Source organism: Aurantibacter sp. (assembly GCF_039941195.1).
GTDB lineage: Bacteria > Bacteroidota > Bacteroidia > Flavobacteriales > Flavobacteriaceae > Aurantibacter_A.
The window spans coordinates 1-57671 of the sequence record NZ_JBDVFA010000103.1 but is presented as its reverse complement, the minus strand read 5'-3'; the positions used below and the strand labels follow the sequence as shown (position 1 = coordinate 57671).

Annotated in this window: 59 protein-coding genes (1 of these 59 running past the window's edge); 51 read left to right on the top strand and 8 right to left on the bottom strand. The window is 33.1% G+C overall.

Going from position 1 to position 57671, the window contains the following annotated elements:
- The 13 genes from ABJF52_RS18050 to ABJF52_RS17990 all read left to right on the top strand — a co-directional run.
- Positions 1-1187 carry the 3' portion of an OstA-like protein gene (locus tag ABJF52_RS18050; protein ID WP_348153425.1) on the top strand. Its footprint begins 580 nt before the window's first position, so 1187 of the gene's 1767 nt are visible here — the last part of the coding sequence; the start codon falls outside the window, past its left edge; its stop codon occupies positions 1185-1187.
- Positions 1188-1250: 63 nt separating this feature from the next.
- On the top strand, positions 1251-2426 hold the full coding sequence (locus ABJF52_RS18045; RefSeq protein ID WP_348153423.1) for an aspartate aminotransferase family protein: 1176 nt from the start codon (positions 1251-1253) through the stop codon (positions 2424-2426).
- Positions 2427-2523: 97 nt separating this feature from the next.
- Positions 2524-3927 carry a hypothetical protein gene (locus ABJF52_RS18040; RefSeq protein WP_348153421.1) on the top strand — a complete coding sequence of 468 codons (1404 nt, stop codon included), beginning with the start codon at positions 2524-2526 and terminating at the stop codon, positions 3925-3927.
- Positions 3928-3968: 41 nt separating this feature from the next.
- On the top strand, positions 3969-4886 hold the full coding sequence (locus tag ABJF52_RS18035) for a DUF368 domain-containing protein (protein ID WP_348153419.1): 918 nt from the start codon (positions 3969-3971) through the stop codon (positions 4884-4886).
- 7 nt (positions 4887-4893) lie between these two features.
- Complete coding sequence (locus ABJF52_RS18030) at positions 4894-5925, top strand: DUF368 domain-containing protein (RefSeq protein ID WP_348153417.1); 1032 nt, start codon at positions 4894-4896, stop codon at positions 5923-5925.
- A 94-nt stretch (positions 5926-6019) separates the two neighbouring features.
- Positions 6020-6757 carry a shikimate dehydrogenase gene (locus ABJF52_RS18025; protein ID WP_348153415.1) on the top strand — a complete coding sequence of 246 codons (738 nt, stop codon included), beginning with the start codon at positions 6020-6022 and terminating at the stop codon, positions 6755-6757.
- A 149-nt stretch (positions 6758-6906) separates the two neighbouring features.
- Positions 6907-8970 (top strand): DUF349 domain-containing protein, encoded by a 2064-nt coding sequence (locus ABJF52_RS18020; protein WP_348153413.1) that lies wholly within the window; start codon positions 6907-6909, stop codon positions 8968-8970.
- 68 nt (positions 8971-9038) lie between these two features.
- Positions 9039-10130 (top strand): amidohydrolase family protein, encoded by a 1092-nt coding sequence (locus ABJF52_RS18015; RefSeq protein ID WP_348153411.1) that lies wholly within the window; start codon positions 9039-9041, stop codon positions 10128-10130.
- A 153-nt stretch (positions 10131-10283) separates the two neighbouring features.
- A complete protein-coding gene (locus ABJF52_RS18010; protein WP_348153409.1) occupies positions 10284-10826 on the top strand; it encodes a DUF4287 domain-containing protein in 543 nt (180 codons plus the stop codon).
- Between the two features lie 105 nt (positions 10827-10931).
- A complete protein-coding gene (locus ABJF52_RS18005; protein WP_348153407.1) occupies positions 10932-11414 on the top strand; it encodes a hypothetical protein in 483 nt (160 codons plus the stop codon).
- A 48-nt stretch (positions 11415-11462) separates the two neighbouring features.
- Entirely contained in the window at positions 11463-12503 is a 1041-nt protein-coding gene (locus ABJF52_RS18000; protein WP_348153405.1) for a succinylglutamate desuccinylase/aspartoacylase family protein, read from the top strand.
- 167 nt (positions 12504-12670) lie between these two features.
- Entirely contained in the window at positions 12671-13234 is a 564-nt protein-coding gene (locus ABJF52_RS17995) for a type 1 glutamine amidotransferase domain-containing protein (protein ID WP_348153403.1), read from the top strand.
- A 73-nt stretch (positions 13235-13307) separates the two neighbouring features.
- On the top strand, positions 13308-14834 hold the full coding sequence (locus ABJF52_RS17990; RefSeq protein WP_348153401.1) for a GH3 auxin-responsive promoter family protein: 1527 nt from the start codon (positions 13308-13310) through the stop codon (positions 14832-14834).
- Positions 14835-14837: 3 nt separating this feature from the next.
- On the opposite strand, the gene ABJF52_RS17985 is transcribed toward ABJF52_RS17990, so the two are convergent.
- Positions 14838-15431, bottom strand: a complete 594-nt coding sequence (locus ABJF52_RS17985; protein WP_348153399.1) for a hypothetical protein — start codon at positions 15429-15431, stop codon at positions 14838-14840.
- 166 nt (positions 15432-15597) lie between these two features.
- Here ABJF52_RS17985 and ABJF52_RS17980 point away from each other — a divergent pair, with 166 nt between their 5' ends.
- The 8 genes from ABJF52_RS17980 (at position 15598) to ABJF52_RS17945 (ending at position 22444) form a co-directional block, all read left to right on the top strand.
- Positions 15598-16008: an ArsC/Spx/MgsR family protein gene (locus ABJF52_RS17980; protein ID WP_348153397.1), complete on the top strand. Its 411-nt coding sequence runs from the start codon at positions 15598-15600 to the stop codon at positions 16006-16008.
- A 2-nt stretch (positions 16009-16010) separates the two neighbouring features.
- The gene (locus ABJF52_RS17975; RefSeq protein WP_348153395.1) at positions 16011-16220 is read left to right on the top strand and encodes a DUF2945 domain-containing protein; all 210 of its coding nucleotides are present in this window, start codon (positions 16011-16013) and stop codon (positions 16218-16220) included.
- 159 nt (positions 16221-16379) lie between these two features.
- Entirely contained in the window at positions 16380-17534 is a 1155-nt protein-coding gene (locus tag ABJF52_RS17970) for a DUF3095 family protein (protein ID WP_348153394.1), read from the top strand.
- Positions 17535-17591: 57 nt separating this feature from the next.
- On the top strand, positions 17592-18062 hold the full coding sequence (locus ABJF52_RS17965; RefSeq protein WP_348153392.1) for a DUF4174 domain-containing protein: 471 nt from the start codon (positions 17592-17594) through the stop codon (positions 18060-18062).
- Positions 18063-18079: 17 nt separating this feature from the next.
- Positions 18080-19558 (top strand): cryptochrome/photolyase family protein, encoded by a 1479-nt coding sequence (locus tag ABJF52_RS17960; RefSeq protein ID WP_348153390.1) that lies wholly within the window; start codon positions 18080-18082, stop codon positions 19556-19558.
- 161 nt (positions 19559-19719) lie between these two features.
- Positions 19720-20979, top strand: a complete 1260-nt coding sequence (locus tag ABJF52_RS17955; protein ID WP_348153388.1) for a putative DNA modification/repair radical SAM protein — start codon at positions 19720-19722, stop codon at positions 20977-20979.
- Positions 20980-21184: 205 nt separating this feature from the next.
- A complete protein-coding gene (locus ABJF52_RS17950) occupies positions 21185-21958 on the top strand; it encodes a TIGR03915 family putative DNA repair protein (RefSeq protein WP_348153386.1) in 774 nt (257 codons plus the stop codon).
- Between the two features lie 186 nt (positions 21959-22144).
- A complete protein-coding gene (locus ABJF52_RS17945) occupies positions 22145-22444 on the top strand; it encodes a DUF1905 domain-containing protein (RefSeq protein ID WP_348153385.1) in 300 nt (99 codons plus the stop codon).
- 9 nt (positions 22445-22453) lie between these two features.
- Here ABJF52_RS17945 and ABJF52_RS17940 read toward each other — a convergent pair whose 3' ends face one another.
- A complete protein-coding gene (locus tag ABJF52_RS17940; protein ID WP_348153383.1) occupies positions 22454-23188 on the bottom strand; it encodes a helix-turn-helix domain-containing protein in 735 nt (244 codons plus the stop codon).
- A gap of 79 nt (positions 23189-23267) precedes the next feature.
- On the bottom strand, positions 23268-24407 hold the full coding sequence (locus tag ABJF52_RS17935) for an MFS transporter (RefSeq protein WP_348153381.1): 1140 nt from the start codon (positions 24405-24407) through the stop codon (positions 23268-23270).
- A gap of 226 nt (positions 24408-24633) precedes the next feature.
- Between ABJF52_RS17935 and ABJF52_RS17930 the strand changes: the two genes are divergently transcribed.
- From ABJF52_RS17930 to ABJF52_RS17885, 10 genes are all read left to right on the top strand, one after another.
- Positions 24634-25497, top strand: a complete 864-nt coding sequence (locus ABJF52_RS17930; RefSeq protein WP_348153379.1) for a helix-turn-helix transcriptional regulator — start codon at positions 24634-24636, stop codon at positions 25495-25497.
- A 95-nt stretch (positions 25498-25592) separates the two neighbouring features.
- Positions 25593-26042: a hypothetical protein gene (locus tag ABJF52_RS17925; protein ID WP_348153377.1), complete on the top strand. Its 450-nt coding sequence runs from the start codon at positions 25593-25595 to the stop codon at positions 26040-26042.
- A 180-nt stretch (positions 26043-26222) separates the two neighbouring features.
- Positions 26223-26864 carry a class I SAM-dependent methyltransferase gene (locus ABJF52_RS17920; RefSeq protein ID WP_348153375.1) on the top strand — a complete coding sequence of 214 codons (642 nt, stop codon included), beginning with the start codon at positions 26223-26225 and terminating at the stop codon, positions 26862-26864.
- Positions 26857-27054 (top strand): hypothetical protein, encoded by a 198-nt coding sequence (locus ABJF52_RS17915; protein ID WP_348153373.1) that lies wholly within the window; start codon positions 26857-26859, stop codon positions 27052-27054. Before ABJF52_RS17920 ends, ABJF52_RS17915 begins: the two co-directional genes overlap by 8 nt.
- Before the next feature lie 4 nt (positions 27055-27058).
- Positions 27059-27439: a nuclear transport factor 2 family protein gene (locus tag ABJF52_RS17910; RefSeq protein WP_348153372.1), complete on the top strand. Its 381-nt coding sequence runs from the start codon at positions 27059-27061 to the stop codon at positions 27437-27439.
- The gene (locus ABJF52_RS17905) at positions 27440-28069 is read left to right on the top strand and encodes a ferric reductase (protein WP_348153370.1); all 630 of its coding nucleotides are present in this window, start codon (positions 27440-27442) and stop codon (positions 28067-28069) included.
- A 7-nt stretch (positions 28070-28076) separates the two neighbouring features.
- Positions 28077-28805, top strand: a complete 729-nt coding sequence (locus ABJF52_RS17900) for an SIP domain-containing protein (protein ID WP_348153368.1) — start codon at positions 28077-28079, stop codon at positions 28803-28805.
- Between the two features lies 1 nt (position 28806).
- Positions 28807-29955, top strand: coding sequence for an ergothioneine biosynthesis protein EgtB (gene egtB, locus ABJF52_RS17895; RefSeq protein ID WP_348153366.1), 1149 nt, complete (start codon positions 28807-28809; stop codon positions 29953-29955).
- Positions 29956-30903 carry an L-histidine N(alpha)-methyltransferase gene (locus tag ABJF52_RS17890; RefSeq protein WP_348153365.1) on the top strand — a complete coding sequence of 316 codons (948 nt, stop codon included), beginning with the start codon at positions 29956-29958 and terminating at the stop codon, positions 30901-30903.
- Positions 30904-31031: 128 nt separating this feature from the next.
- Positions 31032-31871, top strand: coding sequence for an SDR family oxidoreductase (locus ABJF52_RS17885; protein WP_348153363.1), 840 nt, complete (start codon positions 31032-31034; stop codon positions 31869-31871).
- A 57-nt stretch (positions 31872-31928) separates the two neighbouring features.
- Here ABJF52_RS17885 and ABJF52_RS17880 read toward each other — a convergent pair whose 3' ends face one another.
- Positions 31929-32405 carry a DNA starvation/stationary phase protection protein gene (locus ABJF52_RS17880; protein WP_348153362.1) on the bottom strand — a complete coding sequence of 159 codons (477 nt, stop codon included), beginning with the start codon at positions 32403-32405 and terminating at the stop codon, positions 31929-31931.
- A 248-nt stretch (positions 32406-32653) separates the two neighbouring features.
- Between ABJF52_RS17880 and ABJF52_RS17875 the strand changes: the two genes are divergently transcribed.
- The 12 genes from ABJF52_RS17875 (at position 32654) to ABJF52_RS17820 (ending at position 41759) form a co-directional block, all read left to right on the top strand.
- On the top strand, positions 32654-32959 hold the full coding sequence (locus ABJF52_RS17875; protein ID WP_348153360.1) for a metalloregulator ArsR/SmtB family transcription factor: 306 nt from the start codon (positions 32654-32656) through the stop codon (positions 32957-32959).
- 48 nt (positions 32960-33007) lie between these two features.
- On the top strand, positions 33008-33244 hold the full coding sequence (locus tag ABJF52_RS17870) for a thioredoxin family protein (protein ID WP_348153358.1): 237 nt from the start codon (positions 33008-33010) through the stop codon (positions 33242-33244).
- Positions 33245-33259: 15 nt separating this feature from the next.
- Entirely contained in the window at positions 33260-33667 is a 408-nt protein-coding gene (locus ABJF52_RS17865; RefSeq protein WP_348153357.1) for an OsmC family protein, read from the top strand.
- Entirely contained in the window at positions 33660-34634 is a 975-nt protein-coding gene (locus tag ABJF52_RS17860; protein ID WP_348153355.1) for a permease, read from the top strand. The genes ABJF52_RS17865 and ABJF52_RS17860 overlap by 8 nt, the downstream gene beginning before the upstream one ends.
- Positions 34635-34650: 16 nt before the next feature.
- A complete protein-coding gene (locus ABJF52_RS17855) occupies positions 34651-35967 on the top strand; it encodes an acetolactate decarboxylase (RefSeq protein WP_348153353.1) in 1317 nt (438 codons plus the stop codon).
- A gap of 45 nt (positions 35968-36012) precedes the next feature.
- Positions 36013-36468: a RidA family protein gene (locus ABJF52_RS17850; RefSeq protein ID WP_348153351.1), complete on the top strand. Its 456-nt coding sequence runs from the start codon at positions 36013-36015 to the stop codon at positions 36466-36468.
- 85 nt (positions 36469-36553) lie between these two features.
- Complete coding sequence (locus ABJF52_RS17845) at positions 36554-37081, top strand: GNAT family N-acetyltransferase (RefSeq protein ID WP_348153349.1); 528 nt, start codon at positions 36554-36556, stop codon at positions 37079-37081.
- Positions 37082-37137: 56 nt separating this feature from the next.
- Entirely contained in the window at positions 37138-37629 is a 492-nt protein-coding gene (locus tag ABJF52_RS17840; protein ID WP_348153348.1) for a GNAT family N-acetyltransferase, read from the top strand.
- On the top strand, positions 37626-38816 hold the full coding sequence (locus ABJF52_RS17835; protein ID WP_348153346.1) for an MFS transporter: 1191 nt from the start codon (positions 37626-37628) through the stop codon (positions 38814-38816). The genes ABJF52_RS17840 and ABJF52_RS17835 overlap by 4 nt, the downstream gene beginning before the upstream one ends.
- A gap of 153 nt (positions 38817-38969) precedes the next feature.
- Positions 38970-39341: a DUF2200 domain-containing protein gene (locus ABJF52_RS17830; protein WP_348153344.1), complete on the top strand. Its 372-nt coding sequence runs from the start codon at positions 38970-38972 to the stop codon at positions 39339-39341.
- Positions 39342-39498: 157 nt separating this feature from the next.
- Positions 39499-41154: a hypothetical protein gene (locus ABJF52_RS17825; protein WP_348153342.1), complete on the top strand. Its 1656-nt coding sequence runs from the start codon at positions 39499-39501 to the stop codon at positions 41152-41154.
- A gap of 29 nt (positions 41155-41183) precedes the next feature.
- Positions 41184-41759 (top strand): Crp/Fnr family transcriptional regulator, encoded by a 576-nt coding sequence (locus ABJF52_RS17820; protein WP_348153340.1) that lies wholly within the window; start codon positions 41184-41186, stop codon positions 41757-41759.
- Between the two features lie 7 nt (positions 41760-41766).
- On the opposite strand, the gene ABJF52_RS17815 is transcribed toward ABJF52_RS17820, so the two are convergent.
- A complete protein-coding gene (locus ABJF52_RS17815; protein WP_348153478.1) occupies positions 41767-42408 on the bottom strand; it encodes a methyltransferase domain-containing protein in 642 nt (213 codons plus the stop codon).
- Between the two features lie 338 nt (positions 42409-42746).
- On the opposite strand from ABJF52_RS17815, the gene ABJF52_RS17810 reads away from it, so the two are divergent.
- Positions 42747-44288: a M28 family metallopeptidase gene (locus ABJF52_RS17810; protein WP_348153338.1), complete on the top strand. Its 1542-nt coding sequence runs from the start codon at positions 42747-42749 to the stop codon at positions 44286-44288.
- An 8-nt stretch (positions 44289-44296) separates the two neighbouring features.
- Here the strand turns inward: ABJF52_RS17810 and ABJF52_RS17805 are convergent, their stop codons facing one another.
- Positions 44297-45850 (bottom strand): M20/M25/M40 family metallo-hydrolase, encoded by a 1554-nt coding sequence (locus ABJF52_RS17805; protein WP_348153336.1) that lies wholly within the window; start codon positions 45848-45850, stop codon positions 44297-44299.
- Between the two features lie 33 nt (positions 45851-45883).
- Here ABJF52_RS17805 and ABJF52_RS17800 point away from each other — a divergent pair, with 33 nt between their 5' ends.
- The 5 genes from ABJF52_RS17800 (at position 45884) to ABJF52_RS17780 (ending at position 51117) form a co-directional block, all read left to right on the top strand.
- Complete coding sequence (locus ABJF52_RS17800) at positions 45884-46060, top strand: hypothetical protein (protein WP_348153334.1); 177 nt, start codon at positions 45884-45886, stop codon at positions 46058-46060.
- A 5-nt stretch (positions 46061-46065) separates the two neighbouring features.
- Positions 46066-48114 carry an alginate lyase family protein gene (locus ABJF52_RS17795; RefSeq protein ID WP_348153332.1) on the top strand — a complete coding sequence of 683 codons (2049 nt, stop codon included), beginning with the start codon at positions 46066-46068 and terminating at the stop codon, positions 48112-48114.
- A 72-nt stretch (positions 48115-48186) separates the two neighbouring features.
- The gene (gene rlmF / locus ABJF52_RS17790) at positions 48187-49146 is read left to right on the top strand and encodes a 23S rRNA (adenine(1618)-N(6))-methyltransferase RlmF (RefSeq protein ID WP_348153330.1); all 960 of its coding nucleotides are present in this window, start codon (positions 48187-48189) and stop codon (positions 49144-49146) included.
- Between the two features lie 63 nt (positions 49147-49209).
- Positions 49210-50247 (top strand): hypothetical protein, encoded by a 1038-nt coding sequence (locus ABJF52_RS17785; protein WP_348153328.1) that lies wholly within the window; start codon positions 49210-49212, stop codon positions 50245-50247.
- An 81-nt stretch (positions 50248-50328) separates the two neighbouring features.
- Entirely contained in the window at positions 50329-51117 is a 789-nt protein-coding gene (locus ABJF52_RS17780) for a polysaccharide deacetylase family protein (RefSeq protein WP_348153326.1), read from the top strand.
- Positions 51118-51149: 32 nt separating this feature from the next.
- On the opposite strand, the gene ABJF52_RS17775 is transcribed toward ABJF52_RS17780, so the two are convergent.
- Positions 51150-52625, bottom strand: a complete 1476-nt coding sequence (locus tag ABJF52_RS17775; RefSeq protein WP_348153324.1) for an alkaline phosphatase D family protein — start codon at positions 52623-52625, stop codon at positions 51150-51152.
- Between the two features lie 264 nt (positions 52626-52889).
- Between ABJF52_RS17775 and ABJF52_RS17770 the strand changes: the two genes are divergently transcribed.
- Together ABJF52_RS17770 and ABJF52_RS17765 are read left to right on the top strand one after the other, a co-directional pair.
- Positions 52890-53714: a helix-turn-helix transcriptional regulator gene (locus ABJF52_RS17770; protein ID WP_348153323.1), complete on the top strand. Its 825-nt coding sequence runs from the start codon at positions 52890-52892 to the stop codon at positions 53712-53714.
- An 89-nt stretch (positions 53715-53803) separates the two neighbouring features.
- Positions 53804-56275, top strand: coding sequence for a TonB-dependent receptor (locus ABJF52_RS17765; RefSeq protein ID WP_348153321.1), 2472 nt, complete (start codon positions 53804-53806; stop codon positions 56273-56275).
- A gap of 38 nt (positions 56276-56313) precedes the next feature.
- Here ABJF52_RS17765 and ABJF52_RS17760 read toward each other — a convergent pair whose 3' ends face one another.
- Positions 56314-57381, bottom strand: coding sequence for a tyrosine-type recombinase/integrase (locus ABJF52_RS17760; RefSeq protein ID WP_348153319.1), 1068 nt, complete (start codon positions 57379-57381; stop codon positions 56314-56316).
- Positions 57382-57671: the final 290 nt, after the last annotated feature.

The window sequence follows — 57671 nt, the reverse complement described above, 5'->3', positions numbered from 1 at the left end:
TAGATTCGGAGCAGTTAGATTATTACACCACTTCAAAAAACGCTTACATGTATGGTCCATCAACAATTACCGGTGCCGATTACAAGATGTATTGCGAAAGAGGCTTTTACGATACCAAAATTGAAAATGGTTATGGTATTAAAAACACCACTATTCATTATAACAATAGAATTATGGAGGGGGATAGTGTCTATTTTGACAGAGCCTCGGAATTCGCTTCAGCAACCAACAATATAACCGTTTTAGATACTATTAATAAAGGGATTATTAAAGCACATTACGCCGAGGTATTTAAAGCAAAGGACTCGGTTTTTGCAACAAAGCGTGCTGTTTCAATAGGGTTAATGGAGAACGATTCCATTTTTATTCATGGTGATACTCTTATGGCTACGGGCAAACCTAACAAAAGAGTGTTACGTGCCTTTAGAAATGCGAAAATTTTTAAAACAGATATGAGTGGCAAATGTGATTCCATACATTCCGAACAATACAACGGCTTAACACAATTAATAAAAAATCCGGTAGTATGGAATGGCGAAAACCAAATGACTGGGGATAGCATTCATATTATATCAGATTTAAAAACAGAAAAGTTAGATTCTTTAAAAGTAATTGACAATGCCTTTTTAGTATCTCAAGATAGTATAGGCAAAGTAGGTTTTAATCAGGCTAAAGGAGTAAACTTATATGGCAAGTTTATAGAAAATGAAATGAAGATTATAGATTTAGTAAAGAATACCGAGGTTATTTACTACATGTATAATGATGACAACGAACTAATCGGCATCGACAAAACAATTTGCAGTAAAATTCATATTACACTAGCAAATAATGATGTTGAAGATTTAACTTTTATTACAGATCCTAATGGCGATATTTTCCCAGAGAAAGATCTTCCTGAAAATAGTCGATTATTAAAAGGTTTTATTTGGAGAGCCGACGAACGTCTTTTAACCAAAGATGAAATTTTTGATGAAGATGATAATAATATAGAACTAGTTACCATAAACGGAATTGAAAATCCTATTGATATTGATGCTGAAGAAGAGGCACGCTCAAAAAATGCTGGTGATCCAATAAATAATATCCCAATACCACCTTCAAAAGTTGCAGATCCAAAAGAAAAATCAGCAACGGAAAAGCAAAAAGAAACGAACCTACCAGCGGAAAAATCCGATACGCAATAGGGACATTTATTTCTTAAGAATAGTTGTAAATAAAATGCTGTATCTAGCTTCAAGTAATATTATATGAAAGAGGACTTTCTAACATATCAAACCCAAACAAGTTCACACCCACTTGGTTTAGAAATAGTACGCGCTTCGGGTAGTTACGTATATGATGCCTCCAACAAAGCATATTTAGATTTTGTAGCTGGTGTTTCAGCCTGCACATTAGGGCACTGTCATCCTAAGATAGTAAGCGCAGTTCAAAAACAAGCAGAGCAATATATGCATGTTATGGTTTATGGTGAGTTCGCACTGTCCCCAGCTGTACAATTTTGCAAACTATTATCTGAACAATTGCCCGACAACTTGGACACCACTTATTTGGTAAATTCAGGCACGGAAGCTATCGAGGGGGCAATAAAATTGGCAAGACGTTTTACAGGTAGAAGCGAATTAATTTCCGCAAAAAACAGCTATCATGGTAATACCATGGGTAGTTTAAGTCTTTTAGGGCTTGAAGAACGTAAAAGCCCTTTTCGGCCATTACTCCCAGATGTAAGCTTTATCCAATTTAATAATGAAGATGATTTATTAAAAATAACAACGAAGACTGCAGCTGTAGTATTAGAAACTATACAAGGTGGAGCGGGCTTTATCCTTCCTAAAAATGAATATTTAGAAAAAGTACGGGCGCGTTGTAATCAAATGGGAGCTTTATTAATTCTAGATGAAATTCAACCTGGTTTTGGAAGAACTGGAAAACTATTCGCTTTTCAACACTACAATTGTGTGCCAGATATATTGGTAATTGGTAAAGGTATGGCTTCTGGCCTGCCAGTTGGTGCGTTTACAGCATCTAAAAATATGATGACTAGTTTGCAAGACAATCCAAAATTGGGTCACATAACGACCTTTGGAGGCAACCCGGTTATAGCCGCAGCTAGCCTAGCTACATTACAAGAAGTAACGCAAAGCAATTTAATATCAGAAACCCTTGTCAAAGAAAAATTATTTCGAAAATTATTACAACATCAAAAAATAAAGGAAATACGAGGCAGTGGGTTAATGTTAGCACTAATAGTAGAAGATGTGGAAACAGCGAATAAAATAATTCTAAAAAGCTTGCAAGAAGGACTTCTTTTATTTTGGTTATTATTTGAGTCTCGTGCAGTTCGCATATCACCGCCATTAACCATATCTATTGAAGAAATAGAGAAAGGCTGCGCTATTATTTTAGAAATATTAAATGACCTTTAATATGGATGTTAACTAATTTGTTGATAATATCGTCCGCCATCGAGCAAAAAACAATCACAAACAATTACTTTTAAATCCGAAGTTCAACCCAAGATATATGATGACTCCAGAGTCAAATGAACGACCTGACGAACCGATAATAAAGTTCGAATCAATGCTGAAAACAGATGATATCTATTTCTTCGATGCCGAAGATTTCGAGGATATTGTCCACCATTATTTGAACAACGGTAAAATCTCTTTAGCTAAGAAGGCTATTAAGATAGGCTTACAACAGCACCCCGGCTGCATTGAACTTAAGTTGCTTGATGTAGAGGTTTTGGTTTTTGAAAACAATCTTGATCTTGCTGAGAAAATATTGGACGAACTACAAGTATTAGATTCGCATAACGAAGAAATTTATATTCAACGTGCTAATATATATTCGAAGCAAGACAACCATGAAGGAGCTGTAGTTTTACTTCAAAAAGCATTAACCTTGGCCACAAACGGATTTGAAATTCAGTCTATGATGGGTATGGAATACCTTTTTATGGATGATTTTAAAAAGGCAAAAGAGTGTTTCATAAAATGTTTAGATTTTGATGATCAAGATTATACTGCCCTCTACAATGTTATATATTGTTTCGAATTTTTAGAAGATTTTGACGGGGCCATCTATTATTTAAATGATTATTTAGATAAAAATCCCTATTGCGGAATTGCATGGCATCAATTAGGCAAACAATATGCCGCTAAAAAATTATATGCCGAAGCATTAACATCCTATGAATTTGCCATTTTTTCTGATGACACCTTTATGGGTGCTTATTTTGAAAAAGGTAAGATGTTAGAAAAATTAGGTCGTTTTAAAGATGCTATCGAAAATTATGAGACTACCATTAAAATGGAGGATCCTACATCTCATGCATACCTCAGAATTGGCAAGTGTTATGAGCGACTGCGCAATGACGAAATGGCCAAATATTACTTTTACCATACTGTACATGAAGATCCATTATTAGATAAGGGTTGGTTAGCAATAACCGATTTTTATTTCAAAAAAAGGAATTATAAAAAAGCTTTTTATTACATCAACAAAGCGATAAATATTGACGGTGAAAATGCAGATTATTGGAAGAAATGTGCTCAAATCAATAATGCGCTAAGAAACTATCACGAGGCCGATTTTGCCTACAGACAAACGGTGGAGTTTGGTGACAAAGAACATGAGACTTGGGTAAAATGGGCCAATGTTTTAGCAAATAATAAGGACTTTGAAAGTGCTATTCAAGTGCTTATCCAAGGGCAAGGATATTTTCCAAGCAGTGCGAAACTAGCATATAAAAAAGTTGGATTATATTTATTGAATGATGATAAAATTAACGCCAGAATTAGTCTTGTTGACGCTTTAAAACTAAACTTCGACGAGTTTACACTTTTTCAAAAAGAATATCCACAATTTAGTACTGCTGAATGGGTACTAGAAGTAATTGAAAGTATTAGAAAGGCTTCCAAATAAAAAGTCAAATTTAGCGTTTATTGGTTATTAAACCGCTTTGCATGGAACCAAGAAATCTTTTCCAATACATTGTTATCGCCTTAAAAGGCATGGGAATGGGTATTGCTGAACTAGTCCCAGGAGTTTCTGGGGGTACTATTGCATTTGTAGCCGGTATTTACGAAGAATTTATTACTTCGCTAAACAATATCAACCTTAAAACGCTTAACCTATGGCGTAGTCATGGTTTTAAAAGTTTTTGGCTTGCGCTTAACGGAAATTTTTTAGCAGCTTTATTTATAGGCATGCTAATTAGCATTTTTTCATTCTCAAAATTAATTAGTTGGTTACTTGAAAATCACCCCATTCCATTATGGTCTTTCTTCTTTGGTTTAGTATTAGCCAGCGTGTTTTTTGTAGCAAAAGCCATTAATAAATGGAACTTAGCCAAAGTCGTCTTACTAATACTAGGAGCTGTAGTGGCCTTTTATATTACAAAGTTACCACCTGCTGAGAATTCAGATAGTTTATTGTTTTTGTTTTTTTCAGGGGCTCTAGCTATTTGTGCAATGATATTACCAGGTATTTCTGGATCATTTATTTTAGTTCTTTTAGGATCTTATAAAACTGTTTTAGATGCGGTAGACGACCGTGATTTTAAAATAATTATCGCTGTTGGTCTAGGTGTGGTTTTCGGACTATTGAGTTTTGCTAAGGTTTTGAAGTGGATGTTTAACAATTATAAAAATATTACACTTGCTGTTTTATCTGGATTTATTTTAGGTTCATTAAACAAAATATGGCCTTGGAAAGAAATCTTAGAAACCCGTATGTACGGTGACAAAGAAAAAATAATAGCTGAACAAAGTATCTCTCCTTTTTCTTATGATGGCGAATCGCAATTAATGTATGCCATAATTGCTGCTATCATCGGTTTTTCCCTTATTTTTATTTTGGAAAAAACTGCCTCAAAAAAGTGAAAATTACATGTATGAACCACGTACTTTTATAGATCGAATTTTTTTGGTCATTAAAGGACTATGCATGGGTGCTGCTAATAAAGTACCTGGCGTATCTGGTGGTATTGTGGCCTATGTTGGTGGGTTTTACGAAGAATTCATTTATTCCTTACAAAAAGTTAATGGCAAGGCTTTTAAGCTTTTTTTTAGCGGCAGATTAAAAAGTTTTTATCGTTATATAAATGGACAGTTCTTATCGCTATTAATATTCGGTATGCTCGTTAGTTATTTCAGTGTATCCAAACTCCTCGACTATTTTTTAGAAACTAAAGAACTATATGTTTGGGCAGCCTTTTTCGGTATGATATTAGGGTCCATATATTATATAGCTAAAGATTTTGAACATTGGAACAAACGAACTATTCCGGCAGGAATTTTAGGACTTATTGTAGGTATTTCAATTAGTTATTTAAATCCTGCTAAAGAAAATGACAACCTAATTTTTATTTTTTTCTGTGGGATGATTAGTGTATCCGGAATGACCTTACCAGGGCTCTCAGGGTCCTTTATCCTTATTTTGCTAGGCAATTACGTATTGCTTTTAGTAGATTCGGTAAACGCTTTGTATGATACTTTTGCTGATATACTAAAGGGTGATTTTAGTTTCATTCACAACAAAGTCCGAATTGCGACTTTAAAAATACTAGCAGTATTTACCCTAGGATCGGCAACCGGACTTGTAACATTATCACACTTACTAGGCTTTGTGCTTAAGCATTATAAACATATAACCAATGCGGTTATTATCGGGTTTATAACTGGATCATTAGGTGTAGTATGGCCATGGAAAAGAACTATTTTACAGTTGGATGAAAATGGCAACATCCTATTCGATTCTAATGGTAAAGAAATTATTGTAAACTACGAACGTTACTTTCCAGATTTTAATAACATTGAAACGTGGTGGGCATTATTTTTTGCTCTTATTGGCATGTCAATTTTATTAGCCTTAGGTTGGTACGGTAAAAATGGCGGAAGCCAAAAGAAGAAAGTCAAATAAAAATGATACTATTTAGGTTGATTAAAACAATTCGACTAAGAAAAAAAATACAATAGCACTCAATTGGTGTAGGTGAAAAACTTCAAAAAAATAAATGAAAAAAAATAGATTCGGACTCATTGGAAAAAACATATCGTATTCTTTTTCAAGAGGATATTTTGCAGAAAAATTTGAAAAATTAAATCTAGAAAACTATTCCTATGAGAATTTCGATCTGCAATCTATTCAGGAATTTTCAGCACTATTTGAAAATAATTCGGAAGTAAAAGGTTTTAATGTTACCATACCATACAAGCAAGAAATTATTCCATATTTAAACAATATTAATGATACAGCATTACAAATTGGAGCTGTTAATACAATAAAAATTACAAATAAAAACCTCATAGGTTACAATACGGATGTAATTGGTTTTCAAAAATCGATACAACCTCAGCTAAAATCACATCATAAAAGTGCATTAATATTAGGTACAGGTGGTGCATCTAAAGCTGTGGCTCATGTTTTTAAATCCTTGGGAATTAATTTTCAATTTGTGTCTAGGCGACCAAAAAAAGATCAATTAAGTTATGATGATTTGGATAAAGAAATAATACAAAATAATACCCTAATTGTTAACTGTACACCTTTAGGCACGCATCCTGATATTGAAAAAAAACCTGCTATTTTATATCAGTACTTAAGTGAAGACCATTTGCTCTATGATCTAATTTATAATCCTGAAAAAACAGCTTTTCTAAAAGCTGGTGAAGATAAGGGTGCTACGATTATTAATGGACTAAAAATGCTAGAATTACAAGCAGAAGCCTCTTGGGAAATCTGGAATTCTTAATGAAATTTCATTATATATTTCAATAAAAAACTAGTTCAACTTATTATTTATAAAATTCGTTTTTAAAAAGAGCGAGTATAATTTTTGTTGTTACCTATTGAGTTAGTATCTTACAATAACGTTATAGTGTTAAATAGATATAGGGGGCAATGCTTGAAGCAAACGAAGAAAATAAAGAAGAAAAAATTACTGAAACTGCTGCTGCAGAAAATGAAGTAAAACAAAACGATGCTGTTGAAGAAAAAACAACTGCTACTCCTATTGAAAATTCAACGGCTGAAACTACAGAAGAAAGTAGTGTTGAACCTGTTGCCGAAGCTACAGATGAGAAATCAGATGCGATTGAAAGCGAAGCTACAACGAAAGAATCCGCAGACGATGTACTAGAGGAAATAGACGAATCAGTTGCAGAAGATGCAGAAGATACGGACAACCAACAACGACATGAAATTCCTGAATTAGATTACCATGCCATGTCTATGGAGAATTTGGTAGGTGAATTACAGCGATTAGTACGTAATGAAAAAGTACAAGCTATTAAAAAGCATGTTGATGGTATTAAACATGAATTTGATTTAAAATTTCAAGAATTCTTAGAGCATAAAAAAGAAGAGTTTATTAGCAATGGTGGTAGTGAAATAGATTTTCGCTACAATTCTGTAACAAAGCGTCAATTTAACGAAGTTTATCAAGATTACCGTGAAAAGCGCAATAGCTATCACAAAAGCTTAGAAAAGAACCTAAAAGAAAACTTAGCAAATCGACTTTCTATAATTGAGCAACTTAAAGGGCTAATAAATGTAGAAGAGGATATAAATACTACCTATAAAAATTTTAGAGAGTTACAACAAAATTGGAGCAACGCAGGACCAATACCTCGAACGCATTATAATGATGTATGGCGTACTTACCACCACCATATTGAAATATTTTACGATTTTCTACATCTAAATAGAGAATTAAGAGATCTTGATTTTAAACACAATTTAGAAGAAAAGCAAAAGCTGGTAGCCCGCGCTGAATCCTTAGTAGAAATAAAAGATTTAGGTCAGGCATTTCGTGAATTGCAGGTTTTGCATAAGCTATGGAAAGAAGAGATTGGCCCTGTTGCAAAAGAACATCGCGAAGAAATATGGGAGCGTTTTAGTAATGCTACTAAGGCAATGCACCAAAGACGCCAAGATTACTACAAAGAATTAGATGCAGTTTACGAGGAGAATTTAATAAAGAAAAAAGCGATAATTGCCGATATCGCTAAAGTATCGCATAACGTTGCCAACAATCATAAAGTACTGCAACAGCAAATAAAACAAATTGATGCGCTACGAGACGCCTTTTTTAATGCTGGTAAAGTACCGCAAAAAGTAAATGAAAAAACTTGGGCTGAATTTAAAGAGGCGGTTCGTGGTTTTAATAAAAACAAAAATTCTTTTTATAAAAATTTAAAAAAGGAACAGCAAGATAACTTAAGTAAAAAAAGGGAACTATTAAATATTGCTGTAAGCTTAAAAGATAGTGAAGAATGGGATACGGCCACCCAAGAGATGAAGCGTATACAAGGCGAATGGAAAAAAATAGGGCACGTACCTCGTAGGTATTCCGATAAACTTTGGAAAGATTTTAAAACTGCCTGTAATCATTATTTCGACCGACTACATGCTTCAAAAAACACAGAGCGAAAAGAAGAGACCGTAAATCTTGATAAAAAAATAGCTTGTTTAGAAAAGCTCAAAGCCTTTAAACTAACAGGCGAAAGAGATTCAGACTTAGCACAAATAAAAGCTTTTATTGAAGAGTGGAAATCATATGGTCGCGTACCATTTAAAAGAAAGAACATTAATCAAAAGTTCAATACCATTTTAGATGCACTCTTTAAAAAACTAGACATTAGTAGACAAGAGTCTGAGCTCTTAAAATATGGCAACAAAATAAAACAGTTAGCGAACGCTGATAATGATTCAGCAATTTCTAAAGAACGCACTTTTATTCGACGAAAAATATCGGAAAGTAAAACTGAATTGCGCCAATTGGAGAACAATATGCAATTCTTTTCGAACGCTTCAGAAGACAGTCCGATAGTGCAAAATGTAATCAAAAATATTGAGACCCATAAAGAAGCTATTGAGACTTGGAAAGCCAAATTGAAAAAGTTGAACATAATGGAAAATCAATTGATTCGAGATGCTGAAGAAGCGATAGACGAAGAAGAGTAGCAGTTGAATTTTGGTAAGTACAATAAGTTTTAAGAATTTATTCTAAGTAACTAGTCATTGTTTTGAAAATGAAAAATACAACTATATTATTCCTCGTAATTTTAACCTTATTTGCTTGTAAGCCTAAAGTTGCGAAGGAATCTGAAGAAATTAACACCATTGTTTCATTGGATAAACAAAGTATTAAAAAAGTGGATATACATACACATTTCGAATTTGATCGCGATTATTTACCAGATTTCTTTGAAGAGTGGAACATGCAAGGAATGCTTGTCGATGTCGCACATCACACTCCCGAAGGTGTAGGTAGAAGCTGGAATGAATATGTGGCATTGCAAAAAAAATATCCCGATTTATTTTGGTTATGTTCCTCACTAATAGGAGCTGGAATTGATGACCCAGAATTTACAGAAAAAGAAATTGCCCGTTTGCTTAAAGAGATTGAACAAGGGGCTAAAATGGTAAAAGTCTGGAAGAATTTTGGAATGATTACGAAGGATAATAGTGGTAAGTTCATTCAAATAGATGATGAGCGACTACAACCAATTTTTGATTTTTTAGCTGCGAAAGGTATTGCAGTTATGGCACATATAGCCGAACCTATTCAAGCTTGGCGTCCGCTTGACGACCCAAAAAATCCGCATTACGGATATTATAATGAGCACCCCGAATACCATGCCTTTAAACACTCCGAAATTCCGACTTACGAAACTATAATTGCTGCACGAGATAATTGGATTTCCAATAATCCCGATTTAAAAATAATTTGTGCTCATATGGGAAGTATGTCTCATGATGTTGATATGATAGCGGAGCGTTTGGACAAATTCGATAATTTGTACGTAGAACCCGCAGCACGATTTGGTGATTTAGTAGGACAAGATGAAGAAAAAGTGCGAGTCTTTTTTGGCAAGTATCAAGACCGCATTATGTTTGGTACTGATTTTGGCAATCATATCCAACAAGATTCATTAAATGCAACAAAACTTGAAGAAGAACGTGCTTATTTAGAAGAAGAATATGCGTTACGTTGGCAATATTTAAGTACAACAGATTCAGTTGAAATTCGCAGTCAAAAATCAGAAGGATTAGGCTTATCTGAAGAGATTTTACAAAAAGTGTATTACCAAAATTTTGCAGATTTCTTTGAAGTTCAGTAAATAGCAATTTTAAATCTTTTTAATATGGTTCCAGTGAGCTATTTTACATTTTTTGGCTTTACAAGATGTAAATAATGCTTTCTTATAGATTGACGAAAGCTCGTATTTCTCCTCCCCCGTTAATTATATTTAGCAACCTATAAAATGATAATTATGGATAAAGCTTTACAAACAATGATTAGTAATATGCCTGAAAAAACAGGCAAATCATTGGCCGAATGGAAAGAAATTCTGAAAGAAAAATCATTTGCGAAACATTCCGATGGAGTTAAATATTTAAAAAATGACTTCAATGTAACTCATGGTTTCGCTAACACGATTGTAACATTATCTAAAGAGGAAAAAAGCACTACAGACGATTTAGTAAAAGCACAATACAGTGGAAAAGAGCAATTACTACCAATTTATGAAGAGCTAATAAAGTTTGTAAATACATTGGGGTCTGATGTAATAATAACCCCAAAAAAAAGTAGTGTTAGTATTATTCGTAAAAGACAATTTATATTAATAAAACCAGCGACCAAATCTAGAATTGATTTGGGCTTTAAGTTAAAAGATACACCTATAACTAGTAGACTTGAAAACTCGGGTCCTTTTGGTACGATGTGCACGCATAGGGTTAAATTGTCTGCGGTAACTGATATTGATAGTGAATTAAAAAAATGGATTAATATGGCTTATGAAAAATCAATTTAATTTTCATTTAATTCTTGCTAAATAGTCCGCAACTAAAACATAACACACCAATAACATTTTTTAGATAGTACATTGTATATTTAATCAAAATTAAATTTAGGTTAAATGAAGAGTACTTTTGCGCTATTACTACTTTCCAGTTTGGTATTCTCTTGTTCAAAAACATCTGATGAAATATATACGTATACCTTCCAAGAAAATGCTCAGTTAATAATTGAAGAAAATTATGATGGAAGTTATATGAAATATAGTTCCGTGGTAGATGGTAATAATTTGGTATTCACGTATGAGTTTCAAGCAGAAGATGAGAAAGATATCGCAGATGATGAGTATTCTGAAGTAATTCGATTTGAAATTCAACCCGATTTAAATGAATTTGAATATTCAACAACTGATCTTGAAGCTATTAAAGCTGTTTATTCTGAAAATTGTTTTTGCTTTTTTGGCGATGATAATAAAAACACCTCACCAAAAGGTACAATAAAAGGCAAAAAAATATCGGATACAGAATGGGATATAACCATTGATGTTGTTTTCTATTCAGATGATGCAAAAAACATCTCGAATATTTTTAGGCTTCAAGAATAAAATTACAGGCTAAACAATCTATACCAACAAGCTGTTAAAACTATTTTTATGTCAAAATATCTTACAATTTTTTTAATGTTGTTTTCCATTTATTCAGGAACCTCACAAAACAATTTTCAAGAAATATTTAAAAACGACATCAGACCTTCTAAGGAAAACCTTCGAATTGATGTTGAAGATGAGTTAGGAAACAAAGGATATTTACCAATTTCCATCATAAAAGGAAAAAAAGACGGTCCTGTATTTACCATAGTAGCTGGTGTTCATGGATTTGAATACCCGCCTATTATGGCCACTCAAGAATTATTACAAGAAATTAATCCGGAGAATTTAACTGGTACATTACTAATAATACCCATAGCAAATATTGGCTCATTTTACACGCGAACGCCTTTTATGAATCCACAAGACAATGTAAATTTGAATGGAGCTTTTCCTGGTAATTCATCTGGTACCATTACCGAGAAATTAGCCTTCTTAATTTCTGAAAATATTATTCCAGTAACAGATGTATTTTTAGATATTCATGGGGGCGATGCCTGCGAAGACCTTATTCCATTTGTGTGCTATTACAATAATAAAAATAAACCCAAGCAAACACAAAAGGCTCAAGAACTATCTGAAATTAGCGGCTTTGAATATGTTGTTTCATACCCTTATACTATTGCCGATGATGAAGCCGCGAAATATGTTTTTAAGCAAGCTGTACAAGATGGGAAAACCGCGCTAAGTATCGAGTGTGGCAAATTAGGCAATGTACAAAAAGAAGCAGTGAGCACTATAAAAAATGGTGTTTACAATATGCTTAAAGAAATGAAGATGTATCAAAAAACCACACTGCCGAAAACTAACTTTACCTTATTAAATAATCAAACCTATATTAGATCCAATGAGAATGGCATCTTTTATAGCAAATACAAAGCAGGAGATTCAGTAAAAAAAGGTGACAAGGTAGGATATACTACTGATGAATTTGGAAATGTAATTGCCGAATACATTGCAGATACTTCTGGTATTATCTTATACAAACTTGCCACCCCCCCAATTAATGATGGCGATACTGTTATGTGTATTAGCACCCATTTATAAACAAACCAAAACGCCAGTAATTTCATAAATCTATTTCTTTTACAGTGTTTCAATCGTTTTTTAAATGCATCCACATTTGTAGCATTACAGCACATCTTTTAACAACTTCATAAGTAATTTTACATCAGAGAGTTAAAGCAATTCTCATTTAATTTAAAACATCACAAATGAAGTTAGAAAATAAAAGAGTAGCTATTTTAGCTACAGACGGATTCGAGAAATCAGAACTTTTTGAACCCCTGAAAGCACTAAAAAATGAAGGTGCACGAGTTGATGTCATCTCTGTAAAGCAAGGCCCAATTAAAAGTTGGGACGGCAATAATTGGGGTGAAACCATTGATGTAGACTATTTAGTAAACGACATTAATGAAAATGATTACAATGCACTAGTACTGCCAGGCGGAGTAGCAAATCCTGATTTATTGCGTACCCACGAAAACGCATTAAATTTTATTCGCGAATTCTTTAAAAGTGGAAAACCAGTAAGTGCCATATGTCACGCTCCTTGGTTATTAATAAGTGCGAGAGTAATTGAAAATAGAAAAGTAACTTCGTACCATAGCATTAAGGATGATGTGATAAATGCTGGCGCAAATTGGGTGGACCAAGAAGTTGTAGTAGACCAAGGTCTTGTTACCAGCAGAAATCCTAATGACTTACCCGCCTTTATTAATAAAATAATTGAGGAAGTTAAAGAGGGTAAACACGAAGACCAAGTGGTTAATGCCTAATTATTTAAGTATAAAAAGGAGTGGATTATAAATCCACTCCTTTTATTTTAATCAACCTAAAACAATAGAGTTTATGCCAATATTAGGATCATTAATTAAAGGACTTATACACACTGCTGATAAAATTACTTCAGATAGCACTCCTATTGAAGAACAAAAACAAGTATTAAAAGAATTATTGGAGAAAGCAGTTACAACAAAATTTGGTCAAGCATATAATTTCAATGAAATTCTAAAGGCTGATAATATTCAGAAATCTTTTGCTGAACAGATTCCCTATTTCGATTATAAGAGCATTCATGATAAATGGTGGCAACAACAATACAAAAGCAACCAAGCTGATATTACATGGCCTGGTAGCGCTGACCATTATGCGCTAAGTTCAGGAACTACAGGCAAAACGAGTAAACGTATACCAGTGACACAGGATATGATTTCTGCCATTAAAAATGCTGGCATTCAACAAGTGTTAGCACTCAATAATTTTGACCTTCCTACTGAGTTTTTTGAAAAAGGAATTCTAATGTTAGGTAGCTCTACAGATTTAACTGAGAAAAAGAATCATGTAGAAGGTGAAATTAGCGGTATAAGTGCGAGTAATATTCCTTCGTGGTTTAGAGGTTATTATAAACCGGGACAAGAAATTGCTGAAATTGACGATTGGGATCAACGAGTAAAAAAAATAGTTGAAGAAGCACCTAATTGGGATATCGGAGCATTAAGCGGAATACCTTCATGGATTGAATTGATGTTAGAAGAAGTAATCTCAGCACATAATTTAAATAACATTCATGACATTTGGCCCAACCTTGAAGTATATACTTCAGGCGGTGTTGCATTTGGCCCTTACGAAAAAAGTTTTAATGCCTTACTGGGTAGAACAATAACTGTTATAGATACATATCTAGCTTCAGAAGGTTTTATCGCTTTTCAAAGTAGACCAGAAACAGATGCAATGAAGCTTGTTACAGATAATGGTATTTATTTTGAATTCGTTCCTTTTACTGCAGAAATCATTAATGAAGATGGATCCATCAAACAAAATGCAAAAGCCTTAACCTTAGAAGAAGTAATATTGGACCAAGATTATGTACTTATTATGAGTACAGTTTCTGGTACATGGCGTTATTTAATTGGAGATACCATTGAATTTACTGATGTAGAAAAAGCAGAAATAAAAATTACTGGTAGAACAAAATTCTTTTTAAACACAGTGGGCTCACAGCTATCTGTAAATAAGCTAGACAAGGCAGTTTCGGAAGTAGAAGAAAAATATGATGTTCAAATACCGGAATATACATTGTGTGCAAAAAAATATGAAGATGGTTTTTATCATTCGTGGTATTTAGGTTCAGACACTACAATAGATTCAAAAGAAATAGCTACCGCATTGGATGAATTTTTAAAAGCTGCAAATAAAAATTATAAAGTCGCTCGCTCAAAAGCTTTACAAGGAGTAAAAGTAACGATAGTTAATCAATCGGTTTTTCATGAATGGAGTGGTGAGAACAAGAAAAAAGGTGGACAAGTTAAAATGGAACGTGTAATGGGTCAAGATAAATTTGAAACATGGGAGAATTTTGTAAAAAAACAAGCATAGTCTTTATAACACTTTATTTAAATCGCGTTCTTCAATTAACTGCATAATTTCTTCGGGAGATAAATACAAAGTTTTAATTCTATTTCTATATTTCTCCGGAATACCTGCTTGTTTTAATATGAAATTCTTCGTTTTCAAAATATAATTTTCCATTCCACTATTTACTGCATAGGTATCTGCGGCACGCTCCGCAGTTTTAATATGATTTTTAGAGAATACGTATTTAATACCGAACCAAATTAATCCGAAAGCACTTTTATTTTGATAATCCATTATATGACCGAGTTCATGGCCAATCCATCCAATTAAAATATCTTTTGGAATATCTTTCGTTAAATAGGAAGTGTCACCAATCGTAAACTTTTCACTTATTAGAATTACATAATATCTTTTTTTTGAAAAGAGGGTTTTAAAAAGCGGTTGCGCTTGCATGGTAGATTTTTTAATCTTCTTTTTAAATTTAAATTGAATGGCTGTCTGTTCTAATTCAGGATAATAAGACAACGCTATGTTTGTTTCTTCATTAATACTTTCCGGAATTTCGTGTTGTGCGGTAATTGTCATAGACATTAATATGAAAAAAATTAAGTGTTGCATTTATATTCTTTAGCACCACAAACTATAATTATAACTGTAGTGGTTAATTTCAATATAACAAAGAGTTATAGGGCACGCAAGCCCAAATAGCATATGGGTTAGCATCTAAACGGATAGGACTAACATAAAGGTCAACTAACTATTAATTTAGAATAAAAACAAAATTATGGGTGTACTAGCAACAGCAGAAAATCAAATTAAATTATTTTATAATTCCAAGAATTCCTTAGGTAAACAAACGAAAGCCTATGTAAAATCATCAGAAAAAAAGATAAGCACAATCAATACTAGTAAAGACAATTTAACCGGCACTCAATGGGCTGAAATTGCGGATGGACTAAACCTTAATGTTTCAGACCTAATTGATAAAGAACAACCAGAATTTAAAAAAGTTTATGGTGATAGTTGTGCTAGTTTAGAGGAATCGGAATGGTTTAAAATTTTAGAAAAAAATCCGCAATTGGTGTCCAAACCAATTTTATTAGTTGGTGATAACTTTTACAGCATTGACACGCCATCGGATGTGGTAAAATTTATTGAACCCGATAGCGCGAAATTGGAAAATCAGAATAAATAAATATGATACGGAAAGGAACAGAAGTAAAATGGAACTGGGGCGATGGTACAGCTACAGGCAAAGTAATGAATACTTATACCGAGAAAATTACGAAAACCATAAAAGGTACTGAGATAACTAGAAATGGTGAAACGGGGAACAAAGCATTATATATAGAACAATCTGACGGAAGCAGGGTACTAAAAAGTGAAAGTGAAGTACAAAAGCTTTAGTTATATTAATAGTATTTTTAGTCTAAACAAATTTCTTAAGTTGGCAGCGTGTATTTAGGTAAAGGAATTTCCATTCCCCTGCCCCACTTTTTGAAAAATAACTAAGAGGTTAATTAAAATGTATTTGCTTCATAAACTAGCTTACATTATTTAAAGGTAATGGACGATATAAAATACTATACTGACTTAAAGAATTCTAATAAATCACTAGTAAAGTTATTGGATTCTGCATCTTCATTTACAGCGGTTCCCCTTAGGTGGCATGTAGTTGTAGTCGATATTGAGAATTCTACTCAAGCGGTAGATGAGGGCAGACACCATCAAATAAATCTAACAGCCACGGGAGCAATCATTTCTGTGTTAAATACGATTAGAAAAGAAAAACAAAAAGTTGAAATTCCTTACTTCTTCGGTGGCGATGGCGCCACTTTTTTACTACCAACATCTCTTTTAGAAAAAATTATAATTGTCTTGGACAACTATAGTCTTCATATAAAAATAAAAACTAATTTAATACTTAGGGTTGGCCATATATCCGTTCAAAGTTTAGTAGAAAAAAATCATCAATTATATTTAGCCAAACATCAATTAACTTCACAACTCGCTATTCCCATTGTACTTGGCAATGGCCTTAAAATAGCTGAAGAAATTATCAAAAACACCTTCGCGGAAAATGATTTAAAGGATTTTAAAAAACACCTTTTAAATTTAGAGGGAATGGAGTGTAGGTGGAAAGTGATTAATCCATTAATAACTCAAAAAAAAGTAATTTGTTTATTGATAGACACTGTTAATGTAGAAGAACAACGAGCTATTTATAAGGACATATTATTTCAGATGGACCAGATTTTTGGCACTTTTCAAAACAGAAGGCCTATTAAAAGCAACAATTTGACTTTGGATAACGGCATATCTAAAATCTGGAAAGAAATGAAAATTAGTCTAGCAGATAAAAGCTGGATTTATCTAATAAAGAATTGGATTGTAGTGCACATTGGCAAGCTTTATTTAACGTTAACATCTAATGGTCAACAGTATTTAAATCAGATTGGTCAATTATCACATACTTTCATGCTCGACGGCATGATTAATACCATATTCACCGCTGAACAAAGTAAAATTGATGATTTCACAAAGTATTTAAATCAACTGGAAAAAGATAAAAAAATAATATACGGACTTCATGTAACTCACGCTTCCATTATGTCTTGTTATGTGCTGGATAGAAAAAAGAATCATGCTCATTTTGTAGATGGAACAGAAGGAGGTTATACCGCTGCGGCAAAAATGTTTAAGTCGAAACTGAAGGCATAACATGATATTTTATCAAATTAATTAGTTTGAGAATTTTGAATTAAAATTGAAATAAAAATGAAGACAAAAAAGTTACCGATAATCAAATTAATTTTAGTGCTTCAATGTATGTGTTTTTCAATTTTGAATTTGGCTGCCCAGGATTTACAAAAACATATATGGGAAAATAGAATATTAATCATTAAAACTGATGATGAAAATTCGAAAATTTACAAAGAACAATTAAATGAATTTAAAAATTCTATCCAAGACCAAATTGAAAGGAAATTTGTACTATATCAGGTAATAGGAGATTCGTTTGTATTCCGTAATTATAAGAATTCAGCATTAAATAGTTCAGGATTAGTAACTGAAGAATTTACCAAAACAATGCTAAGAAAAAATAACAATTTTGAAATAATACTACTTGGATTGGACGGAGGTATTAAGCTTCGCCAAACAAGGTTACTAAAGAAAAATAGGCTTTATGAAATTGTTGATTCTATGCCAATGCGAAGCGCTGAGATAAAAAATAAAAAACCCAAATAAAAATCACTAAAAAGTTAATGCAAGCTATCAATATAGTTTTCCCTCATCAATTATTTCTTAAAAGTCCCCTTTTGAGAAATGGTCATGATATTTACCTAATAGAGGAATATTTATTTTTCAAACAATTTAAATTTCACAAACAAAAAATAGCTTTTCATAGAGCATCCATGAAAGCTTATCAAGAGTTTTTAGAAAGTTTAAATCTTAACGTTCATTATATAGATTCGGCTAATTATTTATCGGACATCAGAAATTTTCATGAAGTAATAAAAGAAAAAAATATAACCGCCATCCACCTAATTGAATTAACAGATGATTGGCTTTTAAAGCGCATACATGCTTTGGACAATAACTGTGAAATTGAGACTTACGCCGACCCACAATTTCTAAATACCAAAGAAAATTTAAACAGTTTTTTTAGACCCGACAAAAAATCTTTTTTTCAAACCACCTTTTATAAACAACAACGAAAACAACGCAATATTTTATTAGATGCTGATGATAAACCATTAGGCGGCAAATGGACCTTCGATTCAGAAAATCGAAAAAAATATCCAAAAAACAAAACTCCACCCGCCGTTTTTTTTCCAAATTCATCGCCAGTATGGAATGAGGCTATCAATTATACGAAACATAATTTCTCAAAGAATCCAGGTGATATTTCTAAAAATCGATTTTATCCTATTACGCATCATGAAGCCAATGAATGGTTCGAACAGTTCTTAGCATATCGATTTTATGATTTTGGTAGCTATGAAGATGCTATGCTAAAAGAAGAAATTATTTTAAATCACAGTATACTTTCTCCGCTTCTCAATACTGGTTTACTGCTTCCTAAATACATCGTAGAACGAAGCCTATCGTTTGCAGCACAAGAAAGCATACCAATTAATTCCACCGAAGGATTTATAAGGCAAATTATAGGTTGGCGTGAATTTATAAGAGGCATGTATCTCTGTAAAGGGAGGTTCTCAAGAACACGTAATTTTTGGAATTTTCAACGTAAAATTCCGCTTTCCTTTTATGATGGCACTACTGGTGTAGATCCCATTGATAATACCATAAAAAAGGTGCTTAAAACTGGTTATTGTCACCATATTGAACGATTAATGATACTTGGTAATTTTATGCTTTTATGTGAATTTGACCCAAAGGAAGTATATCGATGGTTCATGGAATTGTTTATAGATGCCTACGATTGGGTAATGGTACCAAACGTGTATGGTATGTGCATGTTTGCCGATGGCGGTACCTTTGCAACTAAACCCTACATTGGGGGGTCTAACTACATTAAAAAAATGAGCAACTACCCTAAAGGAGATTGGGAAAGTACGTGGGAGGGCATGTTCTGGAATTTTGTGATTAAGCATAAAGAATTTTTTAAATCTAATCCTAGAACGACAATGTTAGTACATTCATTGAATAGAATGTCTGAAGAAAAACGCACTACGCACATTGCTAAAGCTGAAAAGTTTATAGAATTAAAATTGTCCTAAAAACAACCGAGTTAAGCTCCTATTTCCCTTCCTGATTAACACATAAACACTATAATCCATCAACCTCTTAATAAAGATTTTTGGATATAGTCCAACTATTATTTTGGAATATTTCCAATTTTAGGAATATTTCCATAATTTTGGATTAATTACATGTTGATATGGATTTTAATCGAATTAAGGAAAAATTAAACATATTAGCCGATGCTGCTAAGTACGATGTATCGTGCTCTAGTAGCGGAAGTAATCGCAAAAATAAAAACAATGGTTTGGGCGATACAGGCAGCGGTATTTGCCATACCTATACCGAGGATGGAAGATGCGTGTCCTTATTAAAAATATTACTTACCAATCATTGTATTTTCGATTGCGCCTATTGTGTTACCCGAAAAAGTAATGATATAAAAAGGGCTGCTTTTAAAATACAAGAAGTAGTAGACCTAACAATCAATTTTTATAGAAGAAACTATATTGAAGGATTGTTCTTGAGTTCGGGAATATTTAAAAGCCCCGATTACACAATGGAACGTTTAATTGCAGTGGCAAAAAAACTCCGTATAGAAGAGAATTTCAACGGCTACATTCATTTAAAATCAATTCCTGGTGCTAGTGATGAGCTCATGTATGAAGCAGGTTTATATGCAGATCGTTTATCGGTAAACATAGAAATACCAACAATTTCTGGACTTAAATTATTGGCACCTGATAAAAAGCATGAAGATTTTACGAAGCCAATGCTAAAGGTTAAAAATGAAATTATAAGATATCAAGAAGAACGGAAAATAATTCGTAGTACTGCTAAATATGCCCCCGCCGGACAAAGCACACAAATGATTGTAGGAGCTACTGGTGAATCTGACAAAGACATCATGTATTCCGCCACTCACTTCTATAAAAATTATAAAATGAAACGCGTTTATTACTCCGGTTATGTTCCTATTTCCACAGATAATCGGTTGCCCTCAATTGGCTCTGAAGTGCCCATGCTAAGAGAAAATAGGTTATATCAAACCGATTGGTTACTGCGCTTTTATGGTTTTAGTGTAAATGAAATTTTAGATGCAAAAAATCCAAATTTAGAAATGGATATTGATCCAAAATTAATGTGGGCACTACGTAATCTAAATTATTTTCCAGTAGATATTAATAAAGCTGACAAAAGAATGTTAGCCAGAATACCGGGTATAGGAATGGGTTCAGTACATAAAATTTTAAGTGGAAGAAAACATCGCAGTCTTAATTGGACTCATTTAAAAAAAATGGGCATTGCCTTAAACCGTGCAAAGTATTTTATCATTTGCAACTCTCGAGACTGGGAAAGACGCGATTTAGATGCTGCAAAAATTAAAGGCATGATTTTACAATCTCAAAATAGTAAGTTCAAAAATCATTTTAATAATCAATTGTCATTGTTCAACTAATAATTTTCAAACCTTCAAAACCTATCCTATGGAACACCTTACCAATACTACAAATGTTTCAAATTCTATTATTAACTTAATTACATTACGCAGTAAGAATCAATTTTTATCAATGGGTTATAAGGTGGTTGTACTCAAACATAATTTTAAGAAACGTCTTCGACTTTTGAAGTATATAGTACTACATAAAAATTAGGGTTCACCAATGAATACTGAAAAAACACTAGTTTATGATGGCAGCTTTAATGGTTTGCTAACGGCTGTGTTTTATGCATTCGAACAAAAACTAAACCATGCCGATATTCAACGACAAGGGCAGCTTCAAAGTGGTTTATTTAATGAAATAGAAACCATTTTTACTTGCAATAAAAAAGCAGAACGCGTACGAAATGGCATAAAGAAAAAAAATAAGAACGCTCTTAAAAATATATACTACGCTTATCTAAGTGAACAAAAAAACATTGAAGCTTTCATCTACATTTTTGTTCAAAAATTAATGAAACCTAAACAACATAAATCTACCGACTATAGCGATGATTGTATCTTAAAAATCAATCAATTAGCGCATAAAGTAGGACGTGAAAAACATCGTATGGAGGCCTTCGTACGATTTCAATTGACGAAAGACAATGTGTACTTCGCTAATATTGAACCCGACTATGATGTACTTCCATTGATATCCAAACATTTTAAACATAGATATGCAGATCAGCAATGGATTATTTATGATGTAAAACGTAATTACGGATTATTTTATAATTTAGAGAATCTTGAAATAATAACATTAGATTTAAAAAGTATTTACGCTAATAGTTTATCCAAAAGTTCAGTTTTTAAGGAGGCCGAATTTGAATATCAAAACTTATGGAATAACTACTTTAAAAGTACTTCTATACAATCGCGAATAAATTTAAAGTTACACATACAACACGTTCCTAAAAGATATTGGAAATACCTTTCAGAAAAAAAAGAGCTATAAGAAAAGTTCGGTAAAAGTTAAAAGCAACACTTTTATTTTTTAACTTATTGAAAAATAAAATAATACGGCCCATAATTATTAAATAACATTTAAATATTCTTCCCCCGAATTAGTCAACAATTACGATACAATTGTCATAATTAGGTAGACACTTTCTTAATAGATTAGAACTAATAGTACCCAGTAATGAACGGCAAAATTAAATATCGATTTACATCTAAAATGTGGCAACACGATTCACCTGGTGGTTGGTATTTTGTTTCATTGCCTATAATTATATCAAAAGAAATAAGAGAAAATCTTGGTTGGCAAGAAGAAGGTTGGGGAAGAATGAAATCGTTTGCAGAAATTGAAGCAGTACAATGGGATACAGCTATTTGGTTCGATTCAAAATCAGACACCTACGTATTACCTATTAAATCTGAAATTAGAAAAAAAACTGGGTTGAAAGTTAATAAGCAAGTTGAAATCAGAATTTGGATTTAAGCTCATAGTTCAGGCTAAACTCTCTTTCTTAAATTCCGAAGGAGGGACACCTACATATTTTTTAAAAAACCTAGAAAAGCTACTCATAGAATCAAATCCCAATTCAAAAGCTAATTCCTTTGTAGAAATTTCACTACGTACAAGCCTACGTTTTGCTTCTGTGATTTGACGTTGTTGTATAATCTGTTTAGCCGTTAAGTTAAGTTTTTCTTTTAAAATTTGATTTAATCGTTTACTACTAACCCCTATTTTATTTGCATAATATTTAGTGGCGGTTTCCTGTAAAAAATGAATTTCCATAAGTTCCAAAAACTCAAATACTCTTTTTTGATTCAAATCTTGTTCTAAAAAACCATCATTTTGAAACCGAATTAAATGAAGCAACAAAACTTTCAATAATGTTTTCAGCATTATATAAGATACTGCCTCATCTTTAAATTCATTCTCTAACAACTGAATTAATTTACGAATCTTCTTGATTTCAATAATATCAGTTAAAATAAATAGTGGGTATTTATTGAATAGCGACATCACATCTAATACATATTCAATATCGTCTTCATCGATTAAATCTCTTTCAAAATTTAATAAAACACCCTTATTATTATTAAATGCTTCACTCTTAAAAACCTCATTTAATGGTTTAAAATGAACAATTAATTTGTTTTTAGTTTCAAATTCAAAGTAAATGCCCATTGAATTATTTGACAGCAATACAATATTACTTTCAAATACATTAATCAATTGAATTTTACTTTTCCAATGTTCGTTCTGCATTTACTTTTAAGGTATGCTACAAAAGTAAATGATTTTATCATTGTTATTAACTGTCCAATTTTCGGAACATAAAATAAATAACACAACCAATAACTAGTGCTAAGCCTGAAGAGACAGCATAAATGGCCTTGTAATTACTAGAAATATATTCTATAAATGTAGATAAAAACTGTCCTCCAAAAACTGCCATTGAAAACAAACCTAAATTTTTACCTTGGTTCTTCAATGTACTTGCCTCAAGCATCATATGGTTTAATAAAGGTATTGTAAAACCAAAACCGATACCAATAAACAATACTGTTAAAACCAAAAATGGAAAACTGAGGGTAGTTGCCAGCACCAAATATCCTAACATAAAAAATAGAAATCCGAGAACTACAGTACGGCCATCTCCTAAAATCATAACCATCTTTGGCATTTGACTGGCAGTAATAATAGCTATTACCGAAATAAATGCCATGAGATATCCGGTCTGGGATTCACTAAATTCAAATGTTTGAGGTAAATATAATGGCAATGTAACGAAGCCAATAAAAAACAACATCATTGCCAATAATGATGCACTAAAAATTAGCTTAACCTTAGATTTACCATTTTCAACTACATTAGAGGTAGTGGCATTTTCTTTAGATTTAGGTTGGGTTTTAGGCAATGATTTCATTACTAAAAGCAAACATACTAGTGCAACCAAATAAATATAAAATGGGTATTGCCAATTTATTTCGCCCAATACACCGCCCATAGCTAAAAAAACTACACCTCCAAATTCAATTGCCATTCCTTGCCATGCAATCATTTTCATTCTAGCCTCACCAATGAACAACTCCGCAATATAAGCGGTTACAGAAACCTGAATAGCCACAGTTGCTGCCCCAAGAAGGATTCTATCAATAATTAACAAATAATCATTCGAAATAAATGCTCCAATTAATCCTAAAACCGCATAAGGAACAAGACCCATATACAATAAGTTAATTGTTCCGAACCTATTCAATAAACGCCCAATTAAAGGAGCAAATAGTACAACTCCTAAAGAAGGTAAGGTTAGCAACCAACTTGGTGAAAAAAACAAATTTTTGTGTGTAACAATTCCTGAAAGTGAAGGTGCGATAACTGTACCCACCATTATAGTTAAACTACTAACTAACAGCAAAGTAAAAATTCCTAAGTTCGATAATTTATTCATACTGCAAAATTCATTCAAATCTCACGTATAAAGTTTACCATTATGCCAAAATAGTGTGCAAAAATGGACATTTAACTATAAGGTTTCAGTAACAATTAATATAAGTGATTGTCACCTTAGCTTTATCTTGATTTTGGTTTTATGTATCTTTATAGGACTTTAAAAATCTAAACATAGCTTTGAGCTATATAATTGATTTTTGCATAAGAATTGAACCGCAAAGTAGTTGAAGAACATTCCTAACATATCTTTTGAAAGTGCTGACAACACTAAGGATTTTGAACTTTTAAATCTATCTCAATTATTTGCACGCATACCCAGTATTGTAGACCATAATCCTACACTCCCACATAGAATATCGTTTTTTGCATTATTAATTGTTACCGAGGGCTCAGGAAGTCATCAAATAGATTTAAAAGACTATCCCTTAAAAAAGGGTACCGTACTTAAAATATCAAAAGGGCAAATTCATGCTTTTCAAAAAATTCAAAAATATGAAGGGTTTTTATTATTATTTACCGAAAGGTTTTTAGTAAATTATTTTTCTAAATCATCAATAAAAATTATAACCCATTTATATAATTATCATTTATCAAGTCCTATTTTTAATGATAAGAAAGGGAATGAAAATTTTCTAAATCAATTAATATTAGAAATCCAATCTAAAAACACTTACGCCCAAAAAAATATTATTGCATCGCTATTATGTCTGTATTTATTACGATTAGAACGTCAATCGAATACAGAAAATTTGCAAAGTAGTAGCGCTAAACTTTATCCCATATTCTTAGCATTTAAAGATCTGGTAGAATCAAAATATACCACTACTCGAAATGTAAAAGATTATGCAAACATGCTCTTTATTTCTACTAAACATCTCAACTTGGTTGTAAAAGAATTCACTCTAAATACGGCTAAAATTTTCATTGATGATTTTGTGATTCTTGAATCAAAAAGAGCCATCGCGAGTTCCAATAAAAGTTTAAAAGAAATTGGGTATGCCATGGGATTTGATGAAGTAACTAACTTTACCAAATTCTTCAAAAAACACACCGGAACAACCCCAAAGCAATTCAAATTAGAATTGTAGACACTTACTCACATTTACCATTTTAAGTCAATTATTTACCTGTGCAGATAAAACACTTTAGATCAATTTTGCATTAAACTTTAAAATCAAAGAAAATGAAAACAAAATTGATAGTACTTATAGGTATCACTTTATTAAATATAAGTGTTGGTATAGCGCAGAATAAAACAGTTACAGATTACAACTACGAATTTGGAGCACCAGAATATTTACTAGATGGATACTCTTTAAATTTTCAATATCAAAATGGCACTGCTATTCACATGGAGTTTAATAATGGAAAGGCCAAATATGAATGGGTAGCAGGACCAGCTACTGGGAATGGGAATAAAGACATACCGTATCGTTCTCGAAAAATTGGCGACGAAATGTACTTAATAAACTGGCATGAAACAGGAATAAAAGACTACTTAACAATTGTTTTTGATTTTAAAAAAATGATAGTACACAGCTCCATTATAGTTGGTTATCAAGATAAACCAGAAAGAAAATTAAGAACGGTTTTTAGAAGTGGAATCATTGATCATTTAAAAATGGTAGAATAAATTATCCTCCTATTAAAATAGTATTAGGTACCACATTTACCATTTTTATCACCGCTTTGATAATAAAAAAGCCAATCATTTTATTCAACTTTGTACTGTTAATCACATAGTCTAAAAATAGTAGGCCTTACTGTTGTTCATTTTGGTCTCAACGATGTTCACCTTATATATTTATTACCCATGATTACTTTAGATAATTATAAAATAGAAGACACATTAGAAGCGCTATATAACGATGCAAAAAATGACCAAAATAGAATTTTAAGAGCGCTAGAGAATAGAACCTCAGAGCACTTTGAGCCTATAGACTTTAAGGATGCCTATCTTGCAATTTCTAGACAGCAAGGGGAACACTTAAAACGGTTAATTAAAGTAAATAATGTTAAAAATATTGTAGAATTTGGCACTTCTTTTGGCATATCTACATTATTCTTAGCACAAGGTGTACAGCAAACAGGTGGTAAAATTATAACCACTGAGCTAATAGAATCGAAAGCTCATAAAGCCATTGAAAATTTTAAAAGAGCCGGGGTAGAAAAATATATCGAGGTGAGAATTGGAAATGCAATGGACACCTTAAAGAATTATACAGACACCATAGACCTATTACTTTTAGACGGTTGGAAAGACTTGTATTTGCCACTTTTTCAATTGCTGGAACCAAACTTTACTAGTAATACGATTATTTATGTAGATAATGCAGAAATGTCTGATACGCAAGTATTTTTAAGGGCAGTAAGTCAAAACCCTAATTACATTATGCATCCTACATTTGGTGGGAAAGCGGTTTTAATCCATTTTAAAAAAGAAAATAATGAGTGATATAGCTAGTTGCCCAACATGCGGCAGTAAATCAAAAGTTAAAGAAAAGAATGGTCAAACAGTTTACGAAGCTGTACAAGATGAAGAGGCATTTAAAAAAATTGGTCAACTTAAAAAGGCCATGCAAAAATTTAAAGCAAAGGCTGAAGCTTTAGAAATTGAATTAGAAGCCTTGAAAATAAAAAACTAAGTGTATGGACACAGATACGAATAAAAAAAATGCAATAGCTTTTTATAAAATGGCCTATGAAGGAAATCCAACAAAAGCCGTTGAGCTTTATGTGGGCGATGAATATATTCAACATAATCCTCTAGTAGCTGATGGTCCACAAGCTTTTATAGATTACTTTAATCGGATGCAAAAAGAATATCCAGAAAAATCTATAAAATTCGTTCGTGCAGTTTCAGAAGGGAATCTTGTGGCGCTACATACACACCAAGTTTGGCCCGACAATGATGAATATATTACTATGGATTTTTTTAGATTTTCTGATGCTGGTAAAATAGTTGAACACTGGGATAGTATTCAACAAATACCAAAAACAGCTATGAATACAAATACTATGTACAAATAAATGAGATTTTTAAAACAAAATTACGGTTGGATGATAGTGGCAGTTTTAGCTTCGCTGCCTTTATTAGCTATATTTAATATGCTTCATTTCGATTTTTCTGACGCTATAACAATAAGCCTTATTGAAGAATCTGGCGGTAAGGGCAAAACTACTTTAGAAATGTTATATCACGTTTCTGGTGAATTCGCAATACGATGGATGACGGCCGTATTAACTTTAACACCTGTATTTATAATTTTCGGTGTAAGTAATCTTTTTGTAAGGCAAGCTATGGGAATAGCGACTGCAATATGGAGCATACTTCACTTTATAATTTTTGTAGCTGCTGAAGGTTTTTTGGAAACTTTTACTCAGGTAAATTATGTTGCCGGGTTTATTGCAATTCTTATAATAATACCATTGCTTTTCACATCAAACCGAAAATCAATGAAATTATTAAAAGTGAAATGGAAGAAATTACAAAGCTTAGCCTATGTCGCCATTTTATTGAGCTTAATTCACGTGGCTATATTAGATAAAACCTGGATAATTTATGCTGTTATTGTAGGTCTAGGGTTTATTATTCGCGTGCCTGTTATAAAGGACGAAATATTAAAAATGCGAAAAAGCAGAAAAGCTGCAAAATCATAATTTTAATATGAGTTTACTAGAAAGTATAATTAAAAAGTTCGTTTTACAAGATGCCGTAATCACAAAAAAAATACAACTTACCGAATCTGCTTATAGCATTAGATTACAAAGCGAGAGTATTAAGAAAGCTGAATTTGAGCCAGGATATTTTATACGATTAGGTATTGGTATTGGCAATGATGATTTATCATTTAAAGATAAAATAAGAAGTTATAGTGTTTGGGATATTAATAAAATCGATGGCTATATAGATCTTGCAATTGCAACCGAAAGTAAAGGAATAGGTGCACAATGGGTCGAAAACTGTAATGAAGGTGATAGTGTATATTTTAAATGGAAAAAAGGAAATTTTTTACTTGATGCTACTGCCGATAGTTATTTAATGGTTGGTGATTTATCTGCTCTTTCTCACTTGTATATATTAAATAGAAATCTACCAGAAAATAAGCAAGTTAATGGAATTATTTATAGTTCGCATACACAAGATTTCTTTAAAGATATCAATGGTAGTAACCCTTTTAATTTTCATAACTTACCACAAAACTCAACTAAAGAAATTTTAAAATATATAAAGGCTACCCTCCCAAACATGCCAGGAGAAAAAATGGTATACATTGCTGGAGATAGTAGAGTTTGTGTGACTTTAAACCAATTTTTTAGGCATGAATTAAACTGGAACACCAAACAAATTAAGACTAAACCATTCTGGAATCCAGATAAAAAAGGATTAGAATAAAATGATATTACACGAAAAATATAAACAAGTACGGCAGGCAACAATTGATTTTTGTAGCCATTTGGAAATTGAAGATTATTCAATTCAAGTGGTTCAGTTTGCGAGTCCAGCTAAATGGCATTTAGCCCATACAACTTGGTTTTTTGAAACATTCATTTTAAAAAATTACGTAGAGAATTATACGGAGTACAATGCTAATTTCAACTATTTATTTAATAGTTATTATAATAATGCTGGTGATAGAATTTTACAAAATAACAGAGGCAATATGTCGCGACCAAGTATTGATAAAATATTTGAATACCGTGCCTATGTGGATACGAAAATGTTTGAATTTCTAAAGGATGTTTCTGAACAAAAAATAATAGACTTGGTAACCTTAGGTCTAAATCATGAGCAACAACACCAAGAGTTATTGGTTACAGATGTAAAATATATGCTTGGGCACAATCCAATTTTCCCCGAGTTCCATGAAGCATTTCATTTAGTTAATGATTTCAACACCTATAATTCAAGTGTAAAAATCAAAGCCGGAAATTATAATATTGGTCACCAAGGCCCAGGCTTTTGTTATGACAATGAATTGGGTGTACATAAGGTTTATGTAGCTGATTTCGAGATTAACAATCACTTGACAACCAATGGTGAGTTTATAGCATTTATGGAATCTGGTGGATATTCAGATTTTAATTTGTGGTTAGATGAAGGTTGGTCTTGGGTAAATTCCAATAATATTAGTGCGCCAATGTATTGGCATATTATTGATGGTGAATGGCATTATTATACATTATCCGGTTTACAAAAGGTAGATAAAAATGCCATTTTAACACATGTAAATTATTATGAAGCTAATGCATATGCCGAATGGAAAGGCATGCGATTACCAAGTGAGTTCGAATGGGAAATAGCCGCAAACCAATTGGACTGGGGCCGGCGATGGGAATGGACAAATAGTGCCTACCTACCCTATCCCAATTTTATTAAAGAAAATGGAGCCGTTGGGGAATATAATGGGAAATTTATGAGCAATAAAATGGTTTTAAGAGGAGCTTCCGTAGCTACTTCTAAAAATCATAGTCGACCAACATATCGAAACTTTTTTAACCCCGTCGAAAGGTGGCAGTATACTGGAATAAGATTAGCTAAATAGATGATAGACACATTTAAGAGTGACGTACAAGAAGGTCTTGACGCAAGTCCTAAAACACTTCCTTCAAAATATTTTTACAACAAAAAAGGTGATGCGCTTTTTGTTGAAATAATGAATTTACCAGAGTATTATCTTACTCGTAGTGAATTGGATATTTTTAAGAATAAAACTCAAGATTTAATTGACGGGGTTGACATAAAACTAAATTCATATTTCGAATTAATTGAACTTGGTGCTGGCGATGGTTTAAAAACTAAAGAACTACTAAGAGAACTTGATGCTCAAAATTTCAAATTCGATTATTTTCCAATTGATATTTCTTCGAATGCACTAAAACTGTTAAAGAAAGACCTAAATACTGCGCTACCAAATGTTTCTGTTATACCGAAACAAGGAGATTATTTTAAAGTATTAGACTCTTTAAAAAGAAGTAAACAACCTAAAGTTATATTATTTCTAGGCTCAAATATTGGTAATATGACTGATGAAGTTGCCACTCAATTCATCTATAATTTAGGGTCTAACCTCAATGCTGGTGATAAATTATTATTAGGTGTAGATTTAATTAAGGCAAAAGAAATAGTACTTCCGGCGTATAACGATAGTAATGGAATTACTGCGGCCTTTAATCTCAATTTAATGGACCGAATAAATAATGAATTAGGAGCGGATTTTAAAACAGCGAATTTTGAACATCGTCCTGAATACAACGAAGAAGAAGGCATTGCAAAAAGTTTTATAGTTAGTACAGTAAATCAGACGGTAACTATAAAAAATATTGGTAAATCTTATGAATTCGTTGCAGGTGAAAAGATACGTACCGAAATTTCTAGAAAGTATAATGATGAACTGATTGAGAAAATAATTAACGATACAGATTTTACTCTTGTAACAAAAATCATGGATAGTAAAGAATATTTTGCAGATTATATTCTTACAAGGCATTAAAAAAGATCATCAAAACTTTTACTTGATTTTCACATCACATATTTACCATTTTTAAGCTAAGAAATATCTAAATTATACAAAGTATTAACCGCAACTTTGAATGGTAAAAAGAATATTAAAACTATCTCATGAAAATAGCAGTAACATCAGCAAGCGGAAAATTAGGTGCGTCAATCGTTAGCCATTTAATTAAAGAAATTGGCAAAGAAAATGTTATAGGGATTGCCCGAACACCGGAAAGAGCAGAGCATTTAGGTATAGAAATTAGAAAAGGAGATTATAATAATGTTCAGGATTTTGATATAGCCTTAAAAGATATTGATGCTGTGCTTTTAGTTTCTGGCATGGACGACCCAAAAAAAAGAATTCAACAACACCGAAATGTAATTAATGCCGCAAAAAATAATGGTGTTAAGAAAATAGTATACACCAGTATAGTTGGAGATGAAAACAAAAATGCCTTCAGCCCTATAGTACAAAGTAATCGTCAAACCGAAGAAGATATTAAAAATTCTGGCTTAACATGGGTTATAGGTAGAAATGGAATTTACATTGAACCCGATTTAGAATATTTAGAAACTTATTTAAAAGAAGGTGAAATTAGAAATTGTGCTGGCGAAGGAAAATGTACCTACACAAGCCGAGAAGAATTAGGTTTTGCTTATACCAAAATGCTTGTAGAAGAGAAACATAATGGTAAAACATACAACCTCGTAGGTGAACCCATTACACAAAGTCAACTTGCTGATTACATAAACCTAGTTTTCAACACAAATCTTGCGTATAACTCGGTAACTTTTGACGCATATTTAGAAGAAAGAACATCGGAATTGGGAGAATTTATGGGGACAGTAATTGCAGGAATCTACGAAGGGATTAAAAATGGAGCTAATGATGTTCCTTCCGATTTTGAAAAGGCAACAGGACGACCACATAAATCTGCATTAGACCTAGTAAAAGAATTCTAAAAATTACAAATTAAAAGCCAAGGTTAAACAAGACCTTGGCTCTTTTTTGTTCTTCGTTTAACTTAGATAAGATTTTAACATCCAAATCAACTTTTCTTGTCCCGAAATTAAATCACTCATTAACGAAGAAGTTCCTTCATCATTTTGATCAGAAGACAATTCTAAAATTTCTCTTTCTTGAAGTAATAGTACACTTAGATTATTTAAAATAGAACTAACAGCAGTATCACCATCAGATACATTTTTAATTATTCTAATAGATTTATTGTCTATATAATCTTCATACGTATGCAAGGGATTTAATCCTAAAGATAAAATACGCTCTGCAATTTCATCTACTACTTCATTGGTTTCCGTATAAAGCTCTTCAAATTTTTCATGTAAAAAGAAGAAATTTCTCCCCTTTACATTCCAATGCAAACCTCTTAGGTTCATATAATACACCTGAAAATCTGCTAAAAGCATATTAAGTTTATTGGTTACGTCAATTTTATAATCCTCATTCAATCCTACTGTTTTTTCTAAAGTTTCCATAATCATTTTGCTTTTTAATTATGAAGTAAAATTAGCTAGTAAGCATAAGGTAGCCGGTAACTTAAGTTACACATGCCATAAGTTTTAATTATACCGATATTGATAATTTTAAAAAACCAATATCCATGAGGAAATGATAAAAAACAAACTATATAATAAACCTTAGAAATAAATTAAAAAAAAATAAGCTTATGTGACAATAGTCACATTTCATCTCAAAAACCCATCGTAATTTTACGATTATAATTATGAAAAGAAGCACAGAGCATATCGTATATAAAGAAAATACCGAGGCACTAGCAAGATTTGCAAAAGCTTTAGGACATCCTACACGAATTGCCATTCTAAAACATTTAGAAAAACAATCGTGTTGCTTTACTGGTGATTTGGTCGATGTATTTCCTTTGGCACAGTCAACAGTTTCGCAACATTTAAAAGAATTAAAAAATGCTGGTTTAATTCAAGGTGAGCTTAAACCACCCAAAATAAAATACTGTATTAATCAAGAAAACTGGAAAATAGCAAAGCGTTTGTTCAATCAGTTTTTTAAGTAATATTTTTTTAATCTAATCGTCTATTGCCGATAAACAAATAAAATTATTATGAGTCATGTAATTAAAATTTTAGGAACAGGTTGTCCAAAATGTAAAACATTAACCATGGTAGTTAAAGATGTTATTGACCAGAATAGCATTGATGCTTCCATAGAAAAAGTAGAGGATATTGTGGAAATTATGAAATATAATGTAATGACTACGCCTGCTTTGGTGATAGATGATGTTATAAAAACGAAAGGTAGAATACCTTCAAAAGAAGAGGTGTTAGCATTTTTAAACTAATTAAAACAAAAAGTTATGGAGTATTTTATCAAGGCATCATCCATTGCTAATCAAGATGCCACAATTCACATTAAGGAATCTAACATTCACTTTGGTACAACATCGCAAACAGCTACCACGCTACCGAACCCTGCAGAATTATTTTTGGGTTCCTTTACTGCTTGTATGCTTAAAAATGTTGAGCGTTTTTCCCATATGATGAAATTCACTTATACAAAAGCAGCAGTAAAAGTAAATGCCACGCGGTTAGAGCATCCGCCTAGAATGGATAATATTAATTACGAATTAACTATTTACGGCAATGACGATAAGTTAAATATAGACCTCTTAAAAAAGAACATTGAAAAGTTTGGAACCATATTTAACACAGTAAAGTTTTCATGCGACATTACTGGCACCATTTTAACAGAAAGAGATGTTTAATTGGCTTCAACATTTTGCGGATTGGCTTATTTATTCAGTCTTTAATGTTGGTGCCGAAACTCATTTCGGCACCGCATTAAACTTCTTCGTTTTTGATACTCTTAAAATTCTTATTCTATTATTTTTCATAGTGTTTTTAATGGGAATTGTAAAAGCATATTTCCCCATAGAACGTCTAAAAAATTACCTAAATGAGAAAAAGCTCTATGGATTGGAATACTTCTTTGCTTCCATTTTTGGTGCCATAACTCCGTTTTGCTCGTGTTCTTCGGTACCATTGTTTATAGGTTTTGTACAAGGTGGTATTCCACTTGGGGTAACCTTCGCATTCCTAATAACTTCACCATTAGTTAATGAAGTTGCCGTTGCTATGTTTTTAGGCATGTTCGGTATTAAAGCCACCTTAATTTATGCTATTTCTGGAATTTTATTAGGTACAATTGGCGGATGGTTGTTGGGCAAATTTAACCTAGAACCCCTATTATCCGATTGGGTAAAAGCAATTCTCGCCAATAAAATGCAGCAAGCCAGTTTTGAAGGCGAGAATAGAACTTTTAAACAACGGTTGCCTGAAATTACACGTAACGCCTGGGATATTGTAAAAGGTGTTCTCCTTTACGTTATTATAGGCATAGCTATAGGTGCCGCTATGCATGGCTTTGTACCGGAAAACTTCTTTAATGCTTACTTAGGTGGTGGCCAATGGTGGACAGTTTTACTTGCAGTTTTTCTAGCTGTACCTATGTATGCAAATGCTGCGGGTATTGTACCAATTATTCAGGTATTTGTAGCCAAAGGAGTTCCGCTGGGCACTGCAATAGCTTTTATGATGGCAACGGTAGGACTATCAATACCCGAAGCCACATTGCTTAAAAAAGTAATGTCAGTTAAATTAATTGCCATCTTCTTTGGCGTAGTTACGCTCTGTATTATCATATCGGGCTATCTTTTTAACCTTATTTTGTAATCAATTAAATATACCCATGAAAAAATCGAACTTTCTCATATACTTTCTATTTACAGCATTCTTAACACTAAATCTGAAAGCTCAAACTACTCCAAAAGTTTATACCAAAGGAGCCATGAAAGATATGGGAACTGAATATAACCTAAAGGTTTGGTTAGATACCTTACCCGACACATCGAATTTATTTGCTATGGGACCTTACGATAAAATGAAAGGTGAAATTACCGTAGTCGATGGCAAACCTTTCTATGCTTCCGCTTTAGTAGATAATAAAGCGATGGTTAGTCAAAGTTGGGATATTCGCTCTCCTTTTTTTGTCTATAGCAATGTAAAAGAATGGCAAGCCTACGATATAAATGGTTCATTAAATAGTATTGATGAAATTCAAAATAAAGTTGCGACGATTGCCATGAGTAAAGGTTATGATTTAAATGAACCCTTTGCTTTTAAAATTGAGGGTGAGATTGAACAGTTAACAGCTCATGTTGTAACCCCAAGAAGTGCTGACGTGGAAGGATATAGACCAGATATAAAATCTCAAAAATTTAATTTACACAAAGTCAAAGGGCAAATAATAGGATTCTATTCAGAACAACATCAAGGAATATTTACTGGGTCTAAAAGTTTTGTTCATGTCCACTTTTTAAAAGATGACCAAACTTTTATGGGACATTTGGACAAAATTTCATCCGGTAATAACCCTTTAAAACTTTATCTACCTAAAAAAGAATCCACTATTAAAACTGGTATGCGTGTTAACGATACTGATTTTTCTAAAGGCAGATTAGGTAATATTCAAAATATAGAAATCGATGATTTGGTTAAGTTTCACGGACATCTTTGCGATGGACTTGTTGTAGGGCATTTGGCATTGCGGCAAGCACTAAACGAATTGTATTTAGATGGAATTTATGATCGAACAAATACGCGTATTGTTAGTAAAGCTTCACCATGTTTAACTGATGCCGCTATTTACACTACTGGTGGAAGATATCAATTCAATACATTTTATGTTTCCGATGCTATGGATGAATTGTTTAGGGTACAACGAATAGATACAAAAAAAACAGTAGGCGTTTCAATGAAAAAGGGCCTTAAACCGAAAGAAATAGATGCGCTTGGAACACTAGCAGTAGAAGGAAAATTACCTGCTTGTGATATCGATAAATTAAAAATAATGGAAGACCAATTCACCGATATACTACTGACTACCAACCCCAAAAATAATTTTACAGTAACTGAACTATATGATTTTAAGTGGAATCCTGTTTTAAAAAATGATTACATTAAAACTGATATTCTAAATAAAAACAAACTAAAATGTATTGATTAAATTAGTTGTATTTAAAAATCATACACGATACTAATTCCGAATAACATGAGTAAAATTGAAGCTAGATTACTAGAGTTGGGAATTGAATTACCCGAAGTACCTAAACCTGTTGCAAATTATGTACCCGCTAAACGAACAGGTAATCTTATTTATGTTGCTGGTCAAATTCCTGTCGAAAATGGTGTAATAGTAAAAGGTAGACTCGGAAAAGATTTACCTTTAGAGGAAAGCAAACATGCAACAAAACTTTGCGCCATTGGGTGCTTGGCGGCTATTAAGACTATATGTTCATTAGATAAAGTAACTAGTATTGTTGCCATGCATGGCTTAGTGAATTCTACACAAGAGAATACTGAACAAGCGGATGCAATGAATGGTGCTTCTAATTTTGTAGTAGAAGTATTTGGCGAAGCTGGTAAACACACACGCACCGCTGTCGGGGTTAGTGTACCACATAACATTGCCGCTTCAGTTTATATGATTGCCGAAGTCGCGGATTAAAAATTAACTATTTTTTCAAACGTTTTGTTTTGCTTTATTCTCTATGTTATTATTTAAATTCGCTTAAGTAATAGCAAAGTCATTAATGAAACAAGTACGACTTCAGAAAACATCAGACCATTATTTCAAAAGGGCTTGGGAGGTTTACCAAGAAGCTTTTCCTATTGAAGAGCAAAGATCTTTCGAGGGACAAGTCAAAGTTTTAAAAGAAAATAATTATCATTTTGATATTTTACTTAATGGAGAAGAATTTATAGGATTTATCTTATGGTGGAATTTCGACACCTATAAATACATTGATCATTTTGCTACAGCGAAAGCACATCGGAATAAGGGTTTCGGAAAATTAATTCTCAATAAATTAATGGAAAGCACCGATAATCCTATTTTATTAGAAGTTGAATTGCCTACATCGAGCATAAACAAAAGAAGAATAAAATTTTACGAAAGAATAGGCTTTCAACTAAATCAACATTACTACGAAACACCACCTTTAAAAGTAGGTTTACCACCCTTACAATTATTAGTAATGTCGTATCCCGATCTTATTTCTAAAAATGACCTAGCTATTTTTGTTAAAAAATATCATCCAATTATTTTTAAAGATGATTAACATAGCTTTGTGCAATTAAAATAATTTATTGTTTGGTTCTCAAAAAAAATCCGACAATGAATAGAAAAGGTTTAAAAAATTTAGAATTGGAAATAATAGAGCGTCATAAAGGTGAATTCACAATTTCTACGGACATAAACAAATTAGAACTTTCCAAAATTCACAACTACCTAGCAAACGAGGCGGATTGGAGTGCAAATATTCCGATAGACACCCTTGCAATTTCCATCGAAAACTCACTTAATTTTGGTCTTTTCTTTGAAAACAAACAAATAGGTTTTGCTAGAATAATTTCAGATTATGCCACTATTGCATATTTAGGAGATGTTTATATACTAGAAGAATTTAGAGGGAATGGATTAAGCAAATGGCTTATGAGTGAAGTTATGGCACATCCAAAACTACAGGGCTTAAGAAGATGGATTTTGTTAACTGATACCGCTGAATGGCTCTATAAAAAATTCGGTTTTACTGCTTTGCCCAAACCCGAAGTTTATATGGAAAAACATAATCCTAACGTGTACAATCATTTAGGAGAATCACTTTGAAACAATCTAAATTCATACTTCCAATAATTGTAATCTCTCAACTCTGTTGCACCTCACTTTGGTTTGCCGGTAATGGGGTGATAAATGACCTAATAATTAATTTTAATCTTGAAGTTAGTGCCCTTGGTCATTTGACTTCTGCAGTACAATTCGGGTTTATTATCGGAACCTTAATTTTTGCCATGTTCACCATTGCTGACCGTTTTTCGCCGTCAAAAGTATTTTTAGTAAGTGCAATATTTGGCGCTTTATTTAATTTGGGAATTATATGGGAATCACATAATCTTCTGAGTTTACTCACTCTTCGCTTTTTTACCGGTTTTTTTCTTGCTGGCATATATCCTGTTGGTATGAAAATAGCTGCTGATTATTATAAAGAAGGACTTGGAAAATCTCTCGGTTTTTTAGTCGGGGCATTAGTAATTGGCACTGCCTTTCCACATTTACTAAAAGAAATAACTTCAACTTACTCGTGGAAATCTGTTTTAATAACCACTTCTGCGCTAGCTACGTTTGGCGGATTATTAATGTTACTATTAGTTCCTGACGGACCTTATCGCAAACCAAGTCAGCGCACAAATCTATCCGCATTTATTAGTGTATTTAAAAAGCAAGAATTTCGTTCTGCAGCATTTGGTTATTTTGGTCATATGTGGGAGCTTTATACTTTTTGGGTATTTGTACCTTTACTTCTAAAAACTTATAGTATCCTAAACCCCGCTATAGCTCTGAATATTCCATTATTATCTTTTATCATCATTGGTTTAGGTGGACTAGCATGTATTATTAGCGGCTATCTTTCCGAAAAAATAGGCACTAAACAAACTGCGACTATTGCATTATTATTATCGGGTTTATGTTGCCTAATTTCTCCCTTACTAATCACTACTCAATCAGAATATTTATTTATTGGATTTCTTCTTTTTTGGGGAATGGTTGTTGTTGCAGACTCGCCACTATTATCAACGCTTGTAGCTAAAAATGCACCCTCTGAAATAAAAGGTACAGCCCTTACCATCGTCAATTGCATTGGTTTTTCTATTTCGATAATCAGCATACAATTACTAACTTTTTTAATTGATATTTCTAATACTAATCTTATGTATATGCTGTTAGCGATAGGTCCAATTTTTGGATTAATAGCTTTACTAAAGAAACATAATAAAACAGTTGCTGTATTACCCTAATTAAGTATTTTACTTACTTAAAGTATTTATTTTATGTTGTAATAGATAGGACCTAACTTAAAAAATATTCTGTTTTTCTTATCTTATAATCAAATTACCATTTTACGCAAAAACACCTTTAAACTTATTTAATTTAATACTTAATTAAAAGCAATGAAAGTTACAGCAGCACATAATGAACGTATGGCGAAGATGACATTTTCATCTGTTTATCCGCATTACTTATCCAAGGTTGAAAAAAAAGGAAGAACAAAGGAAGAATTGCATACTGTAATTTCCTGGCTTACGGGGTATGATGATAAAAATATTGAATATTATGTAGCGAATAAAACTACTTTTAAATCGTTTTTTGAGAAGGCGAATTTAAATGCTAATGCCCATCTTATTAAAGGTGTTATTTGCGGGTATCGTATTGAAGAAATAGACAACCCTTTAACTCAACAGGTTCGATTTTTAGACAAACTAGTAGATGAGTTAGCCAAGGGCAGAAAAATGGAAAAAATACTACGCGTAGAAAAAACGTAATGCCAAAAATTTCTATGTCTAAAAATAATCTTACAAATAGATTTCTTTCCAATTTTCTATTCAACATTTAATTGCTAAATTGGTGTAAATTACATGACACTAACCACATATAAATATGATAATTTTAATAAAAATTATTAATAACTAATATGAGTTCATGATAAAGCGTTCTTTACTAATTGCCAGTTTATTTTCCTTTTTTTTTGTAACCTACGGTCAAGTTGAAAATCCACCTGAAAATGTGGTAATCACTTCAAAAAAGAAAGAGACCAAAGTATTTGAAAATGAAAGTGGTGTGTTACACGTAAATGTTTCACGAAAAAACATCAAAAATTTTAAGAAAAAGGGAGTTATTCTATACAGTGATTTTAATGCTATAGGTGATGGTAAAACGGATGACATGGATGCTATTGCGGCAACTCATGCATTTGCCAATGCGCACAATTTAAAAGTGAAGGCAGATGAAGGTTTCACTTATTATATTGGAGGAAAAGACCGTTCTGCAGTTATAAAAACAGACACCGATTTTGGAAATGCCTCTTTTATAATTGATGACACGAATATTGAAAATAAAGACACTTCTATTTTTCTAGTTCGTTCTAGCAACGAACCATTTAAACTAAATGGCTTAAAATCACTAAAAAAGAATCAAAAGAAAATTGATATTTCTTTGGAGGAATCGAGCTTGATTACGGTAACTAATTCCAATACAAAACACTACATCCGCTATGGATTAAACCAAGACAACGGATCAGATCAGACCGATATTTTCGTAGTAGATAAAAATGGGAATGTGGACATGGATGCACCAATAATTTGGGACTTTGACCAGATTACTAAAGCAACCGCTTTACCAATAGATAAAACAACATTATATATTACTGGTGGTCATTTTACTACTATTGCTAATAAGGCAGCCTCTAAATACACCTATTACAGTCGTAATATGGTAATTGGTCGTTCCAACGTAATTGTTGACGGTTTGGAACATCACATTAAAGGTGAAGGAGAACATGGTGCTCCCTATAGAGGTTTCGTAAGCACGCGCGACTGTGCTTATATTACCATTAAAAACACAATTCTTACGGGCCACAAAATGTATCGTACTATAGGTTCCGCAGGGAAACCTGTTTCTATGGGAAGTTATGATCTTTCACTTACACGGTCGCTTAATGTAACCGTAGAAAATTGTAGTCAAACAAACGACATTAATGATGGAGCTTATTGGGGACTTCAAAGTTCTAATTATTCAAAAAATCTAGTTTATGATAATTGCACCTTTTCTAGATTCGATGCACATAAGGGAGTTGCCAATGCAACCATTCGAAATTCAACTTTGGGTCATATGGGGATTAATGCAATTGGTTGTGGAACGCTAGTTGTTGAAAACAGTACCATAAATGGTAGAAATTTAATCAACCTGCGCTCTGATTATGGAAGTACATGGCAAGGAGAAGTATTTATTAAAGATTGTGTTTTTGTACCTTCAGGAGGAAGAAAACCTACCAGCGCTAGTTTATTTGGTGGAACGTATACTGGCAAGCACGATTTTGGATATATCTGTTATATGCCTGAAAAAATCACAATTGAAAATCTTCAAATAAAAGATACGAACCATCCTGATGACTATCTGGGTCCTGCAATTTTCAACAATTTTAATAAGAATATGACTGATGCCTCATACCAGGAAGAGTATCCTTCTGTAAAAACTAAAGAAGTTATTCTTAAAAATGTGACTACCGCGAGCGGAAAAGAATTAATGGTAAGTAGTAACCCCTATATGTTTAAAGACGTAAAAGTTATTACTAAATAATTTTTCCTAGAGTGCAACTATTTTAAAAGATGACAAACGTATTAGCAGCACAATTAAACCAAATAACGAAATTATCGGAAGAAGAGATTTTGTCTATTGAAGAAAGTTTTCCGATGAAGACTTTTGAAAAAGGTACATTTTTATTGAAACCAGGAAAAATAGCTAAAGACTCATATGTTGTTATTGAAGGTTGCATTAGAAAATATTTGCTTGAAGATGGTGAGGAGCATACGTTAGATTTTTATATCGAAGGAGATTCTGCTGCTGATATGCATAGTCTGTCAAGTAAAAAACCTTCTGCTTATTTTTTTGTTTGTAGTGAAAAAACAACTGTTGCCGTTTTAAATGCCGAAAAAGAAGCAGCGCTGTATAAAAAATATCCTCGCTTCGAAACTATATGTCGCGTAGAGTTTGAAAAAATGATGGGTGAAAAAATAGCCGGAATAGAACGGTTTAATGCGCTAAATCCTGAAAACAAATATCTCGATTTGTTAGCGAACAAACCAAGTTTAATTAATCGAGTACCGCAATATCAATTAGCGAGTTATCTCGGTATAAAACCAGAAACACTAAGTCGAATTCGAAAAAGAATTACAGAGAAATAGTAAACTACTATATTTTTTGAGCTACAATAAAATATTCGGTTGCTGGTTTATCAATTAAAATATCGGCTTCTACTATTTCGAAACCAGCTCTTGTTATAGACTCTTTTAATTCTACGATACTTAAAAATTTTAAATACGGTAAGATGCCAATTTTTTTTAAAAAGTAGATAATACACCCAGAAAAAACAGCTATAAATGATCTCTTTTCTTTTAGACAAGCGGTCGATGTAATAATACGTCCGTTTGGTTTTAATAATTTATTCATTCGGTTTAATACCTCTTTGTTGTCTTTAAAATAGAGCAATATATTAAACGCCAAAATAGTGTCGAAACTACCCTCCTCATATTTTGCATCGAATAATGTTGTTTGGGAAAATGAGATATTATCATATCCTTTTGCATTATTTTTAGCAATGGCTATCATTTTGGAGGATGTATCGAAAGCTTCAATCTTCTCGACCTTCTTCGAGAATGCTATGGCATATAACCCTGTAGCACAAGCGAAATCGAGTAGTACAGCATCTGCTTTTAAATATTTTGGCGTTCTCGCTAAGATTTGCTCATAGGTTTTGTCTTTCGCTTTTTTATCATAATTCTTAGAAAGCTTATTCCAAAATTTCTCAGATTTGTTCATGGTGCTTTTTTGAATATCATTGAGACAAAGTTCATAAAGATTAAATAACTATACATTGACTTCAATCAAGAAATGAAATTATTACCTCAAGCACCAATGGCAGCATATAAAATAATAGTGAAGCACTACTCATATTAGAATGCAAAATGCAAAGTATTTTTTATCTGTTTATGGTCCAGTACTTTTTTGTATTTTTAAATTAAGTATTAATCAATACAACACTCTCCCCTGTTCTAGCATTAACTGAAATTACTTCTTGAAATTAATTTACACTATCAATAATGAAAAATTACCTTACATTTTTAGTTTGCATTGTATTCATTAGTTGTACCACGGAAACAAAAAAATCCGAAATGGCTGAAGTAAATCAAACCACTTTAGCCAAACATATTGAACGGCTTGCTTCTGATGAATTTCTAGGGCGGAAACCATTTACTGAAGGTGAAGTAAAGACGGTAAACTATTTAGAGAATGCGTTTAAAGAATTAGGGCTTTCACCTGGAAATGGGACGAGCTTTTTTCAAGAGGTACCGATGGTAGAAATAACAGGAGCTCCTACTGAAAAAATGATTATTTCTGGTAAAGAAGGTAGTTTTAATTTAGACCTTTTAAAAGATTTTGTTGCAACCACCAATAAACAAGTATCTGAAGTTAGTCTTACTAATTCTGAACTTGTGTTTGCTGGTTATGGAGTTGTTGCTCCGGAATATGAATGGAATGATTATGGGGGTGTCGATTGGAAAGGTAAGACTGCTGTAGTTTTAATTAATGACCCTGGTTTTAATTCTGGTGATTCAACGTTATTTAAAGGTAATGAAATGACCTACTATGGTCGTTGGACGTATAAGTTCGAAGAAGCAGCACGACAAGGTGCCGATGGTCTAATTATTATTCATGATACAGAGCCAGCATCTTATGGCTGGAATGTAATTGAATCGGGTTGGACTGGTTCCCGATTAGTAATTACCAGTGATTTAACACTACTTAATGTTGAATCATGGATAAGCGGTGAAAGTGCTCAAAAAATATTTAATGCCTCCACTATGAAAGGTCAAGATTATAAAGCACTGGCAAGAAATAAAAACTTTAAACCCATTCCATTAGAATTAAATACCTCCGTTGCTATTAAAAACACTATAAAAAAAGATGTTTCTAAAAACGTCATTGCCGTCGTTCCAGGTACCGATAGAAAAGATGAATGTATAATTTACTCTGCGCATTGGGATCATTTTGGAATTGGTAAGGCAATTAATGGAGATTCAATATATAACGGAGCAATAGACAATGCTTCTGGTACTGCGGGTTTGTTGGCAATTGCTGAAGCCTTCAAAAAAAGTGATAACACAAAACGTTCTGTTGTTTTTATGGCGCTTACAGGGGAAGAGCAAGGCTTATTAGGTTCAGCATACTATGCAGAAAATCCAATATTTGATCCAAAAAAAACAGTAGCAAATATTAATATTGATGCTTTGGCTAGTCCAGGAGAAATGAAAGATTTGACGATTACCGGTTATGGTCAATCTGAAATGGACGAATATGCTAAAAAAGCAGCGCTGAAACAAAACCGATATATAATTCCTGATCCAGATCCTGAAAAAGGGTACTTCTTCAGATCAGATCATTTTAATTTTGCTAAAATTGGCATTCCTGCTTTATACGCTAGTGGTTCTTACGAAGGTTTTGAATATAGTATTGATGAAATAAAAGAGCTTAAGAACTATTATCTTATTAATAAATATCATCAACCCTCCGATGAGTACGATTCTGAAACGACCGAGTTAAGTGGCGTGCGATTAGATTTACAATTACTTTTTAATGTAGGTTTAAAATTAGCCAATGAGGATTACTTTCCAAAATGGAACGAGGGTAGTGAGTTTAAGGCCGCTAGAGAATAAGCATACCACTAATCTTCCCTTGGCATTCGCGTTTCTTTTTGTGCTATTTGATACACAAGTGCCGCAATTACAGTGGCATTAATTTTCATATCGCGTTCTGGAACATATTCTAAAGCATCTAAATTTGTATGATGTGTTACAGTGCTATAGTTTAATTTATCTTGAATAATCTGAAACCCTGGTATCTTATAATAATCGAAAACATCGTGATCAGTAAAATTTGTATTCTGAATCGTTAGATTATCCACATCTAAATGCGAATAGGGTGCTAACATTTCTTCAAAAATTGGTTTTACAGCTTCATTGCCTTGCAAATAAATACCCCGCATTTGTCCCGCACCATTATCCATATTTAAGTATGCAGAGATTTTCTCAACTTCCTTTTTACGTGTAGTCTCTTTTACTTTTCCATAGTGCTCTTGAGCATATGCCATGGAACCAACATAGCCTTGTTCTTCGCCTCCCCATAAGGCAATTCTAATCGTACGTTTTGGTTTTACTCCTGTTGCTTTAATAATTCGCATCACTTCCATCATTACAGCAGTACCTGCACCATTATCTGTTGCACCAGAAGCGGGGTGCCAGGAATCGAAATGGGCACCAATCATTACAACTTCATCCTTTAATTTTGAATCAGTCCCTGTAATTTCCCCTATTATATTTACATTGTTTTCTGGTTTTAAATAAAGTTCAGAATCTAAATGGAATTTAATTTTAGGATTTATTCCCCTTCCTATTAAACGGCTTAATTTTCCAAAATTTTCAGGTGAAAGTGCAAAATATGGTAATGGTTTTACATGACTTTCTCTAAAATTATAAGTGCCACTAGGGTGAAGAATACCTGGATAAAAAGGTGTAGTTCCTAAAATACTCAAAGCACCTTCTTCTTTTAAGAATTCAAAAAAGCCATCATTCTTTCTCATAATGCTATTAAAAATAGCGTCTATATTTTTTATTAATTCAACGTTTCCAATTGATGGCCCTAAAGGATTAGTAGGTGCTGGAACGATTGATTTTTCTGCTTCTTCAATTTCCTCTTCGGTATAACGAGTTGAAAGTGCATCGAACAACATATTTTGTTTTGGAGCTGCTCCAATAATAACTGTTTTTCCTTGCAGTTTACCACTCCATTCTTTTTTTACTTTTTCTAAATCATCATGATTTTCAATCCAGATTAATTCACCAATTTGTTCCCCTTTTGAACTTTCCGTCCATGCATACGGATAGGCTTGTATTTTCATGTATGCCGGCTCTGTCATTTCCATATTAAATGAGTTTACCTCCCAACCCATACAATCGTCACAATAATTTTCAAAATACACTTTATCTACACCCCAACTTTCCATCGTTTTCTTTGCCCATTCTGCGGCCGTTAAATATTGATCTGTTCCTGTTAATCTAGGACCATAAACATCAGACAGGTCTGTAACTAGGTTCATTACTTGAGATTTTTGAAAACCTTCGGTATTAATTTTAGCTAGGGCTTGTGATTTTGTTTGACTGTACATTGTAGCTGCTACAAGCCAAAATACTACCGTACATTTTTTGAAAATTCCTTTCATAATACTAATGGAGATTTAAATGGTTTGGATACTATGAATGTAATAAAGAAATATGAAAATCAGTCTACCTATATCACATTTATTAGTCCATCTGTTTTTACTGTAATTAGTGATTTCTATTTCGATTTGTATTCGTTAAATTGGGGGTACAAAACAAAAGATGTGACCAACAACTTTACACTAGACAAAACCAAACCAAAAACATTTTAAAACTCATGTTAAAAATCTCAAAATCACTTTTACTATTTGCAATTTTATTCGGAATAGTTATACAAACCTCAGCCCAAGAAAGTTGGGAAAAAATAACGACAATAGAAGACCTTTACGATAACTATCCTGCAATTGTATCAAATATGTTAGACCAATATAACTTAGACTACAAAGGTTTAGAACATGTAAAACAAGCTAAGGAAAAAGGTGATATAGTAGAGGCATCCAAACAATTATTAGCCTATTATCGCAACGGGCAAATGGCAAGTGACTTGCGAAAAGCCAAACCGCAAGAGACGAATAAAACAAATGCAACATCCGACACCACTTTAACCGATGTTTACATCATACAAAATGTGAGAGGAAAAGTTCCTGTGGGTGCCGATGGTCATCGCGATTGGTATTACAAAGGGCCAAATACGGATAAAGAATGGGCTTGGCTATCGAATCGGCATACGCAACTTTTTGAAGTCTATACAACCTATTTAAAAACAGGAAATCCGAAATACGCCAAATTCATGGATTTGTTTTTACGTGATTTTATCATCAAAAGCATGCCCTACCCTGCTGTTAAAAGCGGCACTTCAATATGGCGCGGATTAGAAGTGGCCGCACGCGCAAAAAGGTGGACTAAAATTTTCTATGGAATGATTAATAATGAGTATGTCACCCCAGCAACTAAAATTTTGATTTTATCAAGTTTACCCGACCATGCGCACTACAATAGAAATTTTCACTCACAAAACAATTGGTTAACAATGGAAATTTCGGCATTGGCAACTGTTGCTGCTTATTTTCCGGAATTAAAAAAATCTGATGATTGGTTGAACTATACTATAGAAACCATGACTGAAAGTATGAAAAAGCAAATTTATGCTGACGGTGTGCAAACCGAACTAACCTCGCACTACCACAATGTATCTATGTTACAATTTCAGTTATTTAAGAGTATCTGTGATAATGTAAATAAAGAGCTTCCTGATTTTTTCAATAAAACCATTGAGAATATGTATCAGTATATATCACATATGGTTCGCCCGAATGGGTTAAGAGCGTTAAACAATGATGGCGACAAAGGCAGTGATGTAAACTACATTTTAAATGGAGCAAAAAACTTCAATCACCCCGATTGGGAATATATTGCTACCAATGGCAAATCGGGAGTAAAACCTACTGATGGTCCTTCCTATTTTTATCCTTGGGCAGGGCATTTAATTTCACGAAGTGGTTTTGACAAAGATGCGCATTGGTCTTTCTTTGATATCGGACCTTGGGGCAGTGGACACCAACATAATGATAAGTTGCACCTCTCCATACATGCTTTTGGCAGAGATTTTTTGGTGGACGCTGGGCGTTTTGCCTATACAGGTGAAGTAGCTGAAAAATTCCGTCCGTACGCAAAAGGAAGTGTAGGTCATAACCTCATTCTAATTGATGGTAAAGGTCAAAAAGCAGGTCCAAGACTCGCTAAAAAACCTTTAGATAAATCTTATTTTAAACTAGAGAATGATTTTGATTATGCCTCCAATTCTTTTGATCAATATATAAATGTTGAAGGTGAAGCAAAACATACGCGATCTGTTTTCTATGTACGCGGTGAATTTTGGGTCGTTGTAGATCGCATTACAACGAACAAACCCAGAACTATTGATGCCTTATGGCATTGGCATCCGGAAAACAAAGTTGAACAGCACAAACAGATTGTTACCACAAGTAATGAGCGTGGTAATCTTGCCGTCATCCCAGTAGGGAAGCGAGAATTTGACATTAAATTTACCAAAGGTCAAGAAGTTCCTGAAATTCAAGGTTGGTATAGTCCCGAGTATAATCTTTTTGAACCCAATATTTCTAGTTCTTATACCGCACAAATAGCGTCAGACACTACCTTTGTTTGGTTACTTGTACCTTCTGAGGGGGCGACTCCAAAGTTAAAGACCAAAATTCTTAAAAGTGATTCGGATTTAATTGAGCTATCTGTAAAATCAAAAACAAAGTCATGGCAAATGACAATTCCATTTGAAAATAGTGCAAAGGCAAAATTAATAATTAAGTAACCAGAACCTGTTATACATTTATGAAAAAACAATTCAGGTTAAACATTTATCCAGAAATTAAAGTGATATAAAATGTCTTCAGAAAAAAACAAACCTGTAAAGTCACGATTACATCCTCGTAACAGAAACAGAGAACAGTATAATTTAGAGGCATTGGTAGCGACAACTCCTGAATTAAAACACTATTTAAAACCCAATAAAAAAGGTATTGCATCTGTAGATTTTGCAAACCCCATTGCAGTAAAGCAATTGAACAAAGCCATATTAAATCACTATTACGGAATAAAAAATTGGGAATTTCCAGATGAAAATTTATGTCCACCGATACCTGGTAGAGCAGATTACATTCATTACCTAGCAGATATTTTAAGTGAAAGTAATTTTGGAAAGTTACCCACAGGAGATAAAATTTCTTGTTATGATATTGGTGTTGGAGCAAATTGTATTTATCCAATTATTGGGGTAACGGAATATGGGTGGAATTTTATAGGTTCTGATATAGAATCAAAATCAATTGCTATTGCAGAACAAATTGTAGAAACGAATCCGTCTCTTAAAAATAAAATCAGCCTCCGATTACAGTCAAATTATAGAGCTATTTTTAAAGGTGCAATAGATAAACAAGAGCAAATAGATATAAGTATTTGCAACCCTCCTTTTCATTCTTCTATTGAAGAGGCTCTAAAAGGAACGCGTCGGAAAATAAAAAATCTATCAGGAAGAAAAGTAAAAAATCCAGAACTCAATTTTGCAGGAATTAGCAATGAATTAATTTATGAAGGAGGAGAGCAGCAGTTTATTCGAAACATGGTTTATGAAAGCAAGCACTTTGCAAAAAATATCTTTTGGTTTTCAACTTTAGTATCTAAAGAATCTAACCTTAGAGGAATTTATAAATCCTTAAAAAAGGTAAGCACCAATGAGGTGAAAACGATTGCTATGGGTACCAGTAACAAATCTAGTCGCATTGTAGCTTGGACATTTTTTTCCAATGAAGAACAAAAAGAATGGCGTGCAACCCGTTGGAAATAAGTAAAAAGAGTGAAGATTGTAACAATTACGCTTTTCATTTGTCTATATAGAAAACGACCATAAATGAAAAACACAGCTGTATTTCTAATACTGTTATTAGGATTAATTTCTTGTCAAGAGTCAAAAAACAATGCTTATAATGTAGGACAGCAATCGATAACATATACCGATGAATCTCGCAATAGACCGCTTCCTACAGAAATATGGTATCCCACATTAGATACCATAACAAATACTTCTCTTGAAACAAAAAACAAACCACTTTTCAAAACTATTCCGACCATACCAAATGCGCGTATGGTGAATGAAAAATTTCCACTTCTAATGGTATCTCATGGCACGGGAGGCAGCAGATTTTCGTTGACATGGTTTATCGAAAAAATGGTAAAAGAAGGATATATTGTGGTTTCCCTTGATCATTATGGCAATTCTACTTTTAACAAAATACCTCGCGAATTTGTAAAATGGTGGGAACGTGCCATCGATGTACAATATGTACTTACTCAAGTTTTAGAAGACCCAAAGTTTGGAAAACAAATAGATACTAGTAGAATAGGAGGTGTTGGCTTTTCATTAGGCGGATATACCAATATTGCATTAGCCGGCGGTTATGTAGATAGAAGTATGCCTAAAAATGGTAATGATGAAAGCAGGGTATTACCGGCAGAATTTCCGGATACCGACGAAGTTATAGACTTTGAAAATGACAGTCTTATTGTTGCTTCTTACCATCAGTATAAAGATTTGGTAAAAGACGAACGCATAAAATCATTTTTTGTAATGGCACCTGCCATCGGATTCGGATTTCATTCTAAAGCACAGACAGCAAAAATAACAGCACCTGTATACATTGTAGCTGGTAAAGGAGATACAACTGCTCCTGTTAAAAGTAACGCAGAAAAATTTGATAGTTTAATTGATACGAGCACTTTGCATTTATACAATGCGCAAGTTGGTCATTATGTATTTTTAAATGAAGCTACCGAATTCGGAAAAGAAATATTACCAGCAATCGCTGTTGACCATGAAACTGTGAATCGAAAAAACATTCATGAAGAAACTTTGCAGCTAGCCATCGATTTTTTCAAAAAAACATTGTAAAGTAGAATGTAATAGCTTTGTATAGAAAGCTAAGCAAAAGTGAGGCCTTCCTCCTGCCCTACTTTTATTATTGAAACTATTATGAAACCAATTAGCCACTTTCTATTTGCTCTCTTTATTACTTTTTCTAGCACTTCTCAAATAGTAAAAAAACCATTACCAGAAAAACTGGTCGTGCTCACTTTTGATGATGCCCCAGCTAGTCAATATTCCGTAGTTGCACCTTTATTAAAAGAGTTTAATTTTGGAGCCACATTTTTTGTTTGTGAATTTCCACCGAATTATAAAGACAGTACGCTTTATATGAATTGGAGACAGACAAAGGCATTGGACCAAATGGGATTCGAGATTGCCAATCATACCCAAATGCATGCCAATGTTTCGAAATTATCCCCGAAAGAATTTCATAAAGAATTGGCTTATATTGAAAATAAATGTGACTCTTTAGGTATAGTGAAACCTACAAATTTTGCCTATCCGGGGTACGGTCTAAATGCCGAAGTATTGCCGTTTTTAGAGGAGCGCGGATACCAATTCGCCCGTGCTGGTGGTAGTCGGATTTATGACCCTCTGGAAGATCATCCATTTTTAATTCCCAGTTGGGCTACCAATGCAAAGAATAAGACCGAAATTTTGTCGGCACTCAATAAAGCCAAAGCAGGAAACATTGTTGTGCTAACCTTACATGGTGTGCCAGATATTGAACACCCATGGGTAGATACACCACCCGAATTATTTAAGGAGTATTTGCAGTATCTAGCAAAGAACAACTTTACAGTTATTTCACTAAGGGAATTAGGTTCCTATATAAATATTGAAAAGGCAAAAGAATTAATTCAGCCAGATTTAAATAAAGAACTCAGCAATTAAAAATTACCAAGTCCTTTTTTCATACTAAAATATTATCGTGTAAAAATCTCTTGGTGCATTACGTTACCATCAACGTCTTTATGCTCAAATTTCAATTTCGCTTTATCATCCTCATGATAAACCTCACCAGATAAATATCCCCCTTTAACTCTAAGAAAACGATGCAGTGGTTTTACATTCTCTTGTTCCCATCCCCCAGCATGACTATCGGACCCAGCACCAGTACAAAATTCCCATAAGTTAGAATCTTCTACATGGCTAACATATTGCCAATGGCGATCGCCATTACACATGTAAATATTATCATGCTTGTTTATGAAATCTCTAATAATATTTCCTTCATGTTCGAAGGCTTTATTGGAATGATTATCATTTTTCCCTTTTGGCCTATCGGGGCCAATAATTGGCGATGCAGAAATAATCACTTTAAAAGTAGCATCAGAGGCGTCAATGGTTTTAAACAACCATTCTCTTTGTGTTTCCCCAAGAATTACTTTATCCGGTCCGTCTGGATCAGTATTCTTACTGCGATAATTTCTACCTTCTAAAACCCAAATCTGTAAATCTTTACCCCAACGAATCGTTTTATATGTTTTATCGTTGGATGGAAACTGTTCGTTATCAAAAATCTCCAGTCCGCGTTCAAAGGAGACTGTACCATAGGTAGTACCCGGAAAAGCATCATCCTTTAAGGTATCATGATCATCTTTCATGAAATAAGAAGTGGTGTTGCTATAAAAATTTCTTTGAAAGGGAAGTGCAAATATGCGATCCCATTTAAAGCGCATTAATTTTTCGGTAAATGCATAGGGGTTTTTCTTATCGTAATATTCAATATCTCCGGTATGAATAAAAAAATCGGGATTATCTTTTTCTAGCGCTTTATAAATGCGGTGTCCTTTTTCGTTATCCCTTCTATTGTAATCGTGACAACTAACAATCCCGAAAGAGATTTTTTGCTGCACATCGTTACTTGGGGGTGTATTAAAAGTTCCGGATATAGTATTGGTTTTACTATGTTTAGCTGATTTTCTAGCACTGAGTGCGACAGTATATTTCGTATTTGGCTCTAAATCTGTCAAGCGCCATTGTTTGGTAAAGTTTTTAGTAGCATCTACCTCCATCCAATCTACTGTGATTTTAGCGGCCATATTAGCTGCAGGGTAATAAGAAAGTTGCACTTCACCAGCACTACCAGGGCAAGCCCCATCCATATCTTTAAGTGATAGATTTTTAGGAATCTGCACACTTTCTAAGAACGCCCCATCTTTTAGTTTCGAATATTTTTTATGGTCTTCATTCGTTATTTCGGTAAACAAAGTACCATTAGAATTGAGTTCCGGATTTGCGGTTAAACGCGTCCATAGTACAATCGAATTTTGATCTGCCCAACCATTGTGTATTCCGTTACCAAAAAAAGGTGCCGATTCGGTATTTACAAAATTTGGTAAAATAATGGCAGCTGTTGATACTGCTGTAGTATTTTTAATAAACTTTCTTCTTTTCATACGATAAACTACACTTAAAATATGGTTGATTAATTGCCGTATGAATGTAATAAATATAAATACAACAAGTATTGATTCTGACAACCATTCTTAGAAATGTAAAAAAACCACAAATCAAATTATTTACAACTAAAAATTACACTTTAAAAAGACAATTAGGCCGAAATATATTGTACGGAATAGTTTACATTTAACAACTTACAATTGTTAGAATGGTTTTAAGTATGATTACTGAACTTCCATTTTCGCATCTACAAGAATTTAATGATGAGTGGAGATTTTAATGACGACATTCCTGTTTACAACAAAATAGCAAACTATAATGATTTAAAAGTTGAGCCTTTTGATGTAAACAAGAGGTACACAAAACCCCATAAGCACAATAAATATTTAGAGTTGGCTTATTTTACCAAAGGCAGTGGTTTCCATTATGTAGATGAAGAAGCCTTAGCAGTAACACCACCGATACTTTTTTTAATACACAAAAATCAGGTACATCATTGGCATATCGATGCTATTCCTGAGGGTTATGTGATTATTATAAAAGCATCTTTCTTAGATAATGTTTTAGATAAGTCAATTCAGATGCAATTGATAGAATTAAAAGCACTTCAAAAAGTAGTGATAGCGGATAACGACGAGGTAATAAATATTTTATTTAAGGCCTTGTGTTTAGAGATGAAAGCAACAAATATTAACCAAGAAGTTGTTGAAAGTTGTTTAAAAGCCTTGCTGTCAAAAATTATCGCGGTATCAAATATCACCAAAGATCAAAACAATACTTTAGAACATGGTTTTATGGAGTTATTATCTGAAGACCTCAACAATAGTGTAGACTATTATGCCAATAAGCTAAACACATCGGCACAAAACTTAAATGCGGTATGCCAAAAAATATTCGATAAAACAGCATCAGGTGTTATAACCGAACATTTAGTAAAAGAAATAAAAAGGCAATTATTATATACCTCAAAAAATATAAGCAGTATAGCCTATGATTTAAATTTTAAAGACAATTCTAACTTCACCAAATTCTTTAAACGTCATACCCAATTAACCCCCTTACAATTTAGAAAAGCATCAAAATAACAAGAAGTACCATTTAATTGTAGAATACACCAAAACACCCTATTTACTGATAGTAACTTGCGCCATAGTATCAACAACCAATTTTATATATGGCCAAATACCAACAACTATTAATTTATACGTTTATAGTATTATCAACTTTTAGCACTTACGCACAGCTAAAAGGTAAAATTATTGACGAGCAAGGCATACCGCTAGAATACGCAACAGCGGCATTATTCAATCAGAACGATAATTCGTTAATAACTGGAGTAATTACCGATTTAAATGGTGTATTTCTTATAGAAGATTTAAAAAGTGGCACCTATTATTTAGAAGCCTCTTTTATAGGGTATGACGTAAAAAAAATTAGCGACATCACCTACACTACTAAAACAGTTAAAAATTTAGAACCCATACAATTAACCTTAGGCAATCAGCTAAATGAAGTAGTTATAAAGGGTGAACGTGCCACCGTAATTAACAAAATTGACCGACAAGTATTTGATGCACAAAAATTTAAAAATGCACAAGGTGGTACTGGTGTTGATGTCATTCGGAATTTACCGTCAGTAAGTATCGATGCGCAGGGAGAAATAAGTGTACGTGGTAGTTCTGGGTTTATGGTTTTATTGAATGGCAAACCTACCCAAGGAAATACTAGTGCATTAATGGCGCAACTGCCAGCCAATGCTATCGAGCGTGTTGAAGTTATTACTGCACCATCTGCAAAATATGACCCCGAAGGCAAAGCTGGCATTATAAATATAATCACTAAAAAGGGAGCAACCGATGGCGTTTACGGACAACTAAATATTAAAGGAGGACTACCGTCAATAGAAACTTATGATAACGATAAATACCACCAGCGTTATGGCATAGATGCCACCTATAATATTAGAAATGAGAAATGGAATATTTCTTTAGGTGCTAATTATCAAAGAAATGATTTAGGCGGACGTAGAGAAGGTGATGTATATACCATAATTAATGACACAATAACACAGTTTCCATCTACAGGAGAGCGTAGTTTTGACGAAGTTAATTACAACGGAAGGTTAACGGTAGATTTCACTCCAGATAGCACCAACACCTTTTCGTTAGGTTTCTTTGCCGGTAAGCGTAGTAAAGACCGTTTGGCCGATATTGTTTATTATAATAACAATGCAAGAACCCCAGCAGATAATGTAAATAGCTTTCGCACTTTTCAATATTATAATCACAATTTAAGAATACGAAAAAGTGATTTTGCTTTGGGTAGTTTTGATTACGAACATATCTTTAAAAACGATGCACGACTATCGACCTCCTTCTTGTATGAATATACGCTCTTAGGCGGCCCCACTGTTAGTCAGAACTTAGGAGAACCAGATCGTTCAATTTTATATCAAGATGAATATAACACCAATGACAATCCTTTAAATGGAGTGCGTCTACAGGCCGATTATCGTTTTAAACCTTTTACTTTCGGCACTTTGGAAATTGGTTATCAGTTTCGCAATTTAAATCACACTGGCGATTTTGTTTATGAAAGACGAACAGACTATAATGATCCTTTTCAACTCGTTCCTGAATTTTCGAGTGAAGTAGATTTAAAGCGAAATATAAATTCTGCGTACATCCAATTCTCAGGTAAAAGCAAGCAATGGAATTACGCTGCTGGTGCTCGTATTGAAGCTATGAATAGAACATTAGAGTTGCGCGACAAGGCCAATACAGTAGACACTACATATACGTACGATTTCACCAAAATATATCCATCAGCTTCTTTACAATATGCCGTAAGTGAAAGGGCAAATATAAAGGCTTCGTATAGTAAAAGGGTTGAGCGAACACCTACCTTTAAAATGAATCCGTTTCCGGAACGGGAACATTCAGAAACTTTGGAACAAGGTGACCCCACCTTAAAACCAGAATTTATTGATCTCATAGAATTAGGAATTACTCAGAAACTAAAAGGTGGAAATTCTATTTTTGCCACCGCTTATTTTAGAAATGTAAAAAATGTGGTAAACCGGGTCAATACTATTTATAACGACACCATTTTAAACAGAATATATTCGAATGTAGGTACGGCAAAAGCAATCGGATTAGAAGTTGGCGCGCAATTAAAAGCTACGCAAAATTGGTCTAATTTTTTAGGAGCCAATATTTACAATTATAATATTGATGGTTCTTTTGATAATCAACCAATTAATACCGAAGCAACTGTCTATTCTATTAATTTAAATTCCACATACAATTTTTGGGAAAATGCATCGCTACAATTTACTTTTAATTATTTGTCTGAGAGAATAACGGCCCAGGGTGAAGATTCCCGTTTTTATGCTCCGAATTTAACTTTTCAGAAATCGTTTTTAAATGATAGGCTAACGGCAACCTTACAATGGCAAAATATAGATATGGGCTTGTTAGATACTAACGAACAGCGCATAACCACTTATCGACCAAATGAATTTTATACGACTACCAATTATGTGTACGAAGTAGATATGATATTGCTTAATGTTGCTTATACTTTTAAGAACGGTAAAAACAAAGCGAAGTTTATCGACAGTGAATTTGGTAAGCGCGAATTTTAAAGTAAATGTCCTTAAGGAGTAGTTTCTCTATTGAAAGATTATAAATTATCGAGCGGACTAGCAATCTTGGCCAGACTACGTGGAGTAACCTTGGTATAAATCTGCGTGGTTTTTATAGAATTATGCCCTAGTAATTCTTGTATAAAACGCATATCGGCCCCAGCTTCTAAAAGGTGTGTCGCATAACTATGTCGAAGACCGTGTACTCCAATTTTCTTATTTATTCGTGCCTTTCGCATAGCCCTTTTAAAAACCTGCTGTACAGACCCTTTTGAATATGCACCCCCGTACTGCCCTTCTAACAAGTATTCTTTTGGGTGGTATGCCTTAAAATATTCGCGAAGTTCTGTAAGTAAACTACTAGGCAAAGGCACATAGCGGTCTTTTTTACCCTTTGCAGCAACTACCCTAACGACCATTCTACTACTATCTATATCTTCAATCTTTAATTTTACCACCTCAGAAACACGTAGCCCCATTCCATAACACAGTTTTAGTGCCAAAAGGTGCTTGGGGTTGGTAACTTGATTTAAAAGTCTTTTTACTTCTGCCTTACTCAACATTTTAGGCAACGTAATCGGTTTTTTAGGGCGCGGAACATCGAAAAACATACGTTCTTTATGCAACACTTTTTCAAAATAGAATTTGATACCGTTAATTTTTCCATTTATTTTTCGTTCGCTCATTTGTTCCTCATTTACACAATAGAGAAAATAATCCTTAAGTTTTTTAGGAGTTAAATCTTCAACAGGATAATCTTTTATCAGTTTAAGTAGATGAGCGAATTCAGCTAAATAAATACGTTTTGTATTTTCACTATAGGCCTTAAGTTGAAGTTGTTCGTTCATAGCAAGGTAGGCCTGTATATTTTTTGGGTGTAAATCTGGAAGCGTCTTAGAAGTAGGTTTGCTCTTTTTTAGGCCAATTTTTTCTCTTATTATCGGCAAGTCTGGCAGGTACCAAGCTTTTTTGGTTTGACTCCATTTAACGGAAGGAAATCGCGCTCGTAGCGCATTTTTTAAACTCAATTTATACGGAAAATAAATTAAGATTACATTTTGTTTGCGGTGAACTGCTGTTGTGAAGGTATATTGGGTAAAATTCATATGATCATTCTGTATATCATTTTTTAAATATACAATATTGATATACAAAATGAACAATACCCTTAAAATTTCTGGGGGCCTATTAATATTGGGTTACTATAAATAAATTGTATTTTAGTGTTGTATACAAAACATGCACATATTTATGTGTTGTACTGCAATTTTTTGACCAAGTTTGTTCTTTTTTTACCGCCACTGTTGTGTAGTATTGCAATGGGAAATTCAAAGATTTTATCGGGAGGATTATCCATGAAAATGGATTTCAAGTTCTTATCGCTTGTCATCGTGGA

Coding starts and splice junctions, on each gene's coding strand:
- ABJF52_RS17880 (WP_348153362.1), bottom strand. CDS start 32,405: ATGGAAACTTTAGAAAAAACAGTAGGATTGAATGAGGATTATAAAATT.
- ABJF52_RS17810 (WP_348153338.1), top strand. CDS start 42,747: ATGGCTGAAGTAAATCAAACCACTTTAGCCAAACATATTGAACGGCTT.
- egtB (WP_348153366.1), top strand. CDS start 28,807: ATGATATTACACGAAAAATATAAACAAGTACGGCAGGCAACAATTGAT.
- ABJF52_RS18015 (WP_348153411.1), top strand. CDS start 9,039: ATGAAAAATACAACTATATTATTCCTCGTAATTTTAACCTTATTTGCT.
- ABJF52_RS18025 (WP_348153415.1), top strand. CDS start 6,020: ATGAAAAAAAATAGATTCGGACTCATTGGAAAAAACATATCGTATTCT.
- ABJF52_RS17905 (WP_348153370.1), top strand. CDS start 27,440: ATGAGATTTTTAAAACAAAATTACGGTTGGATGATAGTGGCAGTTTTA.
- ABJF52_RS17760 (WP_348153319.1), bottom strand. CDS start 57,381: ATGAATTTTACCCAATATACCTTCACAACAGCAGTTCACCGCAAACAA.
- ABJF52_RS17915 (WP_348153373.1), top strand. CDS start 26,857: ATGAGTGATATAGCTAGTTGCCCAACATGCGGCAGTAAATCAAAAGTT.
- rlmF (WP_348153330.1), top strand. CDS start 48,187: ATGTCTTCAGAAAAAAACAAACCTGTAAAGTCACGATTACATCCTCGT.
- ABJF52_RS17985 (WP_348153399.1), bottom strand. CDS start 15,431: ATGCAACACTTAATTTTTTTCATATTAATGTCTATGACAATTACCGCA.
- ABJF52_RS17770 (WP_348153323.1), top strand. CDS start 52,890: ATGATGAGTGGAGATTTTAATGACGACATTCCTGTTTACAACAAAATA.
- ABJF52_RS17990 (WP_348153401.1), top strand. CDS start 13,308: ATGCCAATATTAGGATCATTAATTAAAGGACTTATACACACTGCTGAT.
- ABJF52_RS17855 (WP_348153353.1), top strand. CDS start 34,651: ATGAAAAAATCGAACTTTCTCATATACTTTCTATTTACAGCATTCTTA.
- ABJF52_RS17795 (WP_348153332.1), top strand. CDS start 46,066: ATGTTAAAAATCTCAAAATCACTTTTACTATTTGCAATTTTATTCGGA.
- ABJF52_RS17995 (WP_348153403.1), top strand. CDS start 12,671: ATGAAGTTAGAAAATAAAAGAGTAGCTATTTTAGCTACAGACGGATTC.
- ABJF52_RS17960 (WP_348153390.1), top strand. CDS start 18,080: ATGCAAGCTATCAATATAGTTTTCCCTCATCAATTATTTCTTAAAAGT.
- ABJF52_RS17950 (WP_348153386.1), top strand. CDS start 21,185: ATGAATACTGAAAAAACACTAGTTTATGATGGCAGCTTTAATGGTTTG.
- ABJF52_RS17935 (WP_348153381.1), bottom strand. CDS start 24,407: ATGAATAAATTATCGAACTTAGGAATTTTTACTTTGCTGTTAGTTAGT.
- ABJF52_RS17975 (WP_348153395.1), top strand. CDS start 16,011: ATGATACGGAAAGGAACAGAAGTAAAATGGAACTGGGGCGATGGTACA.
- ABJF52_RS17885 (WP_348153363.1), top strand. CDS start 31,032: ATGAAAATAGCAGTAACATCAGCAAGCGGAAAATTAGGTGCGTCAATC.
- ABJF52_RS17925 (WP_348153377.1), top strand. CDS start 25,593: ATGAAAACAAAATTGATAGTACTTATAGGTATCACTTTATTAAATATA.
- ABJF52_RS17785 (WP_348153328.1), top strand. CDS start 49,210: ATGAAAAACACAGCTGTATTTCTAATACTGTTATTAGGATTAATTTCT.
- ABJF52_RS17840 (WP_348153348.1), top strand. CDS start 37,138: ATGAATAGAAAAGGTTTAAAAAATTTAGAATTGGAAATAATAGAGCGT.
- ABJF52_RS17825 (WP_348153342.1), top strand. CDS start 39,499: ATGATAAAGCGTTCTTTACTAATTGCCAGTTTATTTTCCTTTTTTTTT.
- ABJF52_RS17980 (WP_348153397.1), top strand. CDS start 15,598: ATGGGTGTACTAGCAACAGCAGAAAATCAAATTAAATTATTTTATAAT.
- ABJF52_RS17830 (WP_348153344.1), top strand. CDS start 38,970: ATGAAAGTTACAGCAGCACATAATGAACGTATGGCGAAGATGACATTT.
- ABJF52_RS17875 (WP_348153360.1), top strand. CDS start 32,654: ATGAAAAGAAGCACAGAGCATATCGTATATAAAGAAAATACCGAGGCA.
- ABJF52_RS17870 (WP_348153358.1), top strand. CDS start 33,008: ATGAGTCATGTAATTAAAATTTTAGGAACAGGTTGTCCAAAATGTAAA.
- ABJF52_RS17910 (WP_348153372.1), top strand. CDS start 27,059: ATGGACACAGATACGAATAAAAAAAATGCAATAGCTTTTTATAAAATG.
- ABJF52_RS17800 (WP_348153334.1), top strand. CDS start 45,884: ATGAATGTAATAAAGAAATATGAAAATCAGTCTACCTATATCACATTT.
- ABJF52_RS17805 (WP_348153336.1), bottom strand. CDS start 45,850: ATGAAAGGAATTTTCAAAAAATGTACGGTAGTATTTTGGCTTGTAGCA.
- ABJF52_RS18040 (WP_348153421.1), top strand. CDS start 2,524: ATGATGACTCCAGAGTCAAATGAACGACCTGACGAACCGATAATAAAG.
- ABJF52_RS18030 (WP_348153417.1), top strand. CDS start 4,894: ATGTATGAACCACGTACTTTTATAGATCGAATTTTTTTGGTCATTAAA.
- ABJF52_RS17860 (WP_348153355.1), top strand. CDS start 33,660: ATGTTTAATTGGCTTCAACATTTTGCGGATTGGCTTATTTATTCAGTC.
- ABJF52_RS18020 (WP_348153413.1), top strand. CDS start 6,907: ATGCTTGAAGCAAACGAAGAAAATAAAGAAGAAAAAATTACTGAAACT.
- ABJF52_RS17955 (WP_348153388.1), top strand. CDS start 19,720: ATGGATTTTAATCGAATTAAGGAAAAATTAAACATATTAGCCGATGCT.
- ABJF52_RS18000 (WP_348153405.1), top strand. CDS start 11,463: ATGTCAAAATATCTTACAATTTTTTTAATGTTGTTTTCCATTTATTCA.
- ABJF52_RS17780 (WP_348153326.1), top strand. CDS start 50,329: ATGAAACCAATTAGCCACTTTCTATTTGCTCTCTTTATTACTTTTTCT.
- ABJF52_RS17890 (WP_348153365.1), top strand. CDS start 29,956: ATGATAGACACATTTAAGAGTGACGTACAAGAAGGTCTTGACGCAAGT.
- ABJF52_RS17965 (WP_348153392.1), top strand. CDS start 17,592: ATGAAGACAAAAAAGTTACCGATAATCAAATTAATTTTAGTGCTTCAA.
- ABJF52_RS17775 (WP_348153324.1), bottom strand. CDS start 52,625: ATGAAAAGAAGAAAGTTTATTAAAAATACTACAGCAGTATCAACAGCT.
- ABJF52_RS17865 (WP_348153357.1), top strand. CDS start 33,260: ATGGAGTATTTTATCAAGGCATCATCCATTGCTAATCAAGATGCCACA.
- ABJF52_RS18005 (WP_348153407.1), top strand. CDS start 10,932: ATGAAGAGTACTTTTGCGCTATTACTACTTTCCAGTTTGGTATTCTCT.
- ABJF52_RS17945 (WP_348153385.1), top strand. CDS start 22,145: ATGAACGGCAAAATTAAATATCGATTTACATCTAAAATGTGGCAACAC.
- ABJF52_RS18035 (WP_348153419.1), top strand. CDS start 3,969: ATGGAACCAAGAAATCTTTTCCAATACATTGTTATCGCCTTAAAAGGC.
- ABJF52_RS18010 (WP_348153409.1), top strand. CDS start 10,284: ATGGATAAAGCTTTACAAACAATGATTAGTAATATGCCTGAAAAAACA.
- ABJF52_RS17820 (WP_348153340.1), top strand. CDS start 41,184: ATGACAAACGTATTAGCAGCACAATTAAACCAAATAACGAAATTATCG.
- ABJF52_RS17850 (WP_348153351.1), top strand. CDS start 36,013: ATGAGTAAAATTGAAGCTAGATTACTAGAGTTGGGAATTGAATTACCC.
- ABJF52_RS17970 (WP_348153394.1), top strand. CDS start 16,380: ATGGACGATATAAAATACTATACTGACTTAAAGAATTCTAATAAATCA.
- ABJF52_RS18045 (WP_348153423.1), top strand. CDS start 1,251: ATGAAAGAGGACTTTCTAACATATCAAACCCAAACAAGTTCACACCCA.
- ABJF52_RS17920 (WP_348153375.1), top strand. CDS start 26,223: ATGATTACTTTAGATAATTATAAAATAGAAGACACATTAGAAGCGCTA.
- ABJF52_RS17845 (WP_348153349.1), top strand. CDS start 36,554: ATGAAACAAGTACGACTTCAGAAAACATCAGACCATTATTTCAAAAGG.
- ABJF52_RS17900 (WP_348153368.1), top strand. CDS start 28,077: ATGAGTTTACTAGAAAGTATAATTAAAAAGTTCGTTTTACAAGATGCC.
- ABJF52_RS17765 (WP_348153321.1), top strand. CDS start 53,804: ATGGCCAAATACCAACAACTATTAATTTATACGTTTATAGTATTATCA.